50 protein-coding genes (2 of these 50 running past the window's edge) are annotated in these 57,671 nt (G+C 39.2%); 19 read left to right on the top strand and 31 right to left on the bottom strand.

The features are described 5' to 3' along the window. The 5 genes from VHO47_05505 to VHO47_05485 form a co-directional block, all read right to left on the bottom strand. On the bottom strand, nt 1-63 hold the start of the coding sequence (locus VHO47_05505) for an HD domain-containing protein (GenBank protein HEX2978550.1). It extends 1,020 nt beyond the left edge of the window; 63 of the gene's 1,083 nt are visible here — the first part of the coding sequence; its start codon is at nt 61-63; its stop codon lies beyond the left edge, outside the window. A 26-nt stretch (nt 64-89) separates the two neighbouring features. Then, a complete protein-coding gene (locus VHO47_05500; protein HEX2978549.1) occupies nt 90-527 on the bottom strand; it encodes an HI0074 family nucleotidyltransferase substrate-binding subunit in 438 nt (145 codons plus the stop codon). After that, the gene (locus VHO47_05495) at nt 515-811 is read right to left on the bottom strand and encodes a nucleotidyltransferase domain-containing protein (GenBank protein HEX2978548.1); all 297 of its coding nucleotides are present in this window, start codon (nt 809-811) and stop codon (nt 515-517) included. The genes VHO47_05500 and VHO47_05495 overlap by 13 nt, the downstream gene beginning before the upstream one ends. A gap of 71 nt (nt 812-882) precedes the next feature. Further along, nucleotides 883-1,887: a ribonucleotide-diphosphate reductase subunit beta gene (locus tag VHO47_05490; GenBank protein ID HEX2978547.1), complete on the bottom strand. Its 1,005-nt coding sequence runs from the start codon at nt 1,885-1,887 to the stop codon at nt 883-885. A gap of 12 nt (nt 1,888-1,899) precedes the next feature. Further along, nucleotides 1,900-4,413: a ribonucleoside-diphosphate reductase subunit alpha gene (locus VHO47_05485; GenBank protein ID HEX2978546.1), complete on the bottom strand. Its 2,514-nt coding sequence runs from the start codon at nt 4,411-4,413 to the stop codon at nt 1,900-1,902. A 445-nt stretch (nt 4,414-4,858) separates the two neighbouring features. On the opposite strand from VHO47_05485, the gene VHO47_05480 reads away from it, so the two are divergent. Further along, nucleotides 4,859-5,497, top strand: coding sequence for a thioredoxin family protein (locus VHO47_05480; GenBank protein ID HEX2978545.1), 639 nt, complete (start codon nt 4,859-4,861; stop codon nt 5,495-5,497). Between the two features lie 41 nt (nt 5,498-5,538). Here VHO47_05480 and VHO47_05475 read toward each other — a convergent pair whose 3' ends face one another. The 5 genes from VHO47_05475 to VHO47_05455 form a co-directional block, all read right to left on the bottom strand. After that, complete coding sequence (locus VHO47_05475) at nt 5,539-5,850, bottom strand: hypothetical protein (protein HEX2978544.1); 312 nt, start codon at nt 5,848-5,850, stop codon at nt 5,539-5,541. Between the two features lie 31 nt (nt 5,851-5,881). After that, a complete protein-coding gene (locus VHO47_05470; GenBank protein HEX2978543.1) occupies nt 5,882-6,205 on the bottom strand; it encodes a hypothetical protein in 324 nt (107 codons plus the stop codon). Between the two features lie 35 nt (nt 6,206-6,240). Further along, nucleotides 6,241-6,558, bottom strand: a complete 318-nt coding sequence (locus VHO47_05465) for a hypothetical protein (GenBank protein HEX2978542.1) — start codon at nt 6,556-6,558, stop codon at nt 6,241-6,243. Between the two features lie 13 nt (nt 6,559-6,571). After that, nucleotides 6,572-6,952: a hypothetical protein gene (locus VHO47_05460; GenBank protein ID HEX2978541.1), complete on the bottom strand. Its 381-nt coding sequence runs from the start codon at nt 6,950-6,952 to the stop codon at nt 6,572-6,574. A gap of 437 nt (nt 6,953-7,389) precedes the next feature. Then, complete coding sequence (locus tag VHO47_05455; GenBank protein HEX2978540.1) at nt 7,390-9,366, bottom strand: sodium-translocating pyrophosphatase; 1,977 nt, start codon at nt 9,364-9,366, stop codon at nt 7,390-7,392. A 250-nt stretch (nt 9,367-9,616) separates the two neighbouring features. Between VHO47_05455 and VHO47_05450 the strand changes: the two genes are divergently transcribed. From VHO47_05450 to VHO47_05425, 6 genes are all read left to right on the top strand, one after another. Further along, the gene (locus VHO47_05450) at nt 9,617-10,681 is read left to right on the top strand and encodes a glycosyltransferase family 10 (protein ID HEX2978539.1); all 1,065 of its coding nucleotides are present in this window, start codon (nt 9,617-9,619) and stop codon (nt 10,679-10,681) included. A 99-nt stretch (nt 10,682-10,780) separates the two neighbouring features. Beyond that, nucleotides 10,781-11,941 carry a ComEC/Rec2 family competence protein gene (locus tag VHO47_05445; GenBank protein ID HEX2978538.1) on the top strand — a complete coding sequence of 387 codons (1,161 nt, stop codon included), beginning with the start codon at nt 10,781-10,783 and terminating at the stop codon, nt 11,939-11,941. Between the two features lie 50 nt (nt 11,942-11,991). Beyond that, nucleotides 11,992-13,500 (top strand): clostripain-related cysteine peptidase, encoded by a 1,509-nt coding sequence (locus VHO47_05440; GenBank protein ID HEX2978537.1) that lies wholly within the window; start codon nt 11,992-11,994, stop codon nt 13,498-13,500. 765 nt (nt 13,501-14,265) lie between these two features. Next, nucleotides 14,266-15,333: a transcription termination factor NusA gene (gene nusA / locus VHO47_05435; GenBank protein ID HEX2978536.1), complete on the top strand. Its 1,068-nt coding sequence runs from the start codon at nt 14,266-14,268 to the stop codon at nt 15,331-15,333. Nucleotides 15,334-15,362: 29 nt separating this feature from the next. Then, nucleotides 15,363-17,429 (top strand): translation initiation factor IF-2, encoded by a 2,067-nt coding sequence (gene infB / locus VHO47_05430; protein ID HEX2978535.1) that lies wholly within the window; start codon nt 15,363-15,365, stop codon nt 17,427-17,429. Nucleotides 17,430-17,523: 94 nt separating this feature from the next. Next, the gene (locus VHO47_05425) at nt 17,524-18,552 is read left to right on the top strand and encodes an MraY family glycosyltransferase (protein ID HEX2978534.1); all 1,029 of its coding nucleotides are present in this window, start codon (nt 17,524-17,526) and stop codon (nt 18,550-18,552) included. 358 nt (nt 18,553-18,910) lie between these two features. Here VHO47_05425 and VHO47_05420 read toward each other — a convergent pair whose 3' ends face one another. Genes VHO47_05420 through VHO47_05410 form a run of 3 tightly spaced genes read right to left on the bottom strand, consistent with a single transcriptional unit; the run spans nt 18,911 to nt 26,587 of the window. Then, nucleotides 18,911-23,197, bottom strand: a complete 4,287-nt coding sequence (locus VHO47_05420; protein HEX2978533.1) for a hypothetical protein — start codon at nt 23,195-23,197, stop codon at nt 18,911-18,913. Nucleotides 23,198-23,213: 16 nt separating this feature from the next. Beyond that, entirely contained in the window at nt 23,214-25,025 is a 1,812-nt protein-coding gene (locus VHO47_05415) for a hypothetical protein (GenBank protein HEX2978532.1), read from the bottom strand. Between the two features lie 11 nt (nt 25,026-25,036). After that, entirely contained in the window at nt 25,037-26,587 is a 1,551-nt protein-coding gene (locus VHO47_05410; GenBank protein HEX2978531.1) for a hypothetical protein, read from the bottom strand. Between the two features lie 177 nt (nt 26,588-26,764). Here VHO47_05410 and VHO47_05405 point away from each other — a divergent pair, with 177 nt between their 5' ends. Genes VHO47_05405 through VHO47_05395 form a run of 3 tightly spaced genes read left to right on the top strand, consistent with a single transcriptional unit; the run spans nt 26,765 to nt 28,840 of the window. Further along, a complete protein-coding gene (locus VHO47_05405) occupies nt 26,765-27,973 on the top strand; it encodes a M23 family metallopeptidase (protein HEX2978530.1) in 1,209 nt (402 codons plus the stop codon). Nucleotides 27,974-27,984: 11 nt separating this feature from the next. Beyond that, the gene (locus VHO47_05400) at nt 27,985-28,557 is read left to right on the top strand and encodes a hypothetical protein (protein HEX2978529.1); all 573 of its coding nucleotides are present in this window, start codon (nt 27,985-27,987) and stop codon (nt 28,555-28,557) included. After that, nucleotides 28,550-28,840, top strand: a complete 291-nt coding sequence (locus VHO47_05395) for a hypothetical protein (protein HEX2978528.1) — start codon at nt 28,550-28,552, stop codon at nt 28,838-28,840. Before VHO47_05400 ends, VHO47_05395 begins: the two co-directional genes overlap by 8 nt. Before the next feature lie 276 nt (nt 28,841-29,116). On the opposite strand, the gene VHO47_05390 is transcribed toward VHO47_05395, so the two are convergent. Further along, entirely contained in the window at nt 29,117-29,845 is a 729-nt protein-coding gene (locus tag VHO47_05390; GenBank protein HEX2978527.1) for a hypothetical protein, read from the bottom strand. Nucleotides 29,846-30,048: 203 nt separating this feature from the next. On the opposite strand from VHO47_05390, the gene VHO47_05385 reads away from it, so the two are divergent. Next, nucleotides 30,049-30,771, top strand: coding sequence for a hypothetical protein (locus VHO47_05385; protein ID HEX2978526.1), 723 nt, complete (start codon nt 30,049-30,051; stop codon nt 30,769-30,771). Nucleotide 30,772: 1 nt separating this feature from the next. Here the strand turns inward: VHO47_05385 and mutL are convergent, their stop codons facing one another. From mutL to prmC, 4 genes are all read right to left on the bottom strand, one after another. Then, the gene (gene mutL / locus VHO47_05380; protein HEX2978525.1) at nt 30,773-32,608 is read right to left on the bottom strand and encodes a DNA mismatch repair endonuclease MutL; all 1,836 of its coding nucleotides are present in this window, start codon (nt 32,606-32,608) and stop codon (nt 30,773-30,775) included. Nucleotides 32,609-32,670: 62 nt separating this feature from the next. Further along, the gene (locus VHO47_05375; GenBank protein ID HEX2978524.1) at nt 32,671-33,216 is read right to left on the bottom strand and encodes a PilN domain-containing protein; all 546 of its coding nucleotides are present in this window, start codon (nt 33,214-33,216) and stop codon (nt 32,671-32,673) included. Next, a complete protein-coding gene (locus VHO47_05370; protein HEX2978523.1) occupies nt 33,200-33,664 on the bottom strand; it encodes a hypothetical protein in 465 nt (154 codons plus the stop codon). The genes VHO47_05375 and VHO47_05370 overlap by 17 nt, the downstream gene beginning before the upstream one ends. Continuing rightward, complete coding sequence (gene prmC, locus VHO47_05365; protein HEX2978522.1) at nt 33,661-34,554, bottom strand: peptide chain release factor N(5)-glutamine methyltransferase; 894 nt, start codon at nt 34,552-34,554, stop codon at nt 33,661-33,663. The genes VHO47_05370 and prmC overlap by 4 nt, the downstream gene beginning before the upstream one ends. An 82-nt stretch (nt 34,555-34,636) precedes the next feature. Between prmC and VHO47_05360 the strand changes: the two genes are divergently transcribed. Beyond that, entirely contained in the window at nt 34,637-35,212 is a 576-nt protein-coding gene (locus VHO47_05360) for a hypothetical protein (GenBank protein HEX2978521.1), read from the top strand. Here VHO47_05360 and ftsY read toward each other — a convergent pair. From ftsY to VHO47_05330, 6 genes are all read right to left on the bottom strand, one after another. Further along, the gene (ftsY, locus tag VHO47_05355) at nt 35,198-36,076 is read right to left on the bottom strand and encodes a signal recognition particle-docking protein FtsY (GenBank protein ID HEX2978520.1); all 879 of its coding nucleotides are present in this window, start codon (nt 36,074-36,076) and stop codon (nt 35,198-35,200) included. The two genes, VHO47_05360 and ftsY, sit on opposite strands and share 15 nt — an antisense overlap. A gap of 18 nt (nt 36,077-36,094) precedes the next feature. Beyond that, entirely contained in the window at nt 36,095-37,042 is a 948-nt protein-coding gene (gene asd / locus VHO47_05350; protein HEX2978519.1) for an archaetidylserine decarboxylase, read from the bottom strand. 61 nt (nt 37,043-37,103) lie between these two features. Further along, complete coding sequence (locus VHO47_05345; protein ID HEX2978518.1) at nt 37,104-37,799, bottom strand: hypothetical protein; 696 nt, start codon at nt 37,797-37,799, stop codon at nt 37,104-37,106. A gap of 29 nt (nt 37,800-37,828) precedes the next feature. Further along, the gene (locus VHO47_05340) at nt 37,829-38,425 is read right to left on the bottom strand and encodes a hypothetical protein (GenBank protein HEX2978517.1); all 597 of its coding nucleotides are present in this window, start codon (nt 38,423-38,425) and stop codon (nt 37,829-37,831) included. A gap of 188 nt (nt 38,426-38,613) precedes the next feature. Beyond that, nucleotides 38,614-39,111, bottom strand: a complete 498-nt coding sequence (locus tag VHO47_05335) for a hypothetical protein (protein ID HEX2978516.1) — start codon at nt 39,109-39,111, stop codon at nt 38,614-38,616. A 179-nt stretch (nt 39,112-39,290) separates the two neighbouring features. Beyond that, nucleotides 39,291-39,986, bottom strand: a complete 696-nt coding sequence (locus VHO47_05330; protein ID HEX2978515.1) for a ribonuclease HII — start codon at nt 39,984-39,986, stop codon at nt 39,291-39,293. 111 nt (nt 39,987-40,097) lie between these two features. Here VHO47_05330 and VHO47_05325 point away from each other — a divergent pair, with 111 nt between their 5' ends. The 3 genes from VHO47_05325 to rpsR all read left to right on the top strand — a co-directional run bounded on the left by VHO47_05325 (nt 40,098) and on the right by rpsR (nt 41,724). Further along, a complete protein-coding gene (locus tag VHO47_05325) occupies nt 40,098-40,772 on the top strand; it encodes an XRE family transcriptional regulator (GenBank protein ID HEX2978514.1) in 675 nt (224 codons plus the stop codon). A gap of 172 nt (nt 40,773-40,944) precedes the next feature. Then, nucleotides 40,945-41,421, top strand: a complete 477-nt coding sequence (locus VHO47_05320; GenBank protein HEX2978513.1) for a 30S ribosomal protein S6 — start codon at nt 40,945-40,947, stop codon at nt 41,419-41,421. 9 nt (nt 41,422-41,430) lie between these two features. Next, nucleotides 41,431-41,724: a 30S ribosomal protein S18 gene (gene rpsR / locus VHO47_05315; GenBank protein ID HEX2978512.1), complete on the top strand. Its 294-nt coding sequence runs from the start codon at nt 41,431-41,433 to the stop codon at nt 41,722-41,724. A 261-nt stretch (nt 41,725-41,985) separates the two neighbouring features. Here rpsR and VHO47_05310 read toward each other — a convergent pair whose 3' ends face one another. The 7 genes from VHO47_05310 to VHO47_05280 all read right to left on the bottom strand — a co-directional run bounded on the left by VHO47_05310 (nt 41,986) and on the right by VHO47_05280 (nt 51,602). Next, entirely contained in the window at nt 41,986-43,038 is a 1,053-nt protein-coding gene (locus VHO47_05310) for a hypothetical protein (protein ID HEX2978511.1), read from the bottom strand. Nucleotides 43,039-43,084: 46 nt separating this feature from the next. Continuing rightward, nucleotides 43,085-43,966, bottom strand: a complete 882-nt coding sequence (locus VHO47_05305; protein HEX2978510.1) for a hypothetical protein — start codon at nt 43,964-43,966, stop codon at nt 43,085-43,087. Continuing rightward, nucleotides 43,920-44,246, bottom strand: coding sequence for a divalent cation tolerance protein CutA (gene cutA / locus VHO47_05300; GenBank protein HEX2978509.1), 327 nt, complete (start codon nt 44,244-44,246; stop codon nt 43,920-43,922). Before cutA ends, VHO47_05305 begins: the two co-directional genes overlap by 47 nt. An 18-nt stretch (nt 44,247-44,264) precedes the next feature. Further along, nucleotides 44,265-45,410 carry a glycosyltransferase gene (locus VHO47_05295; GenBank protein HEX2978508.1) on the bottom strand — a complete coding sequence of 382 codons (1,146 nt, stop codon included), beginning with the start codon at nt 45,408-45,410 and terminating at the stop codon, nt 44,265-44,267. Between the two features lie 287 nt (nt 45,411-45,697). Beyond that, a complete protein-coding gene (locus VHO47_05290) occupies nt 45,698-48,376 on the bottom strand; it encodes a pitrilysin family protein (GenBank protein ID HEX2978507.1) in 2,679 nt (892 codons plus the stop codon). Between the two features lie 68 nt (nt 48,377-48,444). After that, entirely contained in the window at nt 48,445-48,966 is a 522-nt protein-coding gene (locus tag VHO47_05285; GenBank protein ID HEX2978506.1) for a hypothetical protein, read from the bottom strand. A 2-nt stretch (nt 48,967-48,968) separates the two neighbouring features. Beyond that, nucleotides 48,969-51,602 carry a pitrilysin family protein gene (locus VHO47_05280; protein ID HEX2978505.1) on the bottom strand — a complete coding sequence of 878 codons (2,634 nt, stop codon included), beginning with the start codon at nt 51,600-51,602 and terminating at the stop codon, nt 48,969-48,971. A 218-nt stretch (nt 51,603-51,820) separates the two neighbouring features. Between VHO47_05280 and wecB the strand changes: the two genes are divergently transcribed. The 4 genes in view from wecB to VHO47_05260 are tightly spaced (at most 10 nt apart) and all read left to right on the top strand, a layout consistent with a single transcriptional unit that may run on beyond the window. Then, nucleotides 51,821-52,993, top strand: a complete 1,173-nt coding sequence (gene wecB, locus VHO47_05275) for a UDP-N-acetylglucosamine 2-epimerase (non-hydrolyzing) (protein ID HEX2978504.1) — start codon at nt 51,821-51,823, stop codon at nt 52,991-52,993. A gap of 10 nt (nt 52,994-53,003) precedes the next feature. Then, the gene (locus tag VHO47_05270; GenBank protein ID HEX2978503.1) at nt 53,004-54,311 is read left to right on the top strand and encodes a nucleotide sugar dehydrogenase; all 1,308 of its coding nucleotides are present in this window, start codon (nt 53,004-53,006) and stop codon (nt 54,309-54,311) included. Next, nucleotides 54,308-56,497, top strand: a complete 2,190-nt coding sequence (locus VHO47_05265; protein ID HEX2978502.1) for a bi-domain-containing oxidoreductase — start codon at nt 54,308-54,310, stop codon at nt 56,495-56,497. Before VHO47_05270 ends, VHO47_05265 begins: the two co-directional genes overlap by 4 nt. Further along, nucleotides 56,494-57,671, top strand: the 5' portion of a protein-coding gene (locus VHO47_05260; protein ID HEX2978501.1) for a hypothetical protein. The gene runs 193 nt beyond the window's last position; only the first 1,178 of its 1,371 coding nucleotides appear in the window; its start codon is at nt 56,494-56,496; the stop codon falls past the right edge of the window. Before VHO47_05265 ends, VHO47_05260 begins: the two co-directional genes overlap by 4 nt.

Raw genomic sequence — 57,671 nt, 5'->3', positions numbered from 1 at the left:
AATTAACGCAAATAAGTTGGCCATCCATAGAGACAGTATGAATACCCAAGATAGGAATTTCATGATTATCCAAACTTCGATTAATAACTTTAATCTACCTTAATCTTCTCAGAGGTGCTGATCAATAGTTCGTAATAGTTTACAATTTTTTTACTTATAGCATTTGCAACAGATTCATCGTAAACATGTGTTGTTTGATTTCGCATATCGATCATATCAAGAAAATTTTCAGTTTCCTCTCGATTCAAGATTCCTTGCTGATAGCAATCTTGAAAAACTTTTCTTGGCGACGCCACATCAATAGAATATTTTTCTTTTAACAAGAATTTAAAAAATTTCCATGTCAGGTCGTAGCAAATTTCAAAACGTTTTATAAGCGCATCTCGATGCGTAACAAATTCATTTTCTTCACCTTCTGATAAATGGTTTTTTGCGTCTTTTGAAAGCTCTATAAATGTTTGTACCATATACTCTAATCGGCCATATGCTTGTAATAGTTGCTTATGCCGTCTAATTAACTCTTCCATATTATTCCCTCCTGCAAAATAGTTTCTTTTAATGCTTCTGGGATAGAACGCATATCAACTACGTCAATTTTTTCAGCAATATTGAGTGCATCAAGAACATTTTTTGCTTTCGCAATTTCAAGAAAAGAAAGTTGGCGCCCCGCATCAAGTGCTAAGTCAATATCGGAGCTTGGCCGATGAGTCCCTTTCGCCCTTGAACCAAAAAGATATATCTTTACCTGAGGAAACAGTGCTTCAAGCAATCTAATCATCACATCTTTTTGTTTAATTACATCATTATTCATATTTCACCTAAATTATAAAAGGGACCCTGTTAATAAGAGTCCCTTTTATATTATTCAACAATTCAATTTAATTATTCCCACTCCAATGAGCCGGCAGACTGATATTCAGTCACGCGCGTTTCAAAGAAGTTTTTCTCTTTGCTCAAATCTGTTGAGAGAGACATCCAAGGGAACGGATTTTCTTTAAAATACACGCGCATTAATCCAATGCGCTCAAGGCGGCGATCAGCGATATGCTCAACGTAATCTGCAAATTGCTGCGCATTAATGCCAAGAAGTCCTTCTGGGCATGCATCAAATGCATATTTTTTTTCAAGAATTACCGCTTTTTTAATCAAGCCAATAATTTCTTCTTCAAAAGCAACGGTCCAGATTTCAGGATTTTCAGCTTTAATGGTATTAATTAAATCGCAGCCGAATGCTAAATGAATACTTTCATCGCGCATAATATATTCAAACTGCTCGCCAATACCAACCATTTTGCCCTGACGCTTAAGCGCAAGCATCATTGCAAATCCGGCATAGAAGAAAATCCCTTCCATGATCACATAGAAACCGATTAAATCTCGCACGAAGCGGCGAATATTTTCTGTTCCTTCGGTTACAAAACCAGGATCAAAAATCGACTTTGTCAGTTCAATAACAAACGCATCCTTTTCTGCAATAGAAGGAATGGTGTTATACATATTATAAATCTCATCAGGATCCAGTCCCAACGTATCGCAACAATAAATAAACGTGTCGGTATGAATTGCTTCTTCATACGCCTGACGCAATAAGTATTGGCGACACTCAGGATTTGTTACATGCTTATAAACGGTGAGTACCAAATTGTTCGCGGTCAACGATTCTGCCGTAGAGAAAAATCCGAGGTTCCACAAAATCAAACGGCGTTCCCGTTCATTCAATGCGGTCGGAGATTTCCATTGTTCGACATCCAGTTGCATCGCAATTTCTTCTGGAACCCAATTATTCGCGATACCATTTTTATAATGTTCACGCGCCCATTGGTAGGTCATTGGTAAAATTTTATTCGGATCTGTTTGTGAATCGTTAATGATTCTTTTTTTTGCCATTGTGTCTCCTAGCTACTGACAAGATTCGCATTCAGCATTATCAAACGGATTGCAAGACGCACCAGTTTTTGGCGCTTCCTGCGCAATTTCTTTGGCTTTATTTGCATTTGCTTCTGCAACATCATCATTATATTCACGTTTTTGCGTGAATCCATATTCAGTTCCGAGCGTTGATTTTTCTATCTGCGTCGCGCCAAGCGTGCGAAGATAGTAAGTTGTCTTAAGCCCATATTGCCACGCAGTCATATAAATATCGTTTAATTTCTTTCCGGAAACACCTTTCATAAATACGTTGTGCGATTGGCTTTGATCGATCCATTTTCCACGTGCTGCAGTGATCTTAAGCAACCAAATAGGATCGAGTTCAAACGCACCGCGATATTTTTCTTTCAAATGCTCAGGAATAGATGGCACGCGAGTAATATCACCATCATAATATTTTAACTGCTCAAGCATTTGGCGATTCCATAAGCCAATTTTTTTCAAATCGTTCACAAGATAGCGATTTACTACTGTAAATTCGCCAGCAATGTTCGATTTTACGTACATATTTTTATAAAGAGGCTCAATGCTTGGATAGCAACCTGCAATATTTGCAATGGTAGCGGTCGGCGCTATCGCCATCACGTTTGAATTACGCATCCCATGTTTCTTTACATTCTCGCGCACTAAACTCCAATCAAGAGCTGCACTGCGCGAAACTTCTATACGCATGCCACGTTCTTGCTCGAGAAGATCTATGCTATCAATTGGGAAAATTCCGCGATCCCACTTTGATCCTTTGTAGGTTTGGTAAGCACCACGTTCATGCGCCAATTCAGACGATGAAAGAATCGCATAATAAGAAATCAATTCTTGAGAATAATCGGCAAACCAAATCGCCTTTTCAGATGCAAACGGAATATCGAGTTTGATAAGCGCATCTTGGAAACCCATCACTCCAAGACCTATCGGACGATGTCGTAAGTTTGAGTTACGCGCTTCGGCAGTTGGGTAGAAATTAAGATCAAGAACGTTATCAAGCATGCGAACTGCAGTGCGTATCGATTTAGCAAGCATCTCAACATCAAGTTGCCCGTTGATAATATGCTCAGAGAGATTTATAGATCCAAGATTGCAAACAGCCGTTTCTTCGGCAGAAGTATTAAGCGTGATTTCAGTGCAGAGATTAGAACTATGCACAACACCAACATGATCCTGAGGCGAACGAATATTGCATGGATCTTTAAATGTGATCCATGGATGGCCAGTTTCAAATAATCTGCTGAGCATTTTGCGCCATAATTTTTGAGCAGAAACGACCTTAAACAATTTTATTTGACCCGCGCGCGCTTTTTCTTCATATTCTTCATAGCGCTTTTCAAACGCTTTACCGTACAGATCATGCAGATCTGGAACCTCGTCTGGTGAGAAAAGCATCCAATCTGCATCGAGCATAACGCGCTTCATGAACAAATCTGGAATCCAATTTGCTGTATTCATATCATGCGTGCGACGTCGCTCATCACCAGTATTTCTCCGCAAATCGATGAAATCTTCCACATCGATATGCCATGTTTCTAAATATGAACATGTGCCGCCACGACGAATACCGCTTCTGGTAATTGCAATAACGACATCGTTCACAATTTTTAAGTAAGGAATAACCCCTTGGCTTGTCGCATGAATACTTTTAATAAATGAGCCAGTCCCACGAATATTCGTCCAATCATTTCCAATCCCGCCAGCCCATTTTGAAAGCTGAGCATTATCACCGATCACTTTAAAAATGTGCCCAAGGTCATCATTTACTGTAGAAAGATAGCAGGAACTCAATTGTGCAATTTTATACCCTGAATGGAAAAGTGTGGGTGTAGAAGAAACATAGCGCAATGATGAAAATGTTTCATAAAACTCGAGCGCTTTTTCTTCTTTATTCGGTTCATTAAGCGCAAGCCCCATTGCTACACGCATCCAGAACGTTTGCGGTAACTCATAACGCTTTTTATCGATCTTATAAAAATAACGTTCATAAAGAGTTGAGAGCCCCAAATAGACAAAAAGATGATCTCGCTCAATATGCAATCCATTTGCCAAGCGCTCTAAATCGAATTCCAGCAATTTTTGATGGAGAACGTCGCCCTTCACTCCTTGATAAATGCTTTTTATAAATGCATTCCTATATTCATGTTCAAGAGTGGCAGGATTAACGCTCTGTCCAAGCACTTCACGATATAATTTTTGCAATAATAAACGTGTCGCAACTTTATCGTAAGCAGGATCTTGTTCGATAAATGCAACGGCAGATAAAATAAGCGCAGACTCAACCTCTTCTGTTTTTACTTTATCATAAACGTTACGCACAACCTCAGCTATGAGCATATCGATCGATACGTTATCCATGCAATCGTATGCAGCACGAACAAAACATGATCGAATTTTTTCAAGATCAAGCTGCTCTAAGCTTCCATTGCGCTTAGTAACACTCAACTCATTATAAGTTGCCCCCATAGCAACCGTCACTGCCCTGTTATTAATGGTTTCCATATAAGTCCTCTCGATCCGATCGGTCGTAATTTTTTTCAACTCACAACTCGTGACTACTCATTCTTTTTCCGCTCCTTCCCCTTTTTTTGGTAAAAAAATATCCATCCGCGCTTTTTTTAAAAGCATTCCTTTTTCACTCAACAAATCATGTACAAAAAAAATACGGCAACTAGAAAAAGTCACCTGTAGCAATATTACAACTTGAGTATGCAGATCAGTAATTTCATAAACTTACTTTAACATGATGACAACCCATACGCAAACGAAATAAACTATTTTTTTTCAGAAAATATATTCTAAAATTTTTTTTAAAAAATTTTGTTTTATTTTTCAGTTTGAGCAATTTTTTAAGTGCAATTACAACAATGCTTGACCAATTTTTTTTAACTTCTTTATGATGAAGATCATCACCCTTGCATTATTATTTTTAATTAAAGGAGTTTTTATGAATATGTACTTCAAGCGCATGGCAGCACTTGTCGGTATCTTGGCATTAACCGGCACTGTTGATGCAGTAAGCGTACGTGGAGCAACAACAGTAAAAAATAAAAAGCATTACGAAGAACTGACCAAAGGAAAACCGCACGTCATTGTATTTTCAGCAGATTGGTGTGGCGCATGCAAAGCAAATTACGAGATTATTGAACAAGTTATAGCTCAATATCCAGATGTAGTTTTTGTTGTCGTCGATGCGGATAACCAAGAAACCGTTTATCTTAAAAAAGAGCATGGACTAAAAGCTCTGCCAAGCTTTGCCTTCGTAGACGCAAATGGCAAAAGCGCTGATATGCTGCATCGTGGCATGATCACAAAAGAAAAGCTTGAGCGACACGTCAGCAAGCTGAGCGGAAAAAAAGCAGCTCAATCGCCAGCACCTGTTGCAGCTAAAACTGAAAAAGTTGCTACAATGCCAATGGCTGCAAGCGAAAAGAAAATGATGAGAAAAGAAGCAATGGCTCACGAACCGTCTGCTGCTGTTGAACGACGCGCGGTAAAAAAAGTAACTACGCGAGCTAATGGTAAAAAAATGACCACTAAAGTTACTGCTAAGCGAACAGTTATTTGCCCAGCTGATACAAAATAATTAAAACAAAAGCGCCTGGCAAAAACCAGGCGCTTTATCAATTAATTCTGATTTCTTGGAATTCGCAAATGAGCAAGGTTTGCAATATGTTGAATATGAACTCGCTTTCCTGAAGCATCCAACATATCCATATACTTTAATTTTTCTAAAACCTCATCGTTAGTAATAATATGAGCCCCATCTTCTTCACATAACCAAACCTGATTAAGCGCTAATTTGCTTACACTATCCATTGTGCTTTCGTCTGAAAGCTGCTTTATAACTTTAAAGGTTTCTTCAGGTGGAAAAAATCGTACAGCCATTGCGAAAGACATAGATGAATATAAAAGACACGCGAATGCAAAATATTTCATAGATTATTCCTTAAAAAGTATCATTCCTAAACTAATTTTTTTGCTCGACTTCAGCTTCCTCTATTACTCTTTGTATAATGGAGCACACATTCGGCCGCATATTTCTATTTTCATCAACACAATTAAGTTTCTTTAATTTCTTCAGAGCTTTTTCTGGAATTGGTAGCTGTTTTTCGCAAAAACCCAATAAGGCCGTGTATGCATCAAAAGATTCTTGGCTTGCAGCTGAATTATTACCGCTTGCGCGCAACTCGTCTAATTCTTTCGACAATAATCTGAAATTAGCTTCGATTTGTGCGTCATCCGCTTGCAAAACGGAAATAGACAACAATATACCCACTACTATTTTCTTCATGCATTCTCCTCTATAATGAACAATAATTGTCTACATTATTTTTTATTGTTTTCTTTCAGAAAATTTTCTTTTACGATGCTTCTGATTGGTTCAGAGATCGCATCCTCATCATGACCAAGTAGCTCATACGTTCTTAAAATCTTTAAGCTATTTTTATCAATAATTTTATACTTTGAGCTTAAAGCCGATTTCTGCAAATCATCAAAGGCTTTTTTAGAGTCCAAATCACTTTTGGAGTTTTGTAGAATACTCTCAATAAACCATAAAAGTTGTTTTGAAACGGTTTTCTGATTATCCATTGCGCATAATGCGCTACTTATAAAAATAAATGCGAGAATTAGTTTGTGTTTCATGAGTCTTTTTTGATCATTTATTTTGTTTTATTTTTTCCTGAATTTCATTCTCTACAATTTCATTCAAATGTACGTCAATTTTCCAAGCTTCCCAATGGCCGGGCTTTATCTCAGGATTATAGTTGATTTTTACGCGCGCTTGCGCAGAAATTTTATCCCCTTCCAAAAGAATCAAATCGTCGAAATACTTCTTTGCATCAGGATTTTTGATCGTTTTTTCTGGATTCGAGTATAAATCGCAATGTTCATGAATAACCATGCTGTAGACCAGATTGCTGCCGCGCGACGCAATAACCTCTTTAAGAATTTTACCAAACCCGATAGTATCCGGTTTTTTTTCAATAGAATATGCCTGCACAAATAGAGACAATAGAATTAAAATTATTTTCTTCATATCTTTATTCTGTGAGAAAATAGATTCTAACAATTTTTATTTTTTCTTTTTTTTTTATTCAAGGACTTTTCGTTTTCATGCTTTTTTACAAGCGCTCTAATATCCTCTTTAACGGTATGGTTTTCGGGATTGAGCAATTGATGCCCATTTAAAATAGAAAGACTATCCTCATCTTTTACTCTATGCAATGGGTTTGAAATGGACTTCGTCAGATCACTATAAGCTTTAGCGCAAGCGGGGCTCTGATACTTTGCTAACATTCTAATGAATTTTATTAAACCCTAGAAAAATTCACTTGAATCATTTTCCATTGCGTGTGCAAAATTACTCAGCAACATTACAAGTAATATTTGATATTTCATGTGTACTCCCTGGTTATAGTAAAAAGAAAAGCCCGACTTTTAGATCAGGCTTTTCTTTTTAAATATTCTATTTTTTTATTTTGAAACTAACAACAAAGATACAATCGACATCAATTTAATCAAAATATTAAGTGATGGGCCAGATGTATCTTTAAAAGGATCTCCTACCGTGTCGCCAATAACGGCAGCTTTATGCGCATCCGATCCTTTTCCGCCAAAATTACCAGCTTCAATATATTTTTTTGCATTATCCCATGCGCCGCCGCCATTTGCCATCATGAGCGCAAGCATAATACCAACTACGGTAGCGCCAACAAGCAATCCACCAACGGCAGCTTTGCCCATGAAATAATTAATAACCAGAGGGAGCATTAAAGTAATAAGTCCTGGGGTAAGCATTTCGCGAAGCGATGCTTTGGTACTGATTGCTATGCAACGTTTGTAATCTGGCTGCGCAGTACCCGCCATCAAACCTGGAATTTCTCTAAATTGACGGCGAACTTCCATCACCATTTCAAGAGCCGCCTTCCCAACAGAGCGCATTGTGAGAGCTGAAACCAAGAATGGCAAGCAGCCGCCGATAAACATCCCTGCAAGAACATAAGGATCTAAAATATTAAGAACTGCCAAATCGGCTTCTTTTGCGTATGCAGAAAATAATGCGAGTGCCGTAAGCAATGCGGAACCAATTGCAAAACCTTTACCCATTGCAGCAGTCGTATTTCCAAGCGCATCAAGTTTATCGGTGATTGCGCGCACTTCTTTTCCAAAGCCAGCCATTTCAGCAATACCACCAGCATTATCTGCAATTGGGCCATACGCATCGACCGTCATTGAAATACCAACGGTCGCAAGCATAGCAAGCGCAGCAAGCGATACACCAAAAAGACCACCGCCAAAGAAGAATGAAAGCAATACCGCAAGAACCAAGACAAGCACCGGCAATACTACGGATTCCATGCCAACCGATAATCCGTAAATTAAATTAGTCGCAGCGCCAGAGCGAGATATATCTGCCAATCTACGAATTGGTGCACCGCCGGTATAATATTCGGTAATTGAACCAATTATAATGCCAGACAAGCAACCAATAACAATAGAACCCAAAAGAAGCATATTCATTTGTGCTACATGCAGATAAACACCAACTAATGCAACGAGTACAGCAGATGCAACAAAATTCGCATTACGAAGCTTTGCAGCAGGATGTAAATCTAAGAATGAGTTAATAACAAGCCCTGCAACTGAACCTATCAGGCCAAATGAAATAATCAAAAGAGGAAAAATCAAATAATGGAAGTTATTATATTCTGGAATGGTTGCAGCCAAAATAATTGCAGAAAGCGTCGCGCCAACGTACGACTCATAAATATCCGCGCCCATACCAGCAGTATCGCCCACGTTATCGCCAACGTTATCAGCAATTACAGCAGGGTTGCGTGGATCATCTTCTGGAATTCCCGCTTCAACTTTACCAACTAAATCAGCACCTACATCGGCAGATTTGGTATAGATACCACCCCCAACACGCGCAAAAAATGCAACCAAGCTGGCACCAAGACCAAAACTGGTAAGAATGCGCAAGAAATGTGGGCTATCTGAAAACATATAGAAAAGAACTCCGAGCCCTAAAAGACCAAAGCTCGCTACTGCAAATCCCATAACGCCGCCTCCAAAAAAAGCGATCATGAACGCTTGAGATTCACCCGATTGCTTTGCAGCCATCGTTGTGCGAACGTTTGCAAGCGTTGCAGCTCTCATGCCTATCAAACCAGCAAGCAATGAAAGCGCTGCGCCAAAAATAAACGCTCCCGATTCAATTGGAGACATCATGTATGCAAGCACCGCCGCGACAACAAGCGCAACAGCGGAAATAATTTTATACTCTTCAGTAAGAAAGGTCATCGCACCATCGCGAATCAACTTCGCAATAGCGTTAGCTTTTTCATTGTCAACCGTGATTGAGGTAATTTTATTAAAAAGATAAAGCATTACCACAATGCCAAACAAGCCGGTTGCTCCAATTATTCCATAATAACCAAGCAGTTCCATAAGATGAATACTCCTACTGAAATAAATTACAAAACGATATTCATTTAGCGTAAACGCAAAGATCTACCTTGTAAAGCTGCTTTTGACTATTGGTTTTAGCCTTAATGAACGTTATTTTTAAATACTCAACAAAAGAAAAGTATATCAAGGGGGCCTATAATCGTCTATGGGCGGAGGAATCGGGGCTTGATTGACAAGGTGAATTTATTTTCGTATATCTGGCACAAGTTTACGCAAAAAGGACCCTTCTATGGGATTTTTACTTGTTTTTTTTCTCGCTTTTTCCTTAAATAGCGCTGTTTTCGCGCAAAACACCAAAATCTATATTGCCCAGATTCCAATATTTTCATCAGATGATAACCCTTGGGCGCCCGGTAGGCCGCGGGAACAACAACGAGCCATCGATATAATGATTGAAACATTTAAAAAGCACGATTGCGATCTTATCCCCACCGATCTTTCGCAGCCATTGCCCGATGCGCATCGCATTATTATTTTTGATGTCCCCTATTTATATGATGAAAATTATTTAAAACTGCACGATCCAAACAAGTGCATCTGCCTTTTATGGGAGCCGCCAACGGTGTTACCTTTTGATTATGATGTGCGCAAACATGATCGCTATTGCCGCGTGTACACTATGATCGATGATTTTGTTGGATACAACCATTATCGAAAGTATTATTACCCGCAAATGTGCCTAGAGATGATTGATCCGGTTGTCCCTTTCCATGAAAAAAAATTATGCGTTCAAATATCGGCAAATAAATATTTTCCATCCCCATTTGAGCTTTATACAGAACGTTTTAATGTTGTGAAATTTTTTGAAACGCAGCCGACAAATGATTTTGATTTTTACGGAATGCATTGGCCATCCAATGTTTTCCGCAACTATAAAGGCATCGTAAAAACGAAGAAAGATGTACTTAAGAATTATAAATTTGCTTTTTGCTACGAGAACTCAAAAAACATTAATGGTTATATTAGCGAAAAAATATTTGATTGTTTTATCGCGGGCTGCGTGCCAATTTTCTGGGGTGCAGAAAATATTACTCATTTCATACCTTCAAATTGCTTTATTGATCGCCGAAGCTTTAGTAGTACCGAAGAAGTTTATAAATTCATTCAAGAGATTCCCCAGCAAGAATATGAGTGTTATTTGGCCAATATTAAAAATTTTTTAGCGAGCAATGCAGGATTTAAATTTTCTCTTGAATTTTTTATCGACACGCTCGGAAAATTTGTTATTCCCAACTATGATCGAAGCCGCATTTTTGATGATCAAATATGCCAAAAATTAATCGCATTAGATTAAGTAATTTGCCGTCGCTTACTATTGAAAATTCCTGCCTGTAACATTAATTAAAAAATGATATACTCAAAGCTCAACTCGTAGTTACCTAAATCAAGAGCTATGAACTATTCGTTTCATTTTTTATCATTCTTTTTTTATGTCCCAGCACTGTTTTGGCTTTTATGTGCCTTTATTTTAGGCATTATTGCCAGTTCTTTTTTAATTCCGTGTATTGTTTCATGCGCAATCGTATTGCCTCTTATACTAATTCAAGCATGGTTCATTTACATAAAAAAAATAGATTATGATTACGCGTGGGTAATTCTCATTGGCATTTTTTTTAGCCTCGGCGCTTATCACTATGAAAAAACAATTGGTGATTACAAAAGAAATACCGCTTTGATTGCAGGAAAATTTATGTGCTTGCGCGGCACAATTACCGATATTAATAGTTTAGATCATCCCCGTTTTAAACAACTTACATCAATTGCAATAACAGAAGCGCGCACTGAAGATAATTCATTAATAAAAGAAATAACGGGAAAAAGTATTTACGTTTATAGTGCGAAAAAATCTCATTTTACCGTAGATGATCAAATAGAATTGCCCGATGTTAGGATAAATCAACCCAAAAAACCATCGATCCAACTGTATCTACAAAAGGAAAATACGATTGGAACCCTGGTACGCGATTTAAATGCCGAGAAACTTTTGCATCGACCAACAAGTTCTATAAAGCGCTGGTTGTATGAAAAAAAGACGCTTCTATTTTCTCGCCTAAGAAGTAGAATGTCGGCAAAAACGTTTACTTTTTTTTCTGCATTCTTTTTGGGAAATCGAAAAATAAATAAAAATGAAAACGATGCATTAAAACAATCGTGCAAATATTGGGGGATTTCTCATTATTTAGCAAGATCTGGGCTCCATCTGGTTATATTTATCATGGTTTGGGAATACATGCTTCGCTTTATTCCGCTGGCGTTCATTGCAAAGCAACTCATTTTATTGCTGCTCACCATTATGTATTTTCTTCTTACATGGAACAGCATCTCATTCTTTAGAGCGTTTTTGACGTTTCTTTGCTATAGATTTTTTCTTTTAACTAGCATGCAATCGCATACGCTTCATGCAATTATTTTCGTAAGCTTAATAGTATTACTATTTAATCCTAGCCAACTTTTTTTTCTGGATTTCCAGCTGAGTTTCGGAATTACCTTTCTCCTTTCATGGATTAATCAGCTCAAGATGCGCGAGAAAAGAAGAGTGCAGCAAAAGCCTTGAGCTCTTCGCTCGATCTCACGTAGACTTGAACTAATTATTAAGGGGGTAGGATGAAAAAGGTATTTAACTCTTCACACATAGTTTTTTTTATTTTATTCGCGGCACATCAATTCACGCATGCAAATACAACGAACGCGATCTCTTTTAACGCCAGAATTCCATTAAATAATTTAGAACAACAAAAAAAACCGATCGCATCGGCGACCAGAGCAATACACGCGTTAAATGCTCCGGCAGGATTGGAATTACCTGCAGCATCGCCAGATCAGCATATTACCGAAAATCAAAAACGCGTCCCTAAAGAATGGACGATTATGACCTATATGGCGGCAGTAAACGATTTAGCGCCATATGCACGTAAAAACCTAAAACAACAATCGGATGTTGGCTCTAATGCACGCGTTAACTTGATTACACAACTTGATACCGTGATAGGAGCGCACAATAAAGTTACCAAGCGCTATTACATTGAACGCGATAAATTAATTGTAAAAAACCAAAACGATCCCGCGACTCAACGAATGGACAGCGGATCGCCAGAAACGCTCATAGATTTTTGCGGATGGGCGATTCAAAACTATCCTGCACATAACTATATGTTAATCCTCTGGAATCATGGAACAGGGATCATAGATATTGGCAGACCGCGAAGCATTAATCCTGTCCAGCTTTTCTATTTCAATCCCGAAACACAACTCATCGAGCTAGATCGAACCATTCCATTCTTAGATTTTGTACAAGCAACGCAAGACAACGATCCGCGCGCAATATGCTTTGATGATATCACCGGCCACTATATCTCAAACCAAGGTCTCGAACGCGCACTGAAAGAAATTACGCAACGATTCATGGGTGGGAAAAAATTTGCAATTGTCGCCTTCGACGCTTGTTTAATGTCGATGCTTGAAGTTGCAAATATTATCAAAGATTATTCACAAATAATGGTAAGCTCTCAAGAAGTTGTTCTCGGCCCTGGATACGATTATCGCCGAATTCTTTCGCCGGTCGTTGAGCAATCGCTCAATCCATTTGCGTATGCCAAACAAATTGTCAGCGCCTATGAACAAACCTATAACACAATCACTAACGATTACACCCAATCGGCGCTCTACCTTGATAAACTGGGCGCGCTCGAACAAAATGTTCATTTCGTAGGCCTGCTGCTAACAGAATGCCTCACACTGCAACACGGAACAGCAGTTCGAGATGTGATAAAATCGGCACGGCACAAACTCCTCTGTACACACTTCGATGAACCAAGCTATCTGGATCAACACCACCTCTATTCAAATCTTCTTGCAAATCTTCATCTATTTAAATTTAGAGACGAACAAAAAGGAAGAGCGGCCGCAATGATTCTGCGAAAGCACCTGCAAGATGGCTTGGCTATTATTAATGGCGTTGTAATTGCCAACGCGACGGGCAAAAATCTTAACCAGGCAAAAGGCATATCGATCTATTTTCCGGAGCGAGGCCTCCACAATTCGTATCATCGGACAAAATTCGCCTCAAAGAATGCGTGGTTTAATTTCCTCACAACGTACCTTGCCGGGCAATAATATAATTTTCTTGGGCTACCGTGATGGCGCGGTAGCCCAACCCTTTTGATGCGCACATAATTAAACCCAAGGCGCACTGCTAGATTAAAATCTTTTTTTATTTCTAATTAGATAAAATGATATCTGCAAAAACCAGGCCCTGCGCCGCCGCAAGAACATCAATAGCAAAAACCACCAAGTAAATCATGCGGGAAAAGGGCACACCCTAAGCGGATTTCGGATTGCTATCAACCCCCCAATCAACGAGCACGTGGGGCGAACAAAGAGCGGCCAAACGCCCCGAAAGCCACGGTTGACTACGAGTTCAAGTGCATTTAAGTGCTTATCAAAATAATACACGCAGAAATTGTGGATAACCTGTGGATAAGTTGTGGATAACCTGTGGATAAGTGCGCCCAAAAAATGAGGTATACCCAAAAAAACCCACATCTACTGGCACATCTCAAGCATAGCCCATCCGAAATACTTAGCCATTCGTGTACTTGCCAACAAACAGAAAGCTGTCCACAATCCATCCACAGGTTATCCACAGGTTATCCACAATCGACTGGTCCCCAGGTGTCCCTTCCAGCAGGGCTATTTGATAAAAAACGAGCAAAGTTATCCACAATTTTAGGGGTTGCCTATTACTATTACGAAAAGAACTTTTATATTAAATAACAATATGATAGTCAGCCAAAAGAAAGTGCCCCACATGCTTTCATTTTCTTAATTTTTTGCTAGACTCGTAAATGCACTGTAAAATTTTGGATCATAAGGAATCATGTGAAACTTTCTCAGGTCATCGAGGAGCTAGTAGAAGAAAAAGGCCTCGACCGAACTCTTTTAGGCTCAATTATTTGCGATGGATTGCTGGCTGCTTACAACAAGCGGTTTCCGCATCTTGTTTTTCAGGTTTCATATAACCGCAAAACGGATGAGATTGAGACCAGGGTTCAGAAAAAAGTAGTAACAACCGTTGAAGATGACGATGCCGAGATCTCCCTAAGAAAAGCAAGGGCAATAAACCCTGAAGCAGAACTAGGAACGGACCTAGTAGTTCCCTTTGATGGAAAAATTGGACGCATTGAAATTTTGCGCGCAAAGCAAGTTATAGCGACAAAAATTCGTGGCGTTGAAGCAGCTGCTGTTTTCAACGAATACAAAGACCGCAAAGACACGATCGTTCATGGCACGATACACAAATGCGAGCGCAATGGCATGTCCCTCAAGTTGGACGACTCCCTAGCCTTTTTACCCAATTCTCTTTCGCTCCCAACCGATAAATGCATTGTTGGCTATTCTATCCGCGCCCTTTTAAAGGACGTTTTAGAAGAACCTCGCAATGACTATCAACTCATCTTGGACCGTGCGTCTGCAGACTTTGTACGTCGCCTTTTTGAGCTAGAGATTCCTGAAATTTTTGAAAAAATCGTTGAGATTAAAAAGATAGTTCGTATTCCCGGGTATAAAACCAAGGTAGCTGTCATTTCTCACGATAAGAATATTGATCCGGTTGGCACCTGCGTTGGTGTTGGCGGTGTCCGCATTAAGCCAATCCTCAAGGAATTGGGCGGTGAAAAAATTGACGTTATCCCTTGGCGCGAGTCTGTTGATGATATGATAGCCGATGCGCTGAAACCTGCGGTAATAAGCCGTGTTGAGGTTGTTGACGGATCAAATGCTCAAGTGTGGCTTGATGAAGATCAAAGATCGCTCGCTATAGGAAAGATGGGCCAAAACATTGCATTGGCGTCGCAACTTGTTGGTCTTAATCTGAATCTCGTTCAGGGTGAAAGAACCCGTGATCATGGTATTGACTTAGGCCATGAGTCTAATGGTACGATCGAATAAGTAATAATTTTTACTCCAATTAAGGACATATGCAATCCATGAGAGTGTACGAGTTTGCAAAGCTGCTCAATGTTTCAAACAAAGAGTTGATAGCTGAACTGGCGACCAAGGGCTTTGAGGTCAAGAGCCACATGGCTGCGCTATCTCCTGAAGCAATTGATTTTCTCAATAAAAAAGTTACTGAAAAGAAAAATTTAGAATCGGCACCAAAACAAGTGCCATCAAAAGACGAAAAGGCAGCATTGCATACTCAATCAAGGGTTGACAAACCTCAAGCAACAAAGATCGAAACGCCACAACAACCAACAAAAGAAGCGCCGGCTTTACGCCCTCAAGCTCCTCGTGTTTTCACTGAGCAAAAAGTGGCAACTAGAGTTACCGAAGAGCCAATGAGCTCGATCGAAGTAGTTGCTGTTCCTATGACCGTGGGCCAGTTGGCTGAAAAAATTAAAAAACCTGCGAGCGAGCTGATAATCATGCTCCTTCGCCAGGGAATAGTGTGCGCAAAAAATCAACTGCTTACTGAAAAAATGATTGAATCCATTGCCAGACAAGTTGGTTTTTCTGTCGTTGCTCCTAAAGTCGAAAAAAGAGATGTGCAACAAAGAGTAAGTCCGGCAACTCAAGGCGAGCATTCACGCAAACCGATTGTTGTGATTATTGGTCACGTAGATCACGGCAAAACAACGTTGCTTGATTTTATTCGTAAAACTCGCGTTGCATCCCGAGAAAAGGGCGGTATTACGCAGCATCTTGGCGCTTATGAAGCTGAAACGCCGCAGGGTGGTTTAATTTTCTTAGATACTCCAGGCCATGAAGCTTTTAAAAATATTCGCGGACGTGGTTTAAATATCGCTGATATTGCAGTACTCGTTGTTGCAGCAGATGATAGCGTCATGCCGCAAACAGTCGAAGCATTAAAGACAGCGCAAGCAGCACAAGTGCCGATTATTGTGGCGGTTAATAAAATAGATAAAGCAGATAAAACGCGTCTTGAAGTTGTAAAACGCGATTTAGCGCGCTACGATCTTGTTCCTGAAGAATGGGGTGGCCAAACGGTTATCGTTCCAATCTCTGGAAAAACGGGGCAGGGCGTTGATCAGCTTCTAGAGCTTATAGTTCTTCAATCACAAATTATGGATCTTCGTTCGCAGGAAGACAGACCTGCACAAGGTTTTGTTTTAGAGTCGAAGCAAGAAAAAGGGCGCGGGCCAGTCGCCACTGTTATTTGTCGCGATGGAACATTGCACCTGGGTGATTATTTCATTGCAGGTACTTTGGTTGGCAAGGTAACCTCATTAGTAAATTCTTACGGTTATCAACTCAAAAAAGTGGGGCCTTCTGTTCCTGTTCAAGTAGGGGGCCTTACTGAGCTGCCTCAAGCAGGTGATGTGTTTAGAGTTATTTCCGAAGCTGAGTATAAAAAAGTGAGAGACGGTCGCTCTACGGGCATTCAGCCTGTTCTTGCCAAAAAAGTTTTCTCTGGAGAGGGCATAAACTTCATTGTTAAAACCGACAGTATGCTCACGCAAGAAGCGCTTATTACTTCTTTGGAAAAAGTATCCGAAAAGATGGATGAAAAATTTCAGATTATCGCTGCAGGTGTTGGCAATATCACAGAAAGCGATATTGAATTTGCAGCCGATACTCGATCGCAAATTATCGCCTTGCATGTAAAAGTCGAGCCAAGCGCCGCTCTTGCTGCGCAAAAAACAAAAGTATCGATTCGCTTGTACGATATTATCTACAAGCTTCTTGAAGATATTGAAGCCCAACTGCAAAAAGCAGCTCCGGTAAAAATGGTAGCTAAGAAAATTGGCGAAGCGGTTGTGCGCAAAGTATTCGACATCAAAAATGTGGGCGTCATTGCCGGTTCGTATGTAAAAGAAGGTAGATTCGTTCGAGATGCTCGCGTTGCAGTATGGCGCGGTAAGAAGAAAGTCGCTGAAGGACCAATTCGCGGGCTAGAACGCGATAGAAAATCGGTAAAAGAAGTTCATGCTGGATTTGAATTTGCCTTCCTAGTCGATGGTTTCAACGAGTGGGAAGTTGATGATCGCGTTGAATGCTATATCGATATACCGGATACTAAATAGCTTTTTTTTGCATGGTGCCGCCTAGGTATTTCTACAGGTTTTTGCTATGATGAACACCTGAAAAAATAATTAAGGCCAAAAGAGAGAGGGCACCATGGAGCTGATAGTAGTTAAGCTGGTTTTCGCGTTTCTCACATCGTTTCTTTTTACTCTCTACCTAGTTCCACTTTTTTCATCAATAGCGTTTAAATTAGGTGTTTTAGACGTACCTGATGGTCGAATCAAGAAACACGAAAAGCCAATTCCATATCTTGGTGGCGTTGCTGTTTATGTTGGCTTTATTCTTTCTTTGGCTCTTACACTTTCGTTTGATAATCGACTTATTTTTCTAATCGTGGGCGCAACGTTATTGCTCTTTATTGGCCTCATCGATGATTTAATAAATCTAAAGCCATACCAAAAATTTGCCGGGCAGTTTATTGCTGCATTTTGCTTAGTTCGCTCCGGCCTTTATTTAAAAGAAAGTTTTTTTCTGAATAACTTTTGGGGCATTCCACTTTCAATGCTCTGGATTTTGTCTATTGTTAACGCCTTTAATCTCATTGATGTTATGGATGGGCTTGCGTGTTCTACGGCGGCAAGCGCGGCGACAGCTTTCTTTATTTTTGCGTGCATGAGCCAGCAATGGCAAGTCGCTTTTTTATTGGCTTCATTTATAGGTCCTGTTGTTGCATTCTTATGGTATAACAAACCACCTGCAACGATTTATTTAGGTGATGCAGGGTCCCTTTTTATTGGCGGAGTTTTGGCAATTGTTCCTTTTTTGCAGACTTGGAGTATTTACAACCCATTTGCCTTTATTGCTCCCGCAATTATTTTAGCAATACCGCTCTTAGAAGTGGGAACATTAATTGTTGTCCGCACCTATAAAGGCATTCCTTTTTACAAACCAAGCCCGGATCATTTCTCAATTTACCTGCGGCAAAATGGATGGACAAAATTTAACATATTATTATACGTTTTTTCTCTTTCTTTAGGACTTTTTTTGAGTTCTCTAGCGATTGTTTTGAATAAGGTCTCATTTTTACAGTTTGTCTTACTATCGATAATATTCTCTTTTATATGGTTCTTTTTTCTTCTGATCAATTTCCGTTTGCCAGTAAAATTTGCCAAATCGTCCTAAGTTGCGCATTTGTTGCAATATTGTTGTTTTTATAAAAAATAAACACGGTAGTCGAAAAAAGCAGCTAAAATAGCCCCCTTTTTTGTTGTTGCAAAATCTGTTATATTTATTTTATTGTTTTTGTTAACAAATGTACGAAAATAGACATTGTTGATCTTTGAAAAGACATAAAAATACTTCCTATGGCAGGTTGGCTTCTAAAGGTAGTATGGTTAGATGCACTGCTGTTTATAGAGGGCATTAGTTCATGGGTATTCGGTTTTTTACTACAATTCCTTCTTAGCTGTAGATAAAAATTCTTTGAGCTAATGCCCCCTTTATTTTTATCCTATCTTAAGAAATGTCTTTTTTCTTGTAGTTACCCACCGATTGATAATTGATCCCCGCCCGCTTGTTCCTGGCGTTCTTGTATACTTTGTTCAGTTGAACCTTGAGTCACCTGTTGCGGTGTTCCGCTTGGAGCTCCGGTATAGCCACCCGATGGATTTGCAACAGATCCAGTAGTAACTGGTTGTGCTGTTGTTGTTTGAGATGAGCCAGATTGTGCCTCTTCTTGTTTTGCAACTTGTTGATAGAACGTGATCGAAGCGTTAATGCTATTAAGAAGTGTTACAGGCAGTGCACCGTTATTTTGCTGATACGAAGAGAGCATTGGTCGATAATGTGCTCCTGTTGGCGTGCTGCTTCCTTTATTGTATTCATAGCCTGAAACTAAACTGCGTATGGTGTTAATCGAAGGATCATAAGGAACACCTAATATGCCATCGCGGCTCTTCATCAAGAAGTAATCATAAAGCGGCGTTCCTTGGCTATTTTTAACCGCTGCACCTTGCTTATCTTTTAATTCTGGCAGTGGTGAAATTCCTTTATAAATAAAGTGACCTTGAACAATATCATCTGCGCTCGTTGCTTGCAGCGATAGAGAACCGAACATAAAGGGAGCTGTTTGATTTGCCGAATATTGCTCACGTAGGTTCGTTATTTGTACCGTTAATGCATCAGGAAGCTGGCCATGAACTTGAGTGAGTGAGTCAAGGACATTCGGGCATGTTGCAATATGTTTTCCATTTTTATCGTACGCGTTCTGAGTTATTAAGCTAACTACAACAGGATCGGGCGCGCCTGGCTGAAGGGCATCTGATGGTGATTGGCCAATGTTGGTAACAGTCGTTCCACCTTCTTGATTAAAGTTTGCTTGCCCCAATACCACATAATCTACAAGCGATTTTTTCTGCTGATCTAAAAGCTTTGTTGCATTCGTATTATAAATGTAGAGACCTCTTAGAATTAATTCTCGTTGTGCAGCTTGTAAGTTTAAAGAGCCCAGAGAAGGAGAAAGTAATGAGGCCAATTGAATGCGTGCTTTGCTTTCGCGTTCTTTTTCTGGTTGAAGCCCAAGGTCGCCGGAAGGGCGAAGTGCGGCAACAGTTTGGGGAGTTATCGTTGGCAAGATGATTTGATATTCAATCGAAGCTCCTGAAGAAATTACACCCAAAGTTTTTTGCGGTGTTGGTGAAATATCAAATGATTGTGATTCATTTGGTGCTTCGCCGTCTTTCCATACTTGAACTTCTATTGTTTTGCCGGAAAGTGTTGCGCGCATATGATACCATTGGCCAATACTAAAATCAGGACCTTGAACTTTACCAACCCAGCCTTTTCCTTCATGTTCATAGAGATTGAGCGATACTGGATCTTCTTTATTTTCTTTTTTAAATACAATCATTTTTGCAAGATGCCCGCTATCAAGAGGGCCAGCGCCAGATTTTTTTATTGCGTCAAAATCAATAGGTTCCCCACCAAAATAAAGGCCGATATAGAACATGTTAAGTGTGTAGATAGCTCGCCATCTAATCTCAACGGTTTGAGTTTCTTCGCTGAGAGGGATCGTTTCTTTTTGATTGAACCAGAATTTAAGTGGCGTTGAAGATGTCGCTGTTTTTTGATCATCGTCGGAAATAGCGAGTGCTGGAGAAACCGCTATTTCTTGGCTAAATGCTTTGCGAGCAGCGCTATAAAGCGGGAATCCTTGCGACGGATTGAGATTGAAAGCACCGGTTTTAAAACCATAAATGGTGCCAACGTCAGCAGTTAACAATCCATTATTATTAGGATCAGGTGTGATTTGCGGTATTAACGACCCACCAAGGTAATAGGCCATTTGTTGTTCCATATTTTCAAAATAATCTTGCATAAAGTTTTGATAAAAACCAAGTTCGCGTTCTTGGTTAGTAATTTGTGCATTGTATTTTTTATCGAGCTCATCGGCCCATGAGTTTTTAGCGTTTTGGGCTATTATTTCATTGTTGCTTACGTATGTTTGAAAATTACTTACAAAATCACGCTCTTCTTTTTTCTTGGCAATGGTTCTCTCGTCAGATTGATAACCGCCGACAACTTGAAATGCCTGTGGCCCGACGGTCATTGCAAGCACTGGCAATGCAAGTCCGTCGGTTGCTACGACCGCGGCAACTAAGAGTCCTGTCGTTACCGTAGCTTCAATGAGTCGGCGATGATTTTCAAGAGCATCGCCAGTCTTTTCAAATGGGTTTACAGCGTTATCAACGCCGAACGCTGAAAGTGCGCTGGCAAGTCCATTAAAGACCGCCTTAAATGCATCAATCGTTAAATCGGTAATAATACTGACTAAATAACCTGCGAATTTAACCATCGCTTTTACTTGATCGACAATTGATTGAATCATGAATGTTGCAACCGCGATAATTGATGAGACAACGTCATAAGCGATATTTTTAATACCATTAAGTGCATCTTGCCCGAGTGCGCTCCAATCACCAGTTTTTGCTCCGATTACGGTATCTGCAACAAGTGTTGTTGCATAATTCGCGGCATCGACCGTGAGCCGCACTAAGCCAGTTGCTTCTGCAACAAACTCATGCCCCGCATCAGCATAATAATCGATAAGTAAATCAGCTTGCGCGTCTAATAATCCTTCAACATCCTGGCCCAAATGTTTATCAAATGCGCCAAATACAGATCCTACAACACCTGCAGCGCCATAAGCTGCGGCGGTCGCTACTTTGGCGGTATCACTAATTATATTTTGAGCATCGGCTGCGCTATTGGTGATTTCTTGCGCAACTTCTTGTTGCAATTGGCGTGACTTTGTCATGAACTCTTGCGCCGCTTGGGGATCTGTGCCACCAATAAAGGTACTTGCAATGTTCAGTCCAACAACTTCCGCTTCATCCACAGCCGCTTTACCAAAATCTTGCACGCCTTGCCACACGTCAAGGCCAGTTTGTTTTACATCCGACCACAACCCGCTTAACCACGATCCAAAATCTTGTACTGCTACTAATTCATCGGGTGATTCGGTTGAGGTCATTACTAATTTGAGGCCAGCATTCTTTTGCATTGTTTCGAGCTTTTCAGGATTTTTATAGCTCTGCATAATATGATCAAGGTCGTCTAAATAAATAGCATCGTCGACAGAGTAAGAAAGAAGCGAAGGTTCGGGAAGGTTTTTTGAGTTAGTGAGCTGAGCGATCGTTTGATCGAGGTGATCGCTATCAAAGAGATAATAGGTTTGCGCTTGTAAATTTTTTAACATTGCTAAACATTGTAATTTTTCTTGAACGAGAGGCTGCGTAATATATTTTGGATCAAAAGGAAGTTTTTTATCTAAAGCGAGTTGCGTAAGTTCTCCAAGCGTTTTCCTATCAGAAAGAGAGATGAGTTGATAAAAATTTGTTTTTTGAAACAATAAACTATTTTCATAAATTTTAATTAAATTATAAGTTCCTGTTCTAGGATCGATATAATGACTCCACTCTTTTGATTGAGCGATATAGCGATTGCGCATATTTCCCGTTAATATGAGCCGAAGACGATTGAATTCTGAAGAGTTGCGCAGTTGAATAAAATCGGGATGATAATAAGCGACTTCAATATTTGGAATAAATCTAAAAATAGAAAGCTCTGTCTGATAAACAGATTCCAAGGTAGACGTATCGGTTAAGAATGAACGTGTCACCGCATACTTGCAATAATCTTGCCAAAATGAGCTATTGCGGATCATCGTGAGCGTTACAGGAATCGCTTTCCAAAAAGGGGTGTTTACAACATTTTGCCATGATGAAACGACGATCGTGTCTTTTATATCGTCAAAATTAGGCGTTATATTTAATGAATCTATTGTGCTAACTAATTTAGTAAAATCCCCACCATTTTTTTTCACCACTGCATCGATAAAGCCTTGCCATCCTTTTTTTTCAAGAAGGGTGATGGTATCTAGATTTTGTCGATCTCCATATGCTGCAATAAGAGCCGCATACTCAAGTTTTGTAATATATTCGATGAAAAAGTAAAAATTTTTAATATAGATAAGTAAGCTTGCATCAACTTTTAAACCATTAGGTCCGTAAAAAGCGTCTACCAAACGTTCATTTATCGAAGTGGTCGGATACGGGTTTGGTTTTGGCGGGTTAGAATTTGGAAAAACAGGATTGAAAAGAGCTTGGGCAATTGCTTTTGTATCGTCAAAACGCGTTTGTAAGTTAGTGAGAGCTTGTTGTGGGGTTATTTTTGCTGCGGCAGTTGATTGAGGCGTGGGTAAATGTTGCGCACTCAAAAATGATACCATGTTGAGCGATAATAATGTGTATAACAACTTTTTTTTCATTACCATCCCATCTTTTTTATTTGCGTAGAGTGCCAATCTGTCCTGCCAGTTGGGTGAGTTGTTTTTGTGTGTATTGAAGATCAGTTGGTTTAGTTATTTTAAATTCTGCTTGGCATCCGCTGGATATCAATCCAATTCCGCTAAACATAAAAAGATAATTATCAAGATTTGAGATCGATTTACTAAAAAGCGGCGTTTGATTGCCCGAGTGAGTCTTCTTTGAAAGTGTGCACGAAACGGTTGTAGGCGAAGTCGTGATACTTAAAATAAATGTTGTTGGATTGCGGCGCAATGAATCGATTTCTGTGTTATCAAGTTTATAAAGATGCGACCCTGGATTTTTATAAATTTGCTCGAGCGGTGCAATAATTCTTTCTTTTTCGTTCGTTGTTTTTTTCTTAATTTGCTGTTGTGCAAAACAAAGTTGTATCGCTTGTGATTTTGGATCGGAGGCTGTTGCTTGAGTTCCGTAGAGCCCAGCAAGGCGATATTGCCAAATGCGCTCAGGGTCGCCTGAAATCCAGTGACCTCGATTAAAAATAACACCCACAAAAAATGGATAGGTTATATTAATAAGGTTAATTTCAACTTCAATATCGTAGGTGAGTGCGCCTGTTGCATATTCGGTAAATATAGAATTTGCAGCAGGATCATCCGTAAAAAGAGACGCGGTTCCTGGCGTTTTCATCCAATAAGCGGTGCGCGCGAAAGGAGCTAGCCCATTTTGCCAAAAACTATTTGTAGTCGGATCAAATTGCCAATCGCCTTGCGACACTTGAAAAATGTTGTACCACTGGAGGCTTCCATCGGGAGTATTCATAACGCTATTTTCAAAATATTCATCCCAGACAATCGGGCGAGAAAGTGCTTGGTTGATTGGTGTATCAAGATTTATAGAACGATTTAGATAAAGAATTTCCTCTTTTAGTTGCTGACTATTTTTTGCATATTGCGCGTTAATATCTTTTGATGATTTAGCAAACGCGCTCGTAATCGATTGCATGGTCTTTTTTTGGTCATCGACTAATTTTTGCTGAAATGATTGCCAATCGGTTGCAATTTGGTTTTGTTGCTTTTGATAGCCTTCATATTCCTGTTGCGCTTCGGTATCTTCCCATTCCATAGCAAGAGACCCACCAGCTAGAATAATTGCTTGAAGCGCAATATTAACAACGAGCTCAACAAACTGCACCTTAGGTTGACTCAATTTTTTTGAACGTTTTTTAACCCGATCTTGCAGCTCTGGTGTATTCCAAAAATCAATAACAGCCGGCAGTGCTGTTTTCTTACGCATAAATAAAAACATTAGAAGCTGATCATAATTATAAAGTATTTGTTCCCGCTCAATTTCGATATAATTCATAATGAGATCCGCAAGTGATTGTGCAGGAGTTTCTGAAACATTGCTTACTTGTTTAGAAATCGAGCTGAGTAAATTTGAAGCAAATGTTTTTGCGTTTTGATACATCGATCCTTGCGGCGCATTAAATTTTGTAAAATTTTGAAAATGTTTAATTTGCTGATCTATAGTAAATTGTTTAAAGAAAAGTTCTTGCGGAACGATATCATCTTTTTGTTGTAGTGCAGCAATGTTTTTTTCAAGTTCTTGAGATTCTTTTTCTAATCGAAGTTTTACCAACTCCGCCGCTTTGCCAATTGTAGAGATATCCGATTTTTTTATAGAACTAAAAAGCTTATGAATATCGTTTATTTTTTCCTGAGCAATATGAGCGCCAGATTTTCCGTATAATTTTTCTACAGGTATTTCTTGCTGCTGAGCATTTAGCGTTGCGCAACATAAAATAAAGAGCATAAACATACAATTCATAGAATGCTCCCTTATGGCGCTGGAGGCGGTTGTTGTGATGGATCGATTGGCGGAGGAGGGCCCTGCTGAGCCTGCTGTTGCTGTGCAACCAGTTTTTTAAGAGCATCAAGATAGCTTGTGCATTCCTCGCAAACTTGTGCATAACGTGCGGTATTTATTACTCCCTGCTTTATTCCTGCGTTCATAATAATGCAGCGAATGCATGGATCTAATATGATTTCATTCTCAAAGAGTGGATCAAATAATGCTGTAAAATCACCAAGGCAAGCGCGAAGCATTAAGGTAACTCCTCGCTGTGTGTTCATCCATTCTGGTTGCACAAGAACCTCTTGCGTATACATATCTTGCAAGGTGGGAATGTTTACGTATAACCGAACTGCATTTTTTTCACTGGTGGTTACATTGCCTGAAGCATCAAGAAAATAAGCGGGTGGTACAAGCCGCGTTGTTTGGCGATTTTTGTCTTTGATTGGCGTTGGATCGATCGCATCTTGCACTAATTTTCTTGGCCAACCAACTTTTTGGATCTCTGGCCCAAATGTTTTTGCTGTTTGATGAATCACATTAATGCTACGTATTGTTTCATCATTATAAAAAAACATGGGCGGATTTATATGTTTTAATTCACGTAATGTTTGAGTTCGTTGTTTTACGGCCGCGGCATCCCAAGTTCCCGGTTGCGGTACTTTAGGCGTACTTGCCTCCATGATTTTTTGAATAGTGCGCGCATGGCCAACAAATTCAGAACCGTATGTAGCGCTTTCTTTATCAAGTGAACTGGTATAATTTTTAAAGAAAGCCAAATATTTTCCAAAAATATCGAGATATGAACTGCGCATATCGCGAATTCCTTGTTGGACAACCGGATCGTTGATAACATTCAATTCTTGTTTTTCAATCAAGAGATTAAGATCGGCTCCGTAATCATGATTTAAAAGTACCGTATTTCCTGCGTAAGTAGCCAAATGTTGCGGAAGCGCTGGCATTCGTGCCCTTATTGCTTGATTTGATTGTGTTTCAATAATATTAAGGAAATGATTAATGATATGTGTTTTCCTATTGAGCGCTTGCACCGGCTCGTTTTTTAAATATTCTTGCAAATCGCGTGTGACGGTCATATTAAAGGTGGTATAAATTTTCATAAGATAAGAATAAAGTTCGTGCAAGACGACTAAATGAATGCGCCCAAAATAAGCAAGAAAGTAATTGTTCTTATCGATACTTGAAAGAAAGGCATCAAGCTGAGATGCAAATGCCCCGTTGGTGGGGAAAAGCTCACCGCCACGCGGATGATTTATTGCAATAACTATTCCTGCAGCTGTTTTTTGGCCGCGATTATGAGCGAACTTAAACATTTTTGAGCCGGCCATTGTGCCAAGAGGTGTATGATATTTATTATTCGAGTTTATTGGAATTCTTTGCCCAGAACTATTTACCCAGGTATCGAAAAGTTGGCAAGAACTAATAGATGAAGAAATAGTACGACATGGCACATTTTGGCCATACAAAACGAGCGTAATTAAGCAAAAAAAAGTGCTTAGAAAAATACGCAAATGAGGCATCGCTACTTCCTTTTATATTTAATTGATAGAATCTTAAAGAAACAAGAAAGGCAATAGCAATGCTTTTCATGATTTTCCAAGAATGCGCTTTTCTCGGTTACAAAAAAGAATTATATTGAGTATCGTGCTATGCAAAAGAATGTGTTTCATAAATACGGAAAAATACAAGGTAATCCCATGCGCATGAAAATTATTGTTTTAATTGGTGTTTTTCTTGCTACAGGTTTAATGTCGTGGCGCGGCTATCATTACTTTTTTGATGCGTCTTCGCCAGAGTGCCTTCTGACTGGAATCGAGAATAATAATTTTTACGCAGGGGATGTTTACTGTATTCTTGCGGGTAATGACGGATTTAAAGTTTCAGATATTTCTGTTTGGCTCGACGGAACGCCATTATTAACAAAATACAAAATAAACAGTCGTCGCTTTGAGCATCCATTTACCGTACCAACCAAAACATTACCCAATGGCAAACATATATTAAAAGTAGAAGTAACGAACGGCACTTATTCTAGAAAAAAAATTGTAGAAGAGCGTTCATTCTTTGTAGATAATGATCCGTTGCAAGCGGCATTTGTACGTCCAGAATCGGATTTAAAAGTATTTCAAGGCCGCACGCTTCATCTGCAATTTCAAGTTAATAAAGATATAGATCACGCTGTAGCTACGGCATTTTCAAATAATTTCGAGTGTTTTCCTGAATCAAAAAATTCACGCATTTACGAGTGCTTTATTCCCATTTCGTGCGAAGAGGTGCCAAGTGAATATGTAGCTTCTGTCGACATTGTCGACAAAACAGGACGCACATGCAGACTCGATGGCAAATTTCAAGTCATTATGTTTCCATTTAAGAAGCAATTATTGCATGTAAGCGCAGAAAAAATGAAGCTGGAACACGAATTGGGCGTGAGCAATGATTTGTTGGAGGGCGAGCTTGAAAAATTAGCAAAGCTATCTCCAAAAGAAAAATTGTGGGCAGGCACTTTCTATCCACCAATCGAAATTCAGGCAGTATCAACCGATTTTGGAACCATACGTACCACGCAAGAAAAAGGACGCTATGTTCATAAAGCCGTTGATGTGCTAAACACACCAAAGAGTGTTGTATGGGCGCCGCAAGACGGTATTGTTGTTGTGAAAAATCGTTATGCGCATAGTGGCAACACTGTTGTTATTGATCATGGTTGCGGCATTCTATCACTTTTCTTTCATTTAGATGATTTTGCCGATATTACGCCTGGAAAAAAAATAAAACGTGGCAGCCCGCTCGGTACACTTGGCAAAACCGGTTATGCAAGTGGATACCATTTACATTGGGAAATGAGAATTAATAACATACAGATAGATCCATTGCAGTGGATAAAGCCAAACTTCTTAGTAAGCTAAGGACTATTTGAATGTATCTTGTTATTGGTGTAGATCGAATAGCAGCGCGCGTCGCTCACTATTCATCGGTTGTTAGGTATGTGCTGACTATTTTCTTAATAAGTATTTTAGTTACCGTTTGGTATTTTGGTATCTATTTGGGATTAGCAAATACGCATGAATCGGTCATTAAGCATACGACAATTCTTGAAAAAACAATTTCACAGGGATATGAGGATAAAAAAAATAGTGAACGCTTAAGGCAGCAATCGAATAATTTAAGATCTGAGTTGCGAGATCTATTTAATAGTAATTCTGTGCAAGCGCCAACTAAACTTCTCGCCATTCTTGCCATCGCTGAAAAATGTGGGCTAGTGGTGCAATCATGTTCATATCAATACGAAAAAGAAAAAGAATGGTGCACTAAGCAGGGACTTTCCTATACTTTTCAAGGAAAGTTTGCGCAGATAATGCAACTTTTGAAGCAACTTGATGCGCAACAATTTCTGATGTGCAAAGAGATTTCGATCACTCGGCAAGAAAATATGCTTCAAGTGCACTGCGTTTTCGAGACCATCAAGCTTAAGGAATCTCTGTATGCATAAAATGCATAAAAGACTTTTCGAGTATTTTTTATTTATGGGCATTCCTTGCGCACTTAATGGCAATGATGCAGCGCGTAATCCATTTGAATTTGCGCCTCCAGTAATGCCGCATGAGCAAATTCAAAAAAAAGAAGTGGTGACCACGGAGCCTGTAGAAACCAAAAATAATTCTGAATCAGAAAAGTTGAGCAATAGTTCGTGGGAAATTATAAAGCAATCTGAGCAGGCAGCTCTTGTGCGTAAGGGCGACGGCTCGTTATGCAAAATTGAAATGCAGCGATAGTTTTTTAAGTAAAAAAAAACCCTCCAACTTTGAAATAAGCTGAAGGGCTAGGGGGGTGAACAATACATAAGAAGTATTGTTCGTTTAGGGACATTATTGATAGTTTTTTCAATTCTTCGATGATCGTAGCAGCCTGGGTATAGGTTGTCAAGCAAATTTTATATTAGTAGAAAATAAAGACATATATCTTTCAATATGTCTTCTGGGTCGATTAAGAAAAAGTTTTTTGTTTCTGCCAGAGTGGCAGCCGTAGATTTTTTTTGGGCAAGCGCAGAGTTATTTTTTTTCTTGAATTTTTTGCTTCATAGCATCTACATAACCATTTAATTTCCATGGTCTATACATAATGCTGTATTTCTTTTCTAGCGCAACTTTGCTCATTTCCTGGGGTAATTCCTTGAAAGTAATTTGTTTATAAAGCTTATCGATAAGTTCATCAGGATTTTGATTCGCTTTTTCCAAATCAAATTCTTTACAAATATCGACGATTTTCTTGGTTTCTGGGTGTGATAAAAGCGTAGCTTCATAATCTAGAATTGCATTTCGAAAATCTCGGTAGCCAGTTTTTTCATTTTCATCAAGAAAACTTTTCAACTTTAGACTCATTGTTTGGTCTAGCTCTTCAATTGTTAATTGTTTCATCTGTTCAACCGCTTGCTGATCGAATTCAATCGATTTTTTCGATTCTCCAAGATGTGGTTCGGATGGAACGGTTTCAATAGCTTCGTGTCTTCTTAACTGTAAATTAAAAAGATAGGCGGTCCCTATGCTAGCTCCTAAATATAATGAGGGCTTTACTGAGTTAAATTTTTTAGATTGTGCGATCGCATCGTTTTTTAAATATGAATGTGAGCGTCGCAAAAGAGTTGTTGATACTGGTTTTTTTGTAATAAAACCAATCCTTGCAAAGTGGCTCATGAATTTGTTTCCAAAACTCATCGCATTTGCATAATCGAAAGAGAATAGGATCAAAATAGATAAAATTTTTAAAGTTTTTCGTTTCATTAAATTTCTCATCATTGAATATTAATTCAGTTATAAAATAGTATAGCAAAAGGGCTTTATTTGTAAACTGGGTCGAGGTCTAAAAATATAGCCTAGTTTTTGCCATTCGTGAAGGCTTGAACCTGAAAAAACCGTTATTTCTTGTTTTATTTGCGGCCAATGGAGTATGATTTTTTTGAAAAAAAGGCCAGGAAAGGATATAGATGAAAAAACATTTCTCTATCAAAAGCGCCCTTTGGTTTGGGTTTTCGACCGTAATTGAGCATTTTGCTTTTTTTATAGCGGTTATGTTGATCTATTTGGGCGTAATGGTCGGAGCAGTTTTGATTGGGCTGCCAATTACCGCGTTTCCGTTTGCGACGCAAATTATGCAAATTGTTCGGATCCTCAATGCGGCGGGAGTTTCTAATTCTGAACTCATAAAGAATGTTATTATGCAAACTGGACCCGCGTTTTCGATTGCGGTCTGCATATTATCATTATTGTTATACACGTTGCATCGATTGATGGCGCTCGGATTGGTAAAAATAGCTTTAAATTTTTATGATCACGACCGCAGCACGCTTAAAACGCTTTTTTCTTGCTGGCGACTTTTATTACGCGATGTTATCGCCACCTTTCTTTACTGGTTGATGTGTGCCGTTGGGTTTGCTTTATTAATTGTACCCGGCATTTATTTAGTGATCACCTTTGGCTTCTATCAATATGCAATCGTAGACGAAGATGCTGGCGTTTTTGAATCGTTCAGAAGAAGTGCGCAGATAACAAAAGGGCACAAAATGGATTTAGTTGGCTTGGTGTTCTTACTTTCGATCATACGATGGGCAGCTCTTTCATTTTTTGGCGTGACGTTACTTATAGTTATTCCTGCGGCAGCTTTAATTTATGCGCATGCGTATCGAAAATTAATTTCGGACGCAAAATAGTTTAAACTTTGCGTTTAAATTTTTTTTCAATCTCGTACGTGCTCAAAAGCCAACGCGTTGGCCTTCCATGCGGGCATGCGATTTGGTTTTCGCATTTTTCAAGCTGTGCAATAAGTTCATGTTGCTGTTCAAGAGATAATTGATCGCCAGCTTTTACTGCAGCTTTGCAAGCCATTTGCGCGTGCATTTTTTCATGCACTTTTTTGAAAAACTCTTCTTTTGGCAATTCTTGGTGCTCTGCAATGAGCGCAAGCGATTCTTTAATAAGATCTTTACGCGATGCGTTTTTTAGATGCGCAGGTATCGCTTGAACGGCGATATGTGTTTTGCTTAATTGATCCAGAATAATTCCGTGCTTAGCAAAAAAATCTTTATATTCCAGCGTGGTTTCAATTTCATCTGATGAAAGTTCAAGCACATCAGGAAAGAGTAATTGAATAGTTGGTAGCTCTCCAAAACGAGATCTAAATTGCTCGTAAAGAATTCGCTCATGCGCCGCATGTTGATCAATGAGCAACAGCCCATTCTCTTGTTCGAGTAGCAGATAGGTTTGTGCGAAGATGCCAATTAAGCGCAATGGCGTTTCTTCATTTATTGGAATTTGAATATCGGGAGATGCATCGATTGTTTCAGTTACATCAGGTGTTTGCAAAATCGGTTGCGCAATTTCTTTTGGTTGAACAAATGCTGGAGTGATAAATGGCGGGGGTGAAAAATAATCACTGTTAACGGCAGGCCGAACAAGCGTTGGAGGTAATGAGAAAACTGGTTGTGCCAGCGTATCACTGGAACTCCGTTGCGAGCGAAATTGTGTAGATTGAAAAATAGGTTCTTTTTTTTCAGGAGGGAATTTGAGCGAAAGTGATTTTTTTATTGTTTCCTGAATAGCGTTTTCCAAAATTCGTGGATGCAGGAAAGCAACCTCTTCTTTTCGAGGATGAACATTGATATCGACCTCTTGCTTATCTATCGTAATTTTTAGAAGCGCAACCGGAAATTTATCGGGAGGCAGAATGTTGAGATATCCCCTTACGCATGCTTTGGAAAGGCCGCTGTTTTTTACCCATCGTTGGTTAACAAAGAAAAAAAGTAGACCTCGATCATATCGATAAAGCTGATGATCGGATATTACGCCTTGGATAGTAAGTGAACCGTTTTGATACTGCTCAAGCTCAAGGAGTGAGTTTGAAATATGCGGATCAAGAATTTGTTGCGCCCGCTGCATGAGCGTTTCGGTTGGGGGGCAGTTATAGCTGAGGGTATCTTGAGAATATAATTTAAAATGAATATGCGGATAATCAAAACAAAATGCTTGAAAGAGTTGAACGATTTGGCGCCATTCTGTTTGATCGCTTTTTAAAAATTTTTTTCTTGCCGGCACATTGTAAAAAAGATCATGTATTGCAATATCTGTGCCGTTTTGAGCTGCCACGGAAGAAATTGTGTTCAGGTCGCTTTCTCGCTCAATTAAAATTCCGCTCGATTGAGTTGCTTCCTTTGTAATGAGCGAAACTTTGCTCACAGCGGAGATGCTGCTGAGTGCTTCGCCACGAAATCCAAAACTTGCTATTGAAGAAAGTTCATCGACCGACTTAATTTTACTCGTTGCGTGATGGGAAAAGCAAAGCTCCGCATCTTCTTGATTCATGCCGCATCCATTATCCACGATCCGAATTAATGTTTTTCCTGAATCTTTGACAAAGATAGAGAGAGTTGTGGCGCCTGCGTCAATCGAATTTTCTACAAGCTCTTTAATAACACTTGCCGGTCGCTCAACAACTTCGCCAGCTGCGATTTTATGAGCCTCGTGAGGCGGTAATTGTCTGATTTTTCCCATGATGTTTTTTGTCCCTAAAACAATTGAGCAGGAATGCTCAATTTGTTAAGAGATTAACATATTTATACGAGGGCTGCTATCACTCGAAAATCGATCAAACTATTCTCATCTTTTGTATCGCGCCCATGATGCAGCGAATCGAGCTTAACTGTTTTATAGTGAGCGGATTGCTTGAGTGATTCCAAAAACTGTTCTACTGATTGTAAGCTGCGCGTTTGGCCGCTTACGGTCAATAGGCTTTTACCCTGATACGAAATTTGAGTGAGTGCCGTATCTTTTGGAATGATCGACGAAATATAGTTCAAGAGTTCCAGCGGAACTTTTGTTGCAGATTGATAACGCTCTATTTTCTGGAGTGAATGTTGCAAATTATTTTTTTCCGTTTGTAGCGTTTCTAGGTTTTCACAAAAAGCATTAGTGCGCTGTGCAGTAATAAGCTCGTTTCTTTTTGTTTTTGCGTACATGAGGTGCATTAATTGGCATGCGTTAATACTCAAAACAACTATGAGCGCAGCGGAGAGGAGAATCCAGGAAATACGGTACCAAAGTTTGAGCGATTCTTGCTGCTTTGGCGGCAAAAGATAAAAAAGATTAACTGTTTTTTTCATAATATTCTTTTCCCAATAAATAAAGACCAACTGCGCGAACGACGGCATTATCACAATGAATAAAACTGCGCGATTGCGCCAGCTCTTTTGCTCGATCGTGCGTTGTTATCAACGAACAGTTCAGATTATTTTCTATAATTAAAAGAAAGAAGTGGAAATTATGCTGCGCTGTTAGATTTTTTTGCTGCAAACTATCATGGTAAATAAGTCGATCGTTTACCGATAAAACAATAAATGGATAATGAAAAGAATGAATAAACCGAGCAATATGTTCGCCAATGAGTGCGCGATTATAGATTAATCCATTTACGATCTGAGAACCGGGCAGCAATACCATTTCGGTCCGCACGTTATAATCGGCATCTTCTTCTTTAGTACAACTAAATTCCAGATGATCATCAAACACGCAAACGCCAATAAATGAAGGAGTTTTTTTTCGCCAGATCATAGTGGCATCCTAGCGCAGACAGCACGATCTTTTCCTTCAAGATCTTTCCAAATTTCCACATGTTCAAAAAGCGCCTTGCGCATAAGTTCTTTAACCGAATTTCCTTGTCGGTAGCCAATTTCAATAATGAGTTGCGGAATCATCAACTCTTTCATCTGATTGTTTTGCTTTAAATAGAGCGGCGCCTTTTTTATAATTTCCTCAATATGAGCAAGGCCACCGTGTTCTGAAACAAGGGCATTACGATCTTCCCAATTTGCAACCATTGGGTCCAGATGTTTCCATTCTTGTGCAGCAATATAGGGAGGATTGCTAACGATTAAATCAAATTGCTTGCGTGGTTCAATATCGTTATAAAGATCCGATTTAATGATCGTAACATTTTGTAAACGATTTGCTTTTGCATTTGCATGCGCGCAAGAAAGGGCAGAATCGGCAAGATCTGTTGCGATTAATTGAGATGCTGGTAATTCTTTTGCAAGCAAAAGCGCAATACAACCACTTCCGGTGCATAAATCCAAAATTGTTAAATGTTGATCCTTTAATTTTTTGAGAAGATTGATAATGTGCAAAGCCCATTCTTCAGTTTCTGGGCGCGGAATAAGCGTTGGAGGCTCAACAATTATGGAAAGCGAACCAAAAGGTACGGTTCCTAAAATATACTGCAACGGTTTTTGTTCAATAGTGTGCAGCCGGATCCATTCATTAAGTTTATTTTCTTGATCGTCGCTCAGCTCTAGTATTTCTTTGGTTAAAATATGCGCAACATCAAATCCGGTAAGCGCTTGCAAAAGCCACCAAGCAACTTGCTGTTGCTCAATAGTTGTTTTATAAATAGAAGCTAATTGTTGCTCGAGCTTAGCTATTAATGTTTGTGTTTGATGATTCAACGATAATCACCTTTCACTTTTTTTTCTGTGTATGATTATACTTATTTCCTAGAATAACCCTTTATCGATAAGTTAGAAAACTATGAAAAGAATGCTCAATATTTTGTCGTTTCTTTTAGGCATCTGGGTGATCGAATGTTATGCAATGGATAAAAAAGATTACGCAAAAGGAAAAATTAATTTAAGTAAATATGAAGAACGCGAAGATGATAACGATTGGGAAGTTGGCATCGAAACGGAAAAACTTGCTGTTGTGGCAGTGCAGAGAAAAACGGTGGATAAAAAACCCTCTTTGTATGAAAAAGTAAAGCAAAAATTTAAAGCTCTTACTGAAAAAAAAGACAAAACACGCGATGTTGTTATAAAATTAGATTCTAATTTTATGAGCGCAGATCAAGACGGCAAAGCTACTTTTGATGATATTTTGAATTTTGAACTAACATGTGTAAAAACAAAAAAAATCGAATTTTCTCAGGGGCTTGGTTGCTATCTAGTTACTTTAAAAAAACCAATGTCTACTGAGGAGCTTTCTCAAAGGCTAAAAAAATGGAATGAGGTAGAAGGAGTCGCTCCAGCAAAAGATGTTAATTGGGGCACTATTCAGCAAGAGAGAGAAAAAGTATACCATGCTAATGCGCTGCGATTAAGTAAAGAGTGATGAGACGTACTCATTTTTATCAAATAGCTTAATATCATCAATTTTTTCTCCAAATGAAATATAGGCAACAGGAATGCCAAGATCGTAGTTGATCGCAAACACGATCCCCCCTTTTCCGGTTCCATCAAGTTTCGTGAGCACAATGCCATCTATAGGCGTTGCGTCATGAAAAATCTTCGCCTGTTCAAACGAGTTTTGACCGAGCATGCTATCGATGGTAACGAGCGTTATAATCTTATAATCGGGCAGTTGCCGTGTGATTATACGTTTTATTTTTGTTAGTTCGTTCATTAAATTAGTTTTTGTCTGCAGCCGGCCGGCAGTATCAATGATGAGCGCATCGGCATCCTCTTTTTTGAATATCTCGCATCCTGAAAATACCACAGACGCAGGATCTTGAGCTATCGCTCCCTGCACAATTTGTGCGCCAGATTTTTCGGCCCATATTTTTAATTGTTCAGGTGCTGCAGCGCGGAAGGTATCTGCCGCTACAACAATTGTTTTTTTTCCTGCTTGTACAAAATGATGTGCAAGTTTTCCGGCAAACGTTGTTTTTCCACTTCCATTAACGCCAACCATTAAATAAACAGCTTTAGATTCGGGGAAAGAGAATGGTTTAAGCAGGTTAAGAAGAATATCTGAAAGGTTCCGCTTGAGTTGCGCGCCTGAGAGTTCTTGCGGTGCTGTTTTTTTTAATTGTTCTAAAATATGGCGAGTGGTTTTAACACCCGTATCTGCTTGAATTAAAAGTTGCTCAAGCTCTTTTAGTGAAGCTTCGTCTATCGATGATTTTGAAAAAAGTGAGGAAATGCGTGAAAAATGAGAAACTATTTTATTCAGCTGCGTTTTAAAAAAATTTAGCATACTTATTTTTCCAAAAAATTAGGGCCGCTCATTTTTTTTAATAATCGTGGCTATTCGCTCACCAACTTTGATTTCAAGAGGTTGCGTTGCAGTATTTTTAAATCTTTCATCAAGTGTAATTGTATTTTCTGGGAAAAGCATCACTATCGTAGATCCGCCAAATTCAAAGTAACCTACTTGATCACCTTTTTTATGCAATTCTTTTTCTGGATCGTATTTTTCTTTAATTTTTCCGACGCATAAAGCGCCAACAGGAATAAAAGCAATTTTGCCGGTGTCGGGGTGATCGATCTCAATAAGGTGCCGCTCATTTTCGGTCAATGGTTGAATACCAAACTGATAAGCGACGCTATTTACCGATTCGTACGCGCCACTAATTATTTGTGCTTTTTGCGCTGAACAATCAACTGGAAAATGAAAACGGTGGTAGTTCCATGGCCCGAGGTAAATAATAATCATTGTTCCATTTTTATAGATATCGGCCGAAAGGTGAGAATTTTTTCCCAGCAAACGAGCAACGTCGAACTTTTTTCCTTTTACGAGAAATTCGGTTTTCTCATTGAGTTGTTCTATCGCATAAATTGTGCCGTCAGCCGGGCTTGTAACCGAATCGATTGCTGAATCTATTGGTCGGCAATCAGGTTTTAATTTTCTTTTAAAAAATTTATTAAATGTTTTGTACGATTTAATATCTGGCTTGAGAGCTTCGTTCATATTAATTTGGTCGCGATATTGTTTGATGAACGTCGGAATAATATATTTGCTTGCCGAGCGATTTGCCAGCCAGCCAGTAAAAGCACTGAAATAGCCGCTGCGTGTAATAAATGAGCGAACAACTCTTCCTGCTGCGTTCTGATAAAGAAAGCGCAAGACGGTTGCCGAGCGACTTTCGTCCACGCAGTATAGTTGCGCCCCATGTACAAAAAATAGTATAAATAAAAGCTTTTTTGCTCTTAAATAGTTCATAACAACGAAACCAGTTTTGATAAAAATTGACAATTAACCATATAATTTTGCCATAATTTTTTTATTTTGTAAACAGCGCTGATTGCCAATTTGGCATTTTTTTAATCCCCCATTGAAACGCTAGGGTAGCTAAGCAGCCGCTTACTGCAGCAATTCCGATAATCGTCTTAATATTGCGTTGAGCCCAAGAAAGAGGTTTTCGATCTATTTTCGTAGGGCTTGGCTTAGGTGCGGACTTGGTACTTTTGGGATTAAATTGTAGGAAAGCAAAACTTTCCGTTTGTGTTTCTATCGAACGATAGATGTTTTTTAGTTTGCTTTTTGGTGTTGTTACAAAAGAAACAGAAGTGTGTTTTTTTATGGGTGGAGACTGCGGAGAATATTCCCCAAGCCTCTCTATAATTGCTTGCTCGAATCTTACTAAATTCAACTCATGTGTTTCTTTTTTGTAAGTGATTAAAAGTGCTTCTTGTGCGTATAAAGGCACTTCTTCTTCCTTGAGCTCGAGCGAAGAAACAATTTTTAAGCTACCATTTCCAATTGCAAGAGATGAATGCTCGTTTCCAGTTTGTAGAAATAAATGCTCGTATAAATATCCCTTATTCTTATGGGGTAAATTTTTATATTCGACTTCATAAACGTGATAATTTTCTCTCAAAAGATTTTTTGCAGGGTTTTCGTCAGATGAATTTTTTTGTAATTCCATAGTATAAGTATTCAGCGCCAATATACATATAATTATGAGATACCATTTCATAGATGGAATTCCCCCTTTTGGCTAACATTTTATTGAACAATATCGTCTACACGCTGCAAAAAAAGTTTTAAGCGTCGATAATCGTTTCCTGTGAGTAAAGAAAACGTTTCTATAAATTGCTCAAGAGAATCTTGCGTGATTAAATTTCTATCCGATTGTTCTTTAAGAAGAGCTAACAACAACTCATCGAGATTAAAAAGATTATTTGATAAAGCAAAAATGAGATGTAAATAACGATGTTGAGAAAATAGTTTTTTATGCAATTCCTCATGAGCATTTTGCACAAAAGCATGAATTTTTGGCGGTTCAGGAGCTAGCTGATAAAAAAGATGGTTTTTCTCATAATAACCTGCAATTAAGCAAGAAAAAGTGGTCTTGAGAAACTCAAAAATTTGTGGCTGTTCGCGCATAAGCTCAGCTTCTGTTTTTTGGTATGTAAACGGATAGCGAACTGGATCTATCGAGCCTGTTCTAATTTGATAAACAATACCAAAAAGAATTCTCTCGTTTGTTTCAATGGTAACGATTGAGCCAAATGATGGGCTTTTATTCCAATTCCAACTTTGAGCGAGCCATCCGGTTAGCGAGCTTTCTATTACTTCAGCAAATGGTTTGTTGTTTTCCATTATAAATTACTCAATTTTTAAAATCATAAATTAATTTAGAGTTTATCTTAAAAATTGAGCAAGTCTAAAGTTATGGCGAGAGAGTTAAAAGTATAAAAGTGAAAAAATGATCTGTAGGAATCTTTCCATCTGCAGTAAGCAGTAAAAATAAAAAGCTCATTCGAAAATGAGCTTTTTATTTTTACATATTAGTCTAATTTTTTAGATTCATTTCTTGTAACTTGAGATGCTCTGTAGTTCCAAAGATTTCTGAGGCAAAGCATCCCGGTCCCAACTGAGCCCATAGTTTTTAAGCCGAATCTCTTATTCCTGAGCGACTCGTATGCGACTCTCGTTTTTCCCAGAGCGGAGACCTGGTTAATAAGAGATCTTACCGATTTAGTATTATTGGCTGATGTAGGAAAATTGGGCATTTCGGAGTCAAGTGCTCTCGAAGAATTCATTAGAGTGTTATGTGCATCGTTATATTTAACTTTCGCATCAATCGTTGGAAAGAGTTTGAAATAATTATAGAAAAAGCTGATAAAACTTGCTGTACCGATAGCTACACTAAAAGGATTATCTTTGCACATCTCTATAGTGCTTTTCCATTTTTTTGGTTCTTCTGCAAGAATTCCGTTATTTATGCTGAAGGCGATAAGTGCCGCTGCTAATGTTTTTTTATTAAAAGAAATAATAAATTTCATAATTGTCCCCTGATTTAAGAAAAAAATACCTATCTGAAATATATTATCATGATGGGTAAATTCGTCAATCGAAATGTTGTTGAAATATCATCAATGAGCAGATTATAGCGGCATTCTTTGTAGTCAACAACTAAAAAAGCCGCGATTTGATGAAAAACATGTAATATGTGTTACGCGAATCACAAATCAAAAAGTGTTTGTTGCTCTGCGTACGTTCCAGCTTTTTTAACAATCAACATGTCTTTTAAAAACGTGCGTCTATGAACAATTGAGCTTCCATGAATATGCACCGCTTGCCGATGCAAATTAGTAGCATATCCTTTGTGTTGGCCAAAATGATAGTTTGGAAATGAGCGTGAAAGATTGCGCATGAGCTCGTCCCGTTTAACTTTAGCGATAATTGAGGCGGCAGCTATAGAATCTGATCTGCGCTCACCGAATGGAAAATGGTAAACATCAAGATGTTCATAAGGCGTTCTTAGAAGATTAAGGGGCATCGCATCAACGAGTATTGTGGAGGGTTGCTGAGGGCAACTGCCTGTAAGTTGCATAAATGCACGCTTCATGGCGCGTAACGTAGCGTGATAGATATTGTAGATATCAATATCCCTATGATTTACGATGGCAACGCTGGACCAACTGTTTTTTGTGAGCCATTTATACGCTTTTTGTAATTCTTCTTGGCTTAAAAGCTTTGAATCTTTTATGAGAGGATTTTTCTTATTTGGCAACAGAATCGCCGCTGCGGTGACTACAGGGCCTGCCAAGCACCCCCTGCCGACTTCGTCAATACCGCATACCAGACGGCCTTCTTGCCATGCTAGGGCCTCATAATGGTTTTTTTTGAACCGTTCTTTGATCTTAAATGTTACCATGGGGCATTTTTTCCATTTGACAAGAATATTTGTACTGGATACAATTAGAATTAATTAAATGCAGAACCATACTATCATATTGGACAGAAATTTACCAAGAGGAGTTTAACCATGTCTTCATCGACACAATTGCGTGTAAAAGAATTACTAAGAGAAAAGGGCTGGACGACAAAAACACTGGCTGAAAAGACCGGGATGTCTGAAAGTTACCTAACTCATATAAAAAATGGCACGCGTCGCTGGAACGAAGATTCACTTAAAAAATTGGCTAATGCGTTCGAAATTAGCCCGGTAGATCTTTTTGCTCAGCGCAAGCAGCGAACGGACAATATTGATAGCAACGTCAGTATGCCAGAGCAAGCGGATGTTAAGCTTAAGGTTCAAATTGTGCCGGTAGTTGGAGAAGTTCCTGCCAATCCATCTCCTTACAACAACCAATTAATGCAAATTACCAGTGGCCACAAAGATGAGTTTGTGCCGGTTTTGAATACGACCGACGGCTCATGCTTTGCACTTTCAATTGATAGCAACTTAATGGCTCCTACCTTTGTTAAGGGCGATTTGTTGATTATTTCTCCTGAAGTTTGGACCAGGTCTGGCGATATCGCAGCGGTTGAGTACGGCAACGATACGCAAATGCGCGCTATCATGCAAGTAACTTACACAGAAGATTTCATTGTTTTAGAGTCGGTTAACCATAAATCTGCCCCGGTGGCATTGATTCGTGGCAAAGACCACTTCAGAATTATTGGCCGCGTTATCCAACGTAACCAAAAATTGATCTAAAAGTTATTCAAAACCCCGCCTGAAAATGGTGGGGTTTTGCTTTTCTAGAGCCATAATTTGGCATTTCCTTTAATTAAGCTATACTGGATCATGTTCAACTAAATAAAACAGCGGTTGTTTTATAGTGTTTTTATAAACACTTCCAGTTAGTTTTCATAAAGGATCTACCACTATGTTACGGTACGAAACACTTATTCTTGCAGTTCCAGAGATTACTGCCAATGAAGCAACTTCGTTGGAAGGCCATATTGATGGACTGATAAAAAAAGCACAAGGTTCAGTTATTTCATTTGAGCGTTGGGGAAAATATCGCCTCGCGTACCCTATTTGGGCAAATGATTACGGCGTTTATTTCTTGGTTCGCTTTGAAGCAAATAAAGGCCAAAACGAAGCGCTTGTAAAAGAACTCGATTCTCTCTTCAAGGTTAAATATACGCAAGTTGTTATGCGTCATATGACCACGAAGCTTGAGCGTTCGCAATCACTTGCGTACTACAAGCCAGAGTCACTTGAAGATGCACCAGCACAAGATGTTGATACATTCTTGCGTGAAAACAAGATGAAGGGCCTTTTAAATAATGCTTCTTCATATGATGTTAAGCACGCAGAAGGAATTGAAGAATCTGATGAATCTGAAATGAGCGAATAAAGGTAGAACATGGCAAAAAGAAAAATGGCTAAATTAAAAATTAGCTCCCGACTATTGAGAAAAAAAGCGCGTCGTCTTTCGTTTGTTCCAAGAAAACATTGCCGTTTCTGCGGTAGTGATGAACAAGCATCGATGCTTGATTACAAGAACTCGCCGCTTTTACGCAGCTTCCTTACTGAACGTGGCAAAATTTTGCCTTCACGTATTTCAGGCACCTGCGCACGCCATCAGCGTGAACTTTCAACAATGATTAAAAAATCACGCGTAATGTCGTTAATTCCGTACTGCGCGGCTGATTTTTAGTCGTTAAGATTAGCTAAAAAATTAACCCGCTTTTGTGTGAGCAATCACATGAGAGCGGGTTTTTTATTGCTTCTAATGGAGAATTAATTATCTCCATGCTGAGTAAAATTTACATTTTTTAGGTTTTCAGAAAAATCACTAACAGATTATCAATAAAAAATTTATTTTTTTCTGCGACTTTCAAGCCTTCTGCCAGTTTATCGTTGAATAAATTTCTTTGAGCTTCAATTAGTATTTTAGAATTCTGTTTTTGAATCAATTTTATTCTGAATAATTTACTGCTTTTTTAAGTTGCTCATTTGCGCCGTATTCTGCATCTTTGAGGACTAACTCTCTAAAATAATCACATTGCGTTTTGACCGGAATGTTTTGCTTAAGGGCATCGCGGCATAAGAATGCAAATCCCTCGAGTCCGGCAATGGTATTATGTTTGCGTTTTGCATCATTTTTATTAAAGAAATTTCTTGCGTCTTCATTGTTGGGTTGTTCAGTATCGGTTTGGGCAACTTGATCTTTCTGAGTGTGAACGCTCAAATTATCGTAAATTCCCCAAAGGACGCCGCTGCTTTCTTTTATGCCAAGGAATATTGCTCGAATGGTTTCGTTGGATAAATTTTGAAACTTCGGATTAATTTCTTTAGTTTTTTTGTTAAGTAGAGGCTCAAAGTCGAGTGCAGATTTTTGAACGACGATGCAATTATCATCGCTTGGCAATGCATCTTGGGCGCCTCTGATCATTACGAGCCAAGTTTCGGGAACAAAAAAATTGTTGCCTAGTTTGTTTTTTTCGATCGCTTCGCTCAGTCGAAGGTAGCCAGCCTCTTGGCTTACCGTTTGATAGGTTGTAACTGGGTGCAAACTATCAGGAAATTCTGAGATCTGGCGCCAGCCATAAGGCTTACCTTCATTATCATCTTGGGAATGCATAGCTGTGTATGCAAGATTAACGGGGCCCGCATATTTTATAAAATAATGCTCACCTTCAAATTCAACCGGCAACGCAGCGTTCCAATCGCTCATATTCCCATATTTTTTTAGCAGGTCTTTAAACTCATTATGAGCGTTTTTGATGCTTGCGGGTGTTAGTGCCACATCTTTTGTATATGGAATGGTTCCATGTAGCACGGTATTTTTTTCACTCCATTTCCAAATATTTTTTTGTAGATTTTCAGGTAAGGGTGGTTGCAATTGCATAATTGATGCAGCATCAATTATTTTACCATAATAGGTTTGATGGGTATTTAATTCTTCCTTTTGCTCCATGCTATTTAATATTCTAGGCAAGCAAAGCATGAATAATAATAATTTTTTCATAAAATCTACTCCTAAAAATGATGCGCGCATAGAAATTGCGCAGTGTTTATTTTAGTGTACCAGGTAAATGAAAGAAATTATTTTTTGATATGACGAGATTTTCTTTGCAGAGCTCATAAAGAATTCGTTCGATTCTTGTCGGTTCACGATTGATAAGAGAAAAAAGATCTATTAATGAAAGTTTTGGTGATTCTAAAAGTGATTGCAGAATCATGCCGCGAATTTGTCTATCTGACCCTTCAAATTTAGTTTGTGTTGTATGATGTGCACTTTTCCGACTTGGATTGGGATACATTTTTTTGAGCATTACGCCGTAATCCATAAGTGCATAGTACCACAAACGGGGATTTTCTTTATCAAGCGTCAGCTCAACGAATGGCCGAATTTCACTGTCGTGAACTTTCTCTTTGCCCTGAAAGAAAAAGTGAATATAAACGGCACGAATATTTGTTTCGATAAAAACACTGGGTGCATTAAAGGCAAATGCGCAAATTGAAGATGCGGTTGCTGGGCCGATCCCAGGAAATTCGTCTATAATTTCAGGAATAGTGGGCAAAATTCCGCCGAATTTGTGCATAACTTCTTGAGCAAGCTTTTGCAGATTGAGCGCGCGGCGGTTATACCCAAGCCCCTTCCAATAACGCAAAACTTCTGAAAATTGTGCAGTTGCAAGCGTCTGAAAATCTGGAAACGCAGCGATGAATTGTTCGTATTTGGGTGCGACGCGAAATGTTTGCGTTTGCTGAAGCATTACTTCAGAAACAACTATATGATAGGGATTTTGTGTTTGTCGCCATGAGAACGATCGCCCGCGCTCATTAAAATAATCCCAAATTGTTTTTTGAAACGATGCAATTTCGTCAGCAACTAGGAGGGGGTTATTATTCTCCGGAATTTGTTTTGAGCAAATCGGTGGTATATTTGGCATAATTGTGCTCTGCTTGTATTGGAAAATAATAAATGCCAGGTATTTTGTGTGGATGAAGAGCTTTGATCTCTTGCTCAATTTCGCTTATGAAAGATTTTTCTGTGTTTGCAGAGAGCGTATATTCTTGATCATGATTTAATTTTCCTTCCCAAGAATAAATGCTTTCATGTGGACGTACATGGGCTGATGCAATGAGTTTTTTTTCAAGCAACATATACGCAGCTTGGTGCGCAGTTTCTTGATCAGGAAACGAAACGTTAAAAAGAATGAGCTCATTCATAGTGAAAAAGTAAGTTATCTATTTTTGGCTTAACATATTATTAACGATGTCAGTTATCGTACGTGAAAAGTTTTGTTTTGGAAAGTTTGCTAATCGTTTTTCGATCTCTTTTGCTTCGCTTGGATTGGCCAAAAAGTCTGAAACAACGCTCTTAAGATTCTTCAATTTTCGTAGAGATGAACCGAATTTATGCTCTTTGATGAAATGAATATTGAAATCTTCCCACATTAAACTTTTTGAGGTGCAATCGAGCAGCGTTGGTTTATTCATATAGATGGACTCCGCTACGCTAACTGAGCCTGCTTTAGTAATGCAAAGATTTGATACTGCCATAAGATCGGCGATGCGTTCCGTGAATCCAATGAGCGAAAGGGTAACATGCGGCGGCAATGCTATTTCATTAATGCGCATGCGCAATTCCTCATTTCTTCCCAAGCAAACAATAAGATGAAACGGTGTTTTGATCTCTTTTAATTCCAGAACGTACCGATAAAGCGCTTCAGATCCGACTGCGCCCATTAAAAGAAAAATGATCGGTTTATTTTTGGGAAGATGAAACTCTTCTTTAAGAGCTTCTATGTTTTTTTGCTCAAAAAAAGACGGGCGAAGTGGAAAGCCGCTGACATCTATTTGTTTTTTATAGATGCATGCTTTATCGGCTATCTTCCAAATTGCAGGATCGTTAAAAGGAAGGCCCACAAAAAATTTATCATTTATTTTTGAATGAACATTATGAATGAATGTAGAAGTATCCAGATCTGTAGGGATCACTAAAAAAGGAATATTCATCGAACGGGTTACTTCATTGAGTACGCCGTTTACAATCGGAATTACTGAAATAATAAGATCAGGTTTTTCTTTTTGTAAAAACGGAATAAGTAATTTTTTAACTTTCCATTTAACAAATGGAATCGACCAGAGGCCAGAAAGGCAAAGCAAGTTAATAGCGCGAGACCATTTACGACGCAAGAAAAAATTATACGCCTCTTCGCAATCCATGGTATTAAAGGTCATTATTCGAAAGGGATCCATAGGGGGCAATACATCGCGAAAAAGAGCGACAGAATACGCTTGATGCTCATCTTTTAAATATTCGATAATTGCATTCGAAGCCGATATATGGCCGCCGCCACCATGACTCGTAAAAATCAGTACTTTTGCCATTAATTTTCCTAAAGAGCGCAATTTTTCAATATAATTTGCGACTCATTTTCTTCCCTCAATCCAGAAATCACTGGCCGCTTCTTTTAAAAACGGCCAGGATTTTATTTCTTACAAGAGCGGTGGGGTCAAAGTTCGTATAAAAAATGACCAATCTGCGCATTAATTCAGACTGTTTAGCCCAGTAATTGTTCATTATAACAAAACTTTAAAAAAATGTGACAAAAGGGCTATTTTTCCCCTTTGTCTTAGAAAATATATGGATTAAAGCTGACGATAAAAAGTACAAATTAACTTACGCGACCCACTTTAATGGTAACCATCGCATCGGTTCTTAAAACCTTTTTCACCGCGGTTTTAACTTCATCAAGCGTTATAGCATTAATCCTTTCAGTTAGCTTAGTAAAATAATCCCATGGCAATTCAAATTCGTTGAGAAACAAAAATGCGCTCGCTATTGAACCGTTAGTTGAATAAAAATCGTCGGGAGCCAGCAATACCCTTCTTTTTGCCGCTTCAAGCTCATGGGGCATTACCGAATCAATAGACTTTTCTATTGCTTCTGTAATTAGATTCTCAGCTTCTTGCAATCGATCATTTGAAACAGCGGTGTGAACAAAAAACATTCCTGGATATTTTCCACTTCCTGATATGAGCGATCCTCGAATGCTGTAAAATGCTCCAGATTTTTCCCGCAATTCGAATAGCTTCGAGCCAATGCCATTACCAAATAGTTGTTCAAAAAGAAGAAGCTTTTCATAATCTGGATGATTACGATCTACTGATAGTCCACCAAAAATAAGTACTGTTTGATCCCGCTGCATTTCTATCGTGATAGTTTTGGATTTAACGGTTTTGGGAATTTGGGTTTTTATGTCCTCAATTTTTGGTCCGCGCCATAAACCAATGGTATTTTCAAGCAGGTTTTTGAGATCTATACCATCAAGATCCCCGACGATTGCCATACTTGCTTGATCGGGACTTATATGAACATTATGAAAATGGAAGAGATCTTCCCGTGTGATTTTTTCGATCGATTCAGGAGTGCCGAGACTGTTTTTGCTTTTTGGATGAAATGGGAAAATATATTCTTTTATTTTTTGGAATGCGATTGAATCTGGATTTTGTAAAAAATATTTATAATCTCTTCGGGTCCAATCACGTACCTTTTCTAAAGCTTGTTCATCAAAATTCGGCTCAGAGAGTAATTCTCTCGATAGCTCTAAAGCAGTTTCAAAATCTTCTTTGAGAACATTAAGATCAACCGATCCTGGTGACATATTAAGGCCGATTGCATTAGCTTCAATCAACTCAGCGATCTCATCTGCAGTATGCTGTTTAGTGCCGCCTTCAACAAGCATCGTTGCAAGAATTCGGTACAGGCCAGGCAGGGTTTCAGAATCGTAATATTCATCGGCTTTTAGCATAATGCTTGCCGAAATCTTTGGTATTGAGGGTTTGTGATAATAAAATACGGTGAGGCCGTTGCTAAGGTTTATTATTTTTGGCACTGGATAGGTCGATTGCGCAACTTGGGGTATCGACAACTCGGATGCGTAGGCAACCGGCTCGACAGCACTTTCGCGAATTCTTCCGGCAAGAAGTGCGGCATCTTCGTTGTCGGAAGCTTTTTGCATTTGCGTCCAGTATCCTTTCTCGTCGTCACTGAGAGGTAACAGTATGCCTTTGTGCATAACTGATGGGCGCAAATAATCCTGAACGAATTCTCTCGCTTTTTTGTTGTGTTGAGCCCGATCGCTCCAGTGATCAATATACGGATAATATTCATCTTGAAGGCATGAGTATGATTTTCCAAGAAGCGATGCTTGGCCGTAATTATTTTCTAGGGTGTCGTATTGTTGTGTTTGATATTGCTTGCAAATGCGATCCAACTCTTGCGTCGTGAGGCCTTCACGAGCAAGTTGGGTAAGCTCTTTTTGGATGTGATCGATAATTAATTGAAGATCATCAATTTTTTTGGGCTCGCATGCAATTAAAAATACATCATGATCAAAAAGCGCCCATGATAAGCTGCCAACTGAGGTTACAAGTTGAAGTTGATCGACCAACAAATGATGTAAGCGGCTCATTTTTCCGCCGGTAAGTACGCTATGAACAAGTGAAATAGTAGGGTGCAGTTTTTTCCTAAACCCTGGAATAACCCATCCAAGCACAACATAAGGAACTTGCACGTCGCGGTAAAGAATTACTGTTTGGGCGCTAATATCGGACGCTAAATGAGTGCGATTTTTTTTGTAGGCAAAGTTTGGTTCTATTGATGAAAAATATTTTTCCGTCAGTTCGAATGCTTCTTGCGGATCAACCTTACCAATAATAACAAGCGTGGCATTATTAGGAAGATAATGTTTCTTATAGAACTCATGGAGATTTGCACGGCTGAGATTCCAGAGATCTTGTTTGAATCCGATTATAGGATAATGATATGGATGATCAGGAAAAATGGAGCCAATTAACTTTTGAATAAGGATCCGTTTGAAATCATCATGATATTTTTTCATTTCTGCGATAACTGCTTTAAGCTCTGCATTTAAAATATCTTCTTTAAATGTGCAGTTTTTCATGCAATCGGCAATGAGCGGCAACGCTTCCTTCCAGTATGCAGGTGGGAGATTAAAAAGGTAATTGGTTGTATCATATGATGTCATTGCATTTGCATAGCCCGATAAGATTTTGGTAATTTCTGGAATATCTGATTCAGAAAGGATCTCCGTTCCTTTGAAAATCATATGTTCAATAAAATGCGCAAGGCCTTTTTCCCTTAAATCTTCATCTTTTGAACCAATATTGTACCAAACTTGCACGGATACTTTTTGCATTGTATCTGCTGGCCGAACTAAAACGGTAAGGCCATTTGATAATTGTTTTTTATAAATAGTAGGAATTTGAATTGCATTCAAAAAGAGTGCATTCATCGTCAGAAAAAATAAAAAAACAAATTTTTGCATCATCAACTCTTCTTTTAATATTTTTTTATTCTTTTGTTCTGCAATTAATAGCTTTTTCTAAATCCTTCCACTTAATTATCTTTTCCTTCAACGAATTTTAATTTACTATTTTTTTGAAGATAAAAGAGAAAAGTGCCGGTTTTATTTATTTTGCGTGTTATCTGATCATCACAACTATACAATCCAGTTTCTTCGTCATAGTTCATTAATTTGGCGTTTATTGAGGTACTGTCTCCCCAGTAAGGGCGAACTATTATACTTTTGCCATCCGTTTCTTGCGTGCAAAAAAAAGGCCGATCGAATGTAGGTTCCGTTACTGAGCTTTTTGCTTGAAGCGCACCTTCTAGAATTATGGTAGAGCATTCATTTATAAGAGGTGAGTAAGTAAAGGGGTCAAATTGCTTTATTATGTTCAAATCAGAAATTATCTGATAAACAATCCAGCTATTGGTTTTATTTTTCAAGCAAATCTGATCCTGCTTTGAGATCTTCGCAGGTAAAAAACTTCCAAGCATTGCGGAATGTAGCAGTGAGGTCGATAAAAATGCTGAGCAAAATACTATTGAAAAAAAAGTTCTAATTATTTTTTGCATGTTTAAATTCTTCCAACTTTAAGTCGCACTAATTTTTCACTACTTAATACTTTTCGCGTAGCGGTGCAAATATCTTCTTTGTTAACGCTTAATAATTGGCCCGGTCTTTTATCAAAATAATCGGCAGGCAATTTATAACGTTCAAGAAGTGCAAATGTCGCTGCAATTTGGCGATTTGATTCAAAATTATCAACCATGGAATTGATAAGCCCATTTTGTGCTTGCTCAAGTTCGCTATCTTCAATTTGATCGGTAGCATGATCGATAGTTTCTAAAATTGCTTGTTGAGCTTCGTCAACACGATCAAGAGAAACGATCGTTTTGATAAATACCATTCCAGGTTGCTCGTCAGCATGATGGAGCAATGAACCACCGATCGTATAAAAGAGTCCCGATTGTTCACGAAGCTGGAAGAGTCGGGAACTCATAGAGCCTAATACGCCGCCCGTAAATATTTGATCAAAAAGTAAAATTTTATCAAAATCTGGATTGCTACGCGCAACTGATAATCCTGCAAATCCCAATACTATTTGATCACGATTGATTTGATAAACAATTTCATGGGGCTTAATGGTGTGCAACGTAGGAAATGCTATTGAGCTTGCTGGGCCACCTTGCCATTTGGCGATCGTTTTTTCAAGTACCGCTTTAATATTATATGATTCTAGATCACCAACAAGCACCAGCGTTGCTTCGTTTGGGGTTGCAAATTGCTTGTACGCGCGAATGAGATCACCTTTTTTAATCTTCTCTAGCGTTGGAATATCGCCCATATACCGTTTGCTATAGGGATGATTCTTATATATTTCTTCGCGTGCTAATTGCACGGTGAATTCTGAGGGGCTATCCCAATAATCTTTTACGTCCGAAACGAGTTGTTCACGAACTTTTTCTATTGCATCCTCATCGAATGAAGATTCAGACATCATCTCTGTAATAAACCCGAGTCCTTGCTCAAGATCTGCGCTGAGCATGTTGAGCGCAATGTAACCTGGCGAGCAACTTAAGCTCATTCCATACGATTCCACCGCTTCACTAAACTCGCTACCAGGATGTGTTTTTGTTCCTTCATCCAGTAATCCGGTCATGAACGCATAAAGGCCTTCCATTCCTGCTGGATCGTAATAGCTTTTTGCTTTAAGCATCAGTAATCCGTCGATGGTTGGTGTATTTGGATTATGGTAATAAAGCACGGTCAAACCGTTTGAAAGCTGCAGTCTCTCTGGCCGTGGGAAATTAAACGATTTTGTAGGTGAAATAGGTACATTATGAACGTGCGATCCGGCTTCAACGGGCACTTCGCGCACAACGTCTTTAAGTACGCGTGCATCTTCAGCATCCGATTCTTTTTGCACCATGAGCCACATATCTTTATCCTGCTGGGCAATTGGCAAAATAGTGCCTTTATGCATGAGCGAAGGGCGAATAAAATTGCTCGCAATATTTTTTATCACTTCGTTTAACTGTTCGGTTGGGTAATCCAAATACGTAAAGAGGAACTGTTCGTTTCCTGTCGCTAAATAAGACTGCCCAATCACGTACGCTTGCTTTTGATTCGATTCGAGCACGCTTAAATATTCCATATGAGTTTTTTTAATTGCGCGCTGCAGTTCTCGCGTATTTAAACCATGGGTGACGATTGAGCTAATTTCATCATGAATGATGCGGGTGATTAAATCGATATCGGTCACTTTTTTTGGCTGGAAGTAGATGAAAAATACGCCGTAATCAAAAAGATCGTAGGTGAAGGTATCGAGCTCAGTTACTAATTGTAGATCATCGATAAGTTTGTGCGCAAGGCGAGAACTTTTTCCAGATCCTAAAATCCATGCGAGCACATCAAGTGGATAATCAAGCTGTGCTTTTGCGCCGGGAACAACGAATGCGAGCATAACTATTGGTTGTTGCACATCTCGATAAAGTGTTATTGATTGCGTCATTAAATCAAGATGATGATAAAATTCTTCTTTTCTATAATCTGGATTGGGTTTTAAATCGCCAAAAATAGACTCAGATCGTTCAAATACATCATCGGCAGAAACATCCCCGGTCACTACGAGCGTTGCATTGTTAGTTACATAATGCGTTTCATAAAAATTAACTAACGCATCGCGCTTCATATTCCATAAATCTTGTTTGAAGCCGATGATGGGAAAATGATAAGGATGATCATAGAATATGGCCGAGATAAGCGCTTCAACAATCGTTGAAGGATAATTATCTTTGTACATTTTCAGTTCTTGGATAACCGCTTTCATCTCTGAATTTAAAAACTCTTGGCGGAAGGTGCAGTTTGCCATGCAATCTTCCATAATGGGGAGCGCTTCATGCCAATGCTGCGAAGGCATATCAAAAAGATAACCGGTATAATCGTACGATGTGAACGCGTTGCAGGATCCCGAAAGTTTATTAACGATCAAATTGATATCAGATTCTGAAAGCTTTTGAGTACCTTTGAAGATCATATGCTCAATTAAATGCGCAATTCCCTTTTGCCCTGTTTTTTCATCTTTTGAGCCAACGTTGTACCACATCTGCAGGGATACTTTTGGAATCAGTTGGTTTGGGCGAACCAATATTGTTAACCCGTTATTTAAGACTTTTTTAAAGACCTTTTTTGCTGCAACGATTGACATAGGTACCTTTTTGGCAATAGAAGAAATTTTTTATTTAAGCTTAGCCCGAATTTGGAAAAAAGTGCAGAATTTAAAAAGGGCAAAAAGTACTTTTCAGATATTCCGCCAAACCGATCAGGAAAGAAGGCATGTTTTACCCGGTAGGTCTCAAACTTGCCAACCTATCTGTATTTGTTATCTTGATCAACAATGAGGGAATAATTTTTAAGAGAGAAAGTATGAATCCAATTCTGTTGGTTATCGGCACTCGGCCGGAGGGAATCAAGATGATTCCTCTTTATTTTCAATTAAAAAAAGCTCTGATGCCGGTTATTCTTTGCGCCACAAATCAACACACCGATTTGCTTCAGGAAGTTTTTGATATTTTTCAGGTGAAGCCTGATGTTGAGCTTTCCATCATGAGGCCAGGTCAGGATCTTTTCCATATCACGACTGAAACTTTAGAAAAAATAAAGCCGGTATTTGAAAAATTCCAACCTTCGTGGGTCGTAGTTATGGGCGATACCACAACCGCGATGGCAGCATCACTTGCAGCTTTCTATTGCCAAATCCCAGTAGCGCATGTAGAAGCGGGATTACGCACTTCAACTATTTATGCGCCGTATCCTGAAGAGCTTAATAGGCGAATCATTAGTACGATTACCGGGCTCCATTTTGCACCAACTTCGTTGGCGGTGGGAAATTTACTTGCTGAGCGAGCTGATCGCCGCGCCGTTGTACACACAGGTAACACTGTGGTTGACGCACTGTTCATGCTTAAAGAAAAAATTATCAACGGTGCGATTGAAGTTGATCAACAATTAAAAATGGCCGTCGAACAAAAAGACATTAAATATCGGCAACTGGTTCTTGTCACTGCTCATCGCAGGGAATCATTTAACGGTGGCATTGCAAATATTTTGCGCGCTGTAAAAAATGCTGCTCTCGAAAATCCAGATATATTATTTTTCTATCCCTATCATCCCAATCCGAACGTATTGAAAGCAATTGAGCAAGAAGGGATAACGAACATACATAATATTTATTTATGCAAACCTCTTTCGTACAAAAATTTAGTTTATCTTTTACTAAACGTAGATTGGGTGGCAACCGATTCCGGAGGTATTTGCGAAGAGGCGGTAAGCTTGGGAAAAAAAGTTCTCATTTTACGAGAAGAGACAGAGCGAATGGAAGCGGTTTGGGCAGGGCTTGCTACGCTCATTGGCACTCAGTACGAAAATATTTTTGAAGCCATAAAAAAAATGATTTCCCAGGCACACAACTCATCGACCATGCAAACTATTTATGGCGATGGGCATGCAGCTGAAAAAATGGTTTCAGCCCTTGAGAACTTTGCTCCTCAGGGTGGGAAGAATCAATCGATGCATGTGCTTGCGCATACTCAGATTTAAAAGGAAGAGAATGAAAAAAATATGTGTTGTTGGGTTAGGTTATATTGGCCTGCCAACTTCTATCGTTGCGGCGCAAGCCGGATTTCAAGTGGTTGGATATGATATCGATGTGCAGCGAGTGGAGCGTATAAATAATTACGATCCGGTTATTGAAGAGCCAGAAATTTTTGAAAAATTGGGCGCGGCGCTTAAAAGTGGTTTGTTTCGCGCAACCGCAACTATAGAACAAGCCGATTGTTTTATTATAGCGGTGCCGACTCCATTTCATGAAGATAAAACGGCCGATGTAAATTATGTGTGGAGTGCGGGATCTAACATTGCGTCGGTACTCAAAAAAGGTGATACGGTAATTTTAGAATCTACCGTTCCGGTTGGTACAACCGATCGGTTAGCCCGTTTGCTGAGTCAACAATCGGGTTTGCAAGCTGGCGTAGATTTTTTTGTTTCGCATTGCCCTGAGCGTGTGTTACCAGGAAATATTTTTAGAGAATTGGTTTCGAATGCGCGCATTATTGGCGGCATTAATCCTGAATCGATCGAAACTTCAAAACAATTTTATAAAAAATTTGTAGTCGGGCCGCTTTATTTAACGAACGCTGCGACAGCTGAAATGGTAAAATTAGTGGAGAACAGTTCACGTGATGTGCAAATCGCTTTTGCAAATCAAGTTGCTGGAATGGCATATTCAATGAATCTTAATCCGTTTGAAGTAATCGAACTTGCAAATAAACATCCGCGCGTTTCTATTCTTAACCCATCGTGCGGCGTTGGCGGTCATTGCATAGCAGTTGATCCGTGGTTTTTAATTGAGACTTTTCCTGAGCATACAGCCCTTTTAAAAATGGCGCGCGAAGTTAATGATCAAAAACCGGAAGCGGTGGTTCATCAAGTTAAAAGAGAGGTTGTACGCTGGAAATTGATGCATCAGCGACCATGCAAGGTATTAATTCTCGGGCTTTCTTATAAACCAGACATTGATGATATGCGCGAATCGCCTGCAGTTCACATAGCTGAAGCACTTGCAAAAGAGCAATTAGAATTAATGATTTGTGAGCCACATATTTCTCCATCATCCGTTACGAAATTAATTAACGCTCAGGTGGTAACGCTTGCTCAAGGACTCGGGCAGGCAGACATTGTACTTTGTTTAGTAAAACATCGAATTTTTAAATCGATCGATAAAGAAACGCTCGCCTCTAAAATTGTGCTCGACACCTGCGGATTATTTTATGAGCCGCATAAAGAGCAAGGTCAGGAACAAATGTATTGGCCTGCAAGCAACGCTTTCTATCGCATGTACGGAAAGGACGGCCTATGAGACAGGTATTTCTAGAAAAAGGAATGATTACCATAAAAGAAGTATGCGAACCGGTTTTAGATGATCACCTGATTATGATCCAGGTGCATTATTCATGCATAAGCCCTGGTACTGAAAATGCAACGATAGCAAACGCATCGCCCCAAAATATGCTTCTTTCAAATATTCCCATGAAGGTTGCAAAAGTTCTGCAATCAATAGCAACCAACGGCGTGCAAGGAACGAAGGCGCTGATTCGCGAACGATTTGCGGGTAACCTACAGGCGCTCGGTTATTCATGCTCAGGAACCGTGATAGCGGTTGGAAAAAAAATAACGAAATTTCGTTCGGGCGATTACGTAGCATGCGCAGGAGCCGGCCTTGCAAACCATGCCGATATTGTCTGCGTTCCAGAAAATTTGGTCGTAAAAGTTTCCGATAAATCATTTCTTAAGCAAGCAAGTTACACAACACTTGGTGCGATCGCGTTGCAAGGCGTTCGCCGCGCGCAGCCACAACTTGGCGACGTTGTCGCCGTTATAGGGCTTGGCCTTTTAGGTCAATTAACGGTTCAATTGCTCAAAAATTCTGGATGCACGGTGATTGGTGTAGATTTAATGCCGGAACGATTGGATCTTGCAAAAAAGCTTGGTGCAGATTACGTATTTAATAGCACCGAACAGTCCCTGCAAACAGAACTGAATGCGCTTACGGCTCACCAAGGAGTCGATAGCACCATTATTGCAGCCGCAAGTAGCAGTAACGCGCTCGTGCAGCAAGCGATGGAGATAACGCGCAAGAAAGGGAAAGTAATTATTGTTGGAGACGTCGGGCTTGCGCTTGAGCGTGCGCCCCTTTACCAAAAAGAGATCGATTTTCTCATCTCTTGCTCGTACGGCCCCGGGAGATACGATGCGTCCTACGAAAAAGATGGTATCGATTATCCGTACGCCTATGTTCGTTGGACCGAAAACAGAAATATGCAGGCGTTCGTATCGCTCATTGAGCAGGGTAGTTTGCACATTGATCCACTTATTAGCGCATCGCTTCCTGTTGATGAAGCAGAAAAGGGATACGCTCTCTTGCGCGAGAAGAAAGCGCTTGGTGTTGTGATCGATTTCAACAATTCAGAGCAAGATTTTGCTGGCAATGTTGCTCATCAAAAAGCAGAAAATATAAAAGAAGAAACGAGAGAAATTAAATTTATTCCCGCGATAAAAGACAAGATTCGTGTTGGCGTTATTGGCGCAGGTGGTTTTGCAAAAATAAAATTGATGCCTCTTATTGCACGTATTAAAAATGTAAATATTAATGCGGTCGTTGATCCTAATACTGCAAACGGAATAACGACATCGAAAATTTATGATGCAAAATGTGGGCCATTCACTAAAGATTGTTCACTTTTTGAACAAGATGCGGTGGACGCAGTAGTGATTGCATCACCACACAAATATCATTGTGATCAAGCGCTTTCGGCGCTTGAGCGTGGTAAAGCGGTATTTTTAGAAAAACCCATGGTCACCGATTTTGATCAACTTGATCGTTTATATGATTTTCTGAAAAAAAATAGCGCAGCGCCATTTACTGTAGATTATAATCGCTCATTTGCGCCATTTATTCAGAAGATAAAACGAACTATCGCAAAACGTACTTCTCCACTACTTATTCATTATCGTATGAACGCCGGATTTATTCCTAAAGATCATTGGGTGCAAACCGAAGTTGGTGCAGGAAGAATTATTGGCGAAGCGTGCCATATTTTTGATCTCTTTTGTTATCTGACCGATTCACAGCCCGTTTCTGTTTCTGTCGAATCGATAAAACCATCAAATGACGATCTGTTTCCGACCGATAATTTTTCATCACAAATCAGTTTTGCAGATGGATCTGTTTGTACGCTTATGTATACGGCTCTTGGGCATAGCGGCCTTGGTAAAGAGCGCATGGAACTTTTCTATGATTCAAAATCTATTGTGATGGACGATTATAAAACGCTTGTTGGATACGGATTACCCCGTTCATTTAACGAAACGACTAATTCTCCCGATAAAGGGCATGAAGAGTTGATTAATCAATTCTTTGGTGCGCTTAAAGAGCCGGTTTTTAATGCGCCAATCTCTCTTGAGCGACTATATAACGTTGCACACATTACGCTTGTGATCGACCAGCTCGCGTGTGCGGGTGGCGGAACTAAAGAGCTCAGATGAATGGCGCAATTACTGCAAATAAAATAAACGCGGCATTTGGAATGAGTGCTGTTGTTTTTCTTTCGTGCATTCTTTGGTTTGCATCGCCGGAAAAAGATCAGCACTTTGATCTAGATTCGTATGGCTATGAACGAATTGCGATAAATTTTGCGCAAAATCATCAGTTAAAAGATCCTGATCATGCGGATATACCAGTGCAAGTGATTGGCTATCCGCTCTTCATGGGAGTTATTTACGCGATTTTTGGTGCACATTATCAACTCATAATTTTATTGCAGATTCTTTTAACGCTAGCTATTTGTTTTTTAATTTGGTCCGCAGCGGTGCAGCTTTTTTGCATGCTCGCGGGCCGGATTGCGTTTTTATTAAGTTGCATAAATATTGGATTTTTAGTTTTTGCGCAATTTATTTTAACAGAAACCATTGCTACTTTTTTGCTCATACTTTTTTTTGAACGATTAATAGTATTTCTCAAAAATGGATCGTATCGATCGTTGGTGATCTCAAGCAGTGCGTTCGGACTATGTTTGATTATAAAACCGACGCCATTATTTTTTATACCAATCTTTATGATTCTGCTAAAGCTCTTGCCAAATTATGCGCGCATAAATCGTTCATATTTCGGGATGATTAATTTTTATATTTGGATTCCGATGGCGCTTTTACTTGCGTATAATTATTATACGTACGGCGTAGCTCAAATTGCACCGACCATGCAAGAAAATATCTATTACTATTTTTTAGCAAAGCTTAAAAGTGCCGATCAACATATAACGATCGAACAAGCGTATCAGGAAATTGATGCAACGTTCGGCCATTATAAACGAACCAGTAATAAACGGTGGGCGGCAGCGCAGCAAGAGTTTTTTGGGTTTGTTAGAAAAAAACCATTTCTTATAATGCGGCTTTGGTGCGAGAGCATGCTCAAAACAGTTGGGGGACTATTCACTTCGCAACTGAAATTACTTCTCAATCAGCAGCTCAAAGGCACACCAACCTCATTATCTTCGGCTGACGGATCTGGGATAGAAAAGTTAAATAATTATATTAGGCGCGGTGCTCCTAATGGTATTGTTATTTTAATAGGGTGGGCCGAGTTTATTTTTAATCTTATTCGGTACGGTTTAATTATCGCCGGCCTTATGGTACTGGTAAGAAAAAGAGCATATTGGCT

This window comes from Candidatus Babeliales bacterium, from assembly GCA_036260945.1.
GTDB lineage: Bacteria > Babelota > Babeliae > Babelales > JACPOV01 > JACPOV01.
This window is presented reverse-complemented; position numbering and strand designations above follow the sequence as displayed.

What these genes read in the sequence shown, in the direction of transcription:
- VHO47_05465 (HEX2978542.1), bottom strand. Translation starts at nt 6,558, where the DNA reads ATGAAACACAAACTAATTCTCGCATTTATTTTTATAAGTAGCGCATTA.
- VHO47_05410 (HEX2978531.1), bottom strand. Translation starts at nt 26,587, where the DNA reads ATGCCTCATTTGCGTATTTTTCTAAGCACTTTTTTTTGCTTAATTACG.
- cutA (HEX2978509.1), bottom strand. Translation starts at nt 44,246, where the DNA reads ATGAATGAGCTCATTCTTTTTAACGTTTCGTTTCCTGATCAAGAAACT.
- VHO47_05270 (HEX2978503.1), top strand. Translation starts at nt 53,004, where the DNA reads ATGAAAAAAATATGTGTTGTTGGGTTAGGTTATATTGGCCTGCCAACT.
- VHO47_05405 (HEX2978530.1), top strand. Translation starts at nt 26,765, where the DNA reads ATGCGCATGAAAATTATTGTTTTAATTGGTGTTTTTCTTGCTACAGGT.
- VHO47_05395 (HEX2978528.1), top strand. Translation starts at nt 28,550, where the DNA reads ATGCATAAAATGCATAAAAGACTTTTCGAGTATTTTTTATTTATGGGC.
- VHO47_05495 (HEX2978548.1), bottom strand. Translation starts at nt 811, where the DNA reads ATGAATAATGATGTAATTAAACAAAAAGATGTGATGATTAGATTGCTT.
- asd (HEX2978519.1), bottom strand. Translation starts at nt 37,042, where the DNA reads ATGAACTATTTAAGAGCAAAAAAGCTTTTATTTATACTATTTTTTGTA.
- VHO47_05480 (HEX2978545.1), top strand. Translation starts at nt 4,859, where the DNA reads ATGAATATGTACTTCAAGCGCATGGCAGCACTTGTCGGTATCTTGGCA.
- VHO47_05475 (HEX2978544.1), bottom strand. Translation starts at nt 5,850, where the DNA reads ATGAAATATTTTGCATTCGCGTGTCTTTTATATTCATCTATGTCTTTC.
- VHO47_05265 (HEX2978502.1), top strand. Translation starts at nt 54,308, where the DNA reads ATGAGACAGGTATTTCTAGAAAAAGGAATGATTACCATAAAAGAAGTA.
- VHO47_05485 (HEX2978546.1), bottom strand. Translation starts at nt 4,413, where the DNA reads ATGGAAACCATTAATAACAGGGCAGTGACGGTTGCTATGGGGGCAACT.
- VHO47_05420 (HEX2978533.1), bottom strand. Translation starts at nt 23,197, where the DNA reads ATGAAAAAAAAGTTGTTATACACATTATTATCGCTCAACATGGTATCA.
- VHO47_05445 (HEX2978538.1), top strand. Translation starts at nt 10,781, where the DNA reads ATGAACTATTCGTTTCATTTTTTATCATTCTTTTTTTATGTCCCAGCA.
- VHO47_05335 (HEX2978516.1), bottom strand. Translation starts at nt 39,111, where the DNA reads ATGAAATTTATTATTTCTTTTAATAAAAAAACATTAGCAGCGGCACTT.
- VHO47_05385 (HEX2978526.1), top strand. Translation starts at nt 30,049, where the DNA reads ATGAAAAAACATTTCTCTATCAAAAGCGCCCTTTGGTTTGGGTTTTCG.
- VHO47_05400 (HEX2978529.1), top strand. Translation starts at nt 27,985, where the DNA reads ATGTATCTTGTTATTGGTGTAGATCGAATAGCAGCGCGCGTCGCTCAC.
- VHO47_05330 (HEX2978515.1), bottom strand. Translation starts at nt 39,986, where the DNA reads ATGGTAACATTTAAGATCAAAGAACGGTTCAAAAAAAACCATTATGAG.
- VHO47_05490 (HEX2978547.1), bottom strand. Translation starts at nt 1,887, where the DNA reads ATGGCAAAAAAAAGAATCATTAACGATTCACAAACAGATCCGAATAAA.
- ftsY (HEX2978520.1), bottom strand. Translation starts at nt 36,076, where the DNA reads ATGCTAAATTTTTTTAAAACGCAGCTGAATAAAATAGTTTCTCATTTT.
- VHO47_05345 (HEX2978518.1), bottom strand. Translation starts at nt 37,799, where the DNA reads ATGAAATGGTATCTCATAATTATATGTATATTGGCGCTGAATACTTAT.
- wecB (HEX2978504.1), top strand. Translation starts at nt 51,821, where the DNA reads ATGAATCCAATTCTGTTGGTTATCGGCACTCGGCCGGAGGGAATCAAG.
- VHO47_05415 (HEX2978532.1), bottom strand. Translation starts at nt 25,025, where the DNA reads ATGAATTGTATGTTTATGCTCTTTATTTTATGTTGCGCAACGCTAAAT.
- VHO47_05295 (HEX2978508.1), bottom strand. Translation starts at nt 45,410, where the DNA reads ATGGCAAAAGTACTGATTTTTACGAGTCATGGTGGCGGCGGCCATATA.
- VHO47_05425 (HEX2978534.1), top strand. Translation starts at nt 17,524, where the DNA reads ATGGAGCTGATAGTAGTTAAGCTGGTTTTCGCGTTTCTCACATCGTTT.
- VHO47_05450 (HEX2978539.1), top strand. Translation starts at nt 9,617, where the DNA reads ATGGGATTTTTACTTGTTTTTTTTCTCGCTTTTTCCTTAAATAGCGCT.
- infB (HEX2978535.1), top strand. Translation starts at nt 15,363, where the DNA reads ATGCAATCCATGAGAGTGTACGAGTTTGCAAAGCTGCTCAATGTTTCA.
- VHO47_05455 (HEX2978540.1), bottom strand. Translation starts at nt 9,366, where the DNA reads ATGGAACTGCTTGGTTATTATGGAATAATTGGAGCAACCGGCTTGTTT.
- VHO47_05320 (HEX2978513.1), top strand. Translation starts at nt 40,945, where the DNA reads ATGTTACGGTACGAAACACTTATTCTTGCAGTTCCAGAGATTACTGCC.
- VHO47_05310 (HEX2978511.1), bottom strand. Translation starts at nt 43,038, where the DNA reads ATGAAAAAATTATTATTATTCATGCTTTGCTTGCCTAGAATATTAAAT.
- VHO47_05370 (HEX2978523.1), bottom strand. Translation starts at nt 33,664, where the DNA reads ATGATCTGGCGAAAAAAAACTCCTTCATTTATTGGCGTTTGCGTGTTT.
- VHO47_05440 (HEX2978537.1), top strand. Translation starts at nt 11,992, where the DNA reads ATGAAAAAGGTATTTAACTCTTCACACATAGTTTTTTTTATTTTATTC.
- VHO47_05305 (HEX2978510.1), bottom strand. Translation starts at nt 43,966, where the DNA reads ATGCCAAATATACCACCGATTTGCTCAAAACAAATTCCGGAGAATAAT.
- VHO47_05285 (HEX2978506.1), bottom strand. Translation starts at nt 48,966, where the DNA reads ATGCAAAAAATAATTAGAACTTTTTTTTCAATAGTATTTTGCTCAGCA.
- VHO47_05290 (HEX2978507.1), bottom strand. Translation starts at nt 48,376, where the DNA reads ATGATGCAAAAATTTGTTTTTTTATTTTTTCTGACGATGAATGCACTC.
- VHO47_05500 (HEX2978549.1), bottom strand. Translation starts at nt 527, where the DNA reads ATGGAAGAGTTAATTAGACGGCATAAGCAACTATTACAAGCATATGGC.
- VHO47_05340 (HEX2978517.1), bottom strand. Translation starts at nt 38,425, where the DNA reads ATGGAAAACAACAAACCATTTGCTGAAGTAATAGAAAGCTCGCTAACC.
- VHO47_05460 (HEX2978541.1), bottom strand. Translation starts at nt 6,952, where the DNA reads ATGAAGAAAATAATTTTAATTCTATTGTCTCTATTTGTGCAGGCATAT.
- VHO47_05280 (HEX2978505.1), bottom strand. Translation starts at nt 51,602, where the DNA reads ATGTCAATCGTTGCAGCAAAAAAGGTCTTTAAAAAAGTCTTAAATAAC.
- VHO47_05390 (HEX2978527.1), bottom strand. Translation starts at nt 29,845, where the DNA reads ATGAAACGAAAAACTTTAAAAATTTTATCTATTTTGATCCTATTCTCT.
- VHO47_05375 (HEX2978524.1), bottom strand. Translation starts at nt 33,216, where the DNA reads ATGAAAAAAACAGTTAATCTTTTTTATCTTTTGCCGCCAAAGCAGCAA.
- VHO47_05325 (HEX2978514.1), top strand. Translation starts at nt 40,098, where the DNA reads ATGTCTTCATCGACACAATTGCGTGTAAAAGAATTACTAAGAGAAAAG.
- mutL (HEX2978525.1), bottom strand. Translation starts at nt 32,608, where the DNA reads ATGGGAAAAATCAGACAATTACCGCCTCACGAGGCTCATAAAATCGCA.
- VHO47_05470 (HEX2978543.1), bottom strand. Translation starts at nt 6,205, where the DNA reads ATGAAGAAAATAGTAGTGGGTATATTGTTGTCTATTTCCGTTTTGCAA.
- rpsR (HEX2978512.1), top strand. Translation starts at nt 41,431, where the DNA reads ATGGCAAAAAGAAAAATGGCTAAATTAAAAATTAGCTCCCGACTATTG.
- VHO47_05360 (HEX2978521.1), top strand. Translation starts at nt 34,637, where the DNA reads ATGAAAAGAATGCTCAATATTTTGTCGTTTCTTTTAGGCATCTGGGTG.